Annotated in this window: 44 protein-coding genes and 3 pseudogenes (2 of these 47 cut by a window edge); 8 read left to right on the forward strand and 39 right to left on the reverse strand. The window is 39.0% G+C overall.

Annotation, left to right across the window (positions count from 1 at the left end; translation table 11 throughout):
* The 30 genes from SCALIN_RS07175 to SCALIN_RS07320 form a co-directional block, all read right to left on the reverse strand.
* Nucleotides 1-990, reverse strand: the 5' portion of a protein-coding gene (locus SCALIN_RS07175) for a flippase (protein WP_096893810.1). It extends 417 nt beyond the left edge of the window; 990 of the gene's 1407 nt are visible here — the first part of the coding sequence; it begins with the start codon at nucleotides 988-990; its stop codon lies off the left edge, out of view.
* 177 nt (nucleotides 991-1167) lie between these two features.
* Entirely contained in the window at nucleotides 1168-3048 is a 1881-nt protein-coding gene (gene asnB, locus SCALIN_RS07180) for an asparagine synthase (glutamine-hydrolyzing) (RefSeq protein WP_096893812.1), read from the reverse strand.
* 350 nt (nucleotides 3049-3398) lie between these two features.
* Nucleotides 3399-4823 carry a flippase gene (locus SCALIN_RS07185; protein ID WP_096893814.1) on the reverse strand — a complete coding sequence of 475 codons (1425 nt, stop codon included), beginning with the start codon at nucleotides 4821-4823 and terminating at the stop codon, nucleotides 3399-3401.
* Between the two features lie 91 nt (nucleotides 4824-4914).
* Nucleotides 4915-5952 carry a radical SAM protein gene (locus SCALIN_RS07190; protein WP_162532196.1) on the reverse strand — a complete coding sequence of 346 codons (1038 nt, stop codon included), beginning with the start codon at nucleotides 5950-5952 and terminating at the stop codon, nucleotides 4915-4917.
* A gap of 134 nt (nucleotides 5953-6086) precedes the next feature.
* Nucleotides 6087-7247 carry a glycosyltransferase family 4 protein gene (locus SCALIN_RS07195; protein ID WP_096893818.1) on the reverse strand — a complete coding sequence of 387 codons (1161 nt, stop codon included), beginning with the start codon at nucleotides 7245-7247 and terminating at the stop codon, nucleotides 6087-6089.
* A 206-nt stretch (nucleotides 7248-7453) separates the two neighbouring features.
* Nucleotides 7454-8335 (reverse strand): SDR family oxidoreductase, encoded by an 882-nt coding sequence (locus SCALIN_RS07200; RefSeq protein ID WP_162532197.1) that lies wholly within the window; start codon nucleotides 8333-8335, stop codon nucleotides 7454-7456.
* Between the two features lie 100 nt (nucleotides 8336-8435).
* A complete protein-coding gene (locus SCALIN_RS07205; protein ID WP_096893822.1) occupies nucleotides 8436-9611 on the reverse strand; it encodes a glycosyltransferase family 4 protein in 1176 nt (391 codons plus the stop codon).
* A 197-nt stretch (nucleotides 9612-9808) separates the two neighbouring features.
* Nucleotides 9809-11965, reverse strand: a complete 2157-nt coding sequence (locus SCALIN_RS07210) for a glycosyltransferase family 39 protein (RefSeq protein ID WP_096893824.1) — start codon at nucleotides 11963-11965, stop codon at nucleotides 9809-9811.
* 6 nt (nucleotides 11966-11971) lie between these two features.
* Nucleotides 11972-13324 carry a glycoside hydrolase family 30 beta sandwich domain-containing protein gene (locus SCALIN_RS07215; protein ID WP_096893826.1) on the reverse strand — a complete coding sequence of 451 codons (1353 nt, stop codon included), beginning with the start codon at nucleotides 13322-13324 and terminating at the stop codon, nucleotides 11972-11974.
* Between the two features lie 180 nt (nucleotides 13325-13504).
* Complete coding sequence (locus tag SCALIN_RS07220; protein WP_096893828.1) at nucleotides 13505-15214, reverse strand: hypothetical protein; 1710 nt, start codon at nucleotides 15212-15214, stop codon at nucleotides 13505-13507.
* Nucleotides 15211-16572, reverse strand: coding sequence for an NAD(P)/FAD-dependent oxidoreductase (locus tag SCALIN_RS07225; RefSeq protein ID WP_203415388.1), 1362 nt, complete (start codon nucleotides 16570-16572; stop codon nucleotides 15211-15213). The genes SCALIN_RS07220 and SCALIN_RS07225 overlap by 4 nt, the downstream gene beginning before the upstream one ends.
* 46 nt (nucleotides 16573-16618) lie before the next feature.
* Nucleotides 16619-18151 carry a hypothetical protein gene (locus tag SCALIN_RS07230; RefSeq protein ID WP_096893830.1) on the reverse strand — a complete coding sequence of 511 codons (1533 nt, stop codon included), beginning with the start codon at nucleotides 18149-18151 and terminating at the stop codon, nucleotides 16619-16621.
* Between the two features lie 24 nt (nucleotides 18152-18175).
* Entirely contained in the window at nucleotides 18176-19630 is a 1455-nt protein-coding gene (locus SCALIN_RS07235; RefSeq protein ID WP_096893832.1) for an FAD-dependent oxidoreductase, read from the reverse strand.
* Nucleotides 19631-19694: 64 nt separating this feature from the next.
* The gene (locus SCALIN_RS07240; RefSeq protein ID WP_096893833.1) at nucleotides 19695-20633 is read right to left on the reverse strand and encodes a glycosyltransferase family 2 protein; all 939 of its coding nucleotides are present in this window, start codon (nucleotides 20631-20633) and stop codon (nucleotides 19695-19697) included.
* Nucleotides 20634-20677: 44 nt separating this feature from the next.
* A complete protein-coding gene (locus SCALIN_RS07245) occupies nucleotides 20678-22435 on the reverse strand; it encodes a glycosyltransferase family 39 protein (RefSeq protein WP_162532198.1) in 1758 nt (585 codons plus the stop codon).
* An 8-nt stretch (nucleotides 22436-22443) separates the two neighbouring features.
* Nucleotides 22444-24000 carry a B12-binding domain-containing radical SAM protein gene (locus tag SCALIN_RS07250; RefSeq protein WP_096893838.1) on the reverse strand — a complete coding sequence of 519 codons (1557 nt, stop codon included), beginning with the start codon at nucleotides 23998-24000 and terminating at the stop codon, nucleotides 22444-22446.
* 58 nt (nucleotides 24001-24058) lie between these two features.
* Complete coding sequence (locus tag SCALIN_RS07255; protein ID WP_096893839.1) at nucleotides 24059-24823, reverse strand: polysaccharide deacetylase family protein; 765 nt, start codon at nucleotides 24821-24823, stop codon at nucleotides 24059-24061.
* A 38-nt stretch (nucleotides 24824-24861) separates the two neighbouring features.
* Nucleotides 24862-25866 (reverse strand): GDP-mannose 4,6-dehydratase, encoded by a 1005-nt coding sequence (locus SCALIN_RS07260; protein ID WP_096893841.1) that lies wholly within the window; start codon nucleotides 25864-25866, stop codon nucleotides 24862-24864.
* Nucleotides 25854-27173, reverse strand: a complete 1320-nt coding sequence (locus SCALIN_RS07265; protein ID WP_096893843.1) for a glycosyltransferase family 4 protein — start codon at nucleotides 27171-27173, stop codon at nucleotides 25854-25856. The genes SCALIN_RS07260 and SCALIN_RS07265 overlap by 13 nt, the downstream gene beginning before the upstream one ends.
* 23 nt (nucleotides 27174-27196) lie before the next feature.
* Entirely contained in the window at nucleotides 27197-27964 is a 768-nt protein-coding gene (locus SCALIN_RS07270) for a methyltransferase domain-containing protein (protein ID WP_203415389.1), read from the reverse strand.
* A 12-nt stretch (nucleotides 27965-27976) separates the two neighbouring features.
* Complete coding sequence (cmoA, locus tag SCALIN_RS07275; protein WP_096893846.1) at nucleotides 27977-28720, reverse strand: carboxy-S-adenosyl-L-methionine synthase CmoA; 744 nt, start codon at nucleotides 28718-28720, stop codon at nucleotides 27977-27979.
* A gap of 18 nt (nucleotides 28721-28738) precedes the next feature.
* Nucleotides 28739-30532: an NAD(P)/FAD-dependent oxidoreductase gene (locus SCALIN_RS07280; protein WP_096893848.1), complete on the reverse strand. Its 1794-nt coding sequence runs from the start codon at nucleotides 30530-30532 to the stop codon at nucleotides 28739-28741.
* Nucleotides 30533-30994: 462 nt separating this feature from the next.
* On the reverse strand, nucleotides 30995-32233 hold the full coding sequence (locus SCALIN_RS07285) for a glycosyltransferase family 2 protein (RefSeq protein WP_162532200.1): 1239 nt from the start codon (nucleotides 32231-32233) through the stop codon (nucleotides 30995-30997).
* A gap of 326 nt (nucleotides 32234-32559) precedes the next feature.
* Nucleotides 32560-33141: a sulfotransferase domain-containing protein gene (locus SCALIN_RS07290; protein ID WP_096893852.1), complete on the reverse strand. Its 582-nt coding sequence runs from the start codon at nucleotides 33139-33141 to the stop codon at nucleotides 32560-32562.
* Between the two features lie 470 nt (nucleotides 33142-33611).
* The gene (locus SCALIN_RS07295; protein ID WP_096893853.1) at nucleotides 33612-35180 is read right to left on the reverse strand and encodes an alginate export family protein; all 1569 of its coding nucleotides are present in this window, start codon (nucleotides 35178-35180) and stop codon (nucleotides 33612-33614) included.
* Nucleotides 35181-35863: 683 nt separating this feature from the next.
* The gene (locus SCALIN_RS07300; RefSeq protein ID WP_162532201.1) at nucleotides 35864-37492 is read right to left on the reverse strand and encodes a multiheme c-type cytochrome; all 1629 of its coding nucleotides are present in this window, start codon (nucleotides 37490-37492) and stop codon (nucleotides 35864-35866) included.
* A gap of 137 nt (nucleotides 37493-37629) precedes the next feature.
* The gene (locus tag SCALIN_RS07305; protein WP_133111745.1) at nucleotides 37630-38640 is read right to left on the reverse strand and encodes a multiheme c-type cytochrome; all 1011 of its coding nucleotides are present in this window, start codon (nucleotides 38638-38640) and stop codon (nucleotides 37630-37632) included.
* A 3-nt stretch (nucleotides 38641-38643) separates the two neighbouring features.
* A complete protein-coding gene (locus SCALIN_RS07310; RefSeq protein ID WP_096893857.1) occupies nucleotides 38644-39483 on the reverse strand; it encodes a cytochrome b family protein in 840 nt (279 codons plus the stop codon).
* A gap of 34 nt (nucleotides 39484-39517) precedes the next feature.
* Nucleotides 39518-40249 carry a cytochrome b N-terminal domain-containing protein gene (locus SCALIN_RS07315; protein WP_203415391.1) on the reverse strand — a complete coding sequence of 244 codons (732 nt, stop codon included), beginning with the start codon at nucleotides 40247-40249 and terminating at the stop codon, nucleotides 39518-39520.
* A 172-nt stretch (nucleotides 40250-40421) separates the two neighbouring features.
* Nucleotides 40422-40973, reverse strand: coding sequence for a QcrA and Rieske domain-containing protein (locus SCALIN_RS07320; protein ID WP_096893859.1), 552 nt, complete (start codon nucleotides 40971-40973; stop codon nucleotides 40422-40424).
* Between the two features lie 549 nt (nucleotides 40974-41522).
* Between SCALIN_RS07320 and SCALIN_RS07325 the strand changes: the two genes are divergently transcribed.
* The 4 genes from SCALIN_RS07325 to SCALIN_RS07340 all read left to right on the forward strand — a co-directional run bounded on the left by SCALIN_RS07325 (nucleotide 41523) and on the right by SCALIN_RS07340 (nucleotide 46035).
* Nucleotides 41523-41948: a cupredoxin domain-containing protein gene (locus SCALIN_RS07325; RefSeq protein ID WP_096893861.1), complete on the forward strand. Its 426-nt coding sequence runs from the start codon at nucleotides 41523-41525 to the stop codon at nucleotides 41946-41948.
* 418 nt (nucleotides 41949-42366) lie between these two features.
* Nucleotides 42367-43251 carry a HEAT repeat domain-containing protein gene (locus SCALIN_RS07330; RefSeq protein WP_096893862.1) on the forward strand — a complete coding sequence of 295 codons (885 nt, stop codon included), beginning with the start codon at nucleotides 42367-42369 and terminating at the stop codon, nucleotides 43249-43251.
* 2 nt (nucleotides 43252-43253) lie between these two features.
* The gene (locus SCALIN_RS07335; RefSeq protein ID WP_162532202.1) at nucleotides 43254-43757 is read left to right on the forward strand and encodes a cytochrome c; all 504 of its coding nucleotides are present in this window, start codon (nucleotides 43254-43256) and stop codon (nucleotides 43755-43757) included.
* Between the two features lie 508 nt (nucleotides 43758-44265).
* Nucleotides 44266-46035 carry a transposase gene (locus SCALIN_RS07340; RefSeq protein ID WP_162532203.1) on the forward strand — a complete coding sequence of 590 codons (1770 nt, stop codon included), beginning with the start codon at nucleotides 44266-44268 and terminating at the stop codon, nucleotides 46033-46035.
* A 125-nt stretch (nucleotides 46036-46160) separates the two neighbouring features.
* On the opposite strand, the pseudogene SCALIN_RS21615 reads toward SCALIN_RS07340, so the two are convergent.
* From SCALIN_RS21615 to SCALIN_RS07370, 8 genes and pseudogenes are all read right to left on the reverse strand, one after another.
* Nucleotides 46161-46346 (reverse strand): annotated as a pseudogene (locus SCALIN_RS21615) (transposase); the annotation flags it as partial.
* Between the two features lie 641 nt (nucleotides 46347-46987).
* Nucleotides 46988-48007, reverse strand: coding sequence for a GNA1162 family protein (locus SCALIN_RS07345; protein ID WP_162532205.1), 1020 nt, complete (start codon nucleotides 48005-48007; stop codon nucleotides 46988-46990).
* Between the two features lie 216 nt (nucleotides 48008-48223).
* Nucleotides 48224-48394, reverse strand: a complete 171-nt coding sequence (locus SCALIN_RS22040; protein WP_162532206.1) for a hypothetical protein — start codon at nucleotides 48392-48394, stop codon at nucleotides 48224-48226.
* Nucleotides 48395-48477: 83 nt separating this feature from the next.
* A complete protein-coding gene (locus SCALIN_RS07350; RefSeq protein ID WP_096893868.1) occupies nucleotides 48478-49398 on the reverse strand; it encodes a hypothetical protein in 921 nt (306 codons plus the stop codon).
* 364 nt (nucleotides 49399-49762) lie between these two features.
* Nucleotides 49763-50413, reverse strand: a complete 651-nt coding sequence (gene can, locus SCALIN_RS07355; protein ID WP_096893869.1) for a carbonate dehydratase — start codon at nucleotides 50411-50413, stop codon at nucleotides 49763-49765.
* A 267-nt stretch (nucleotides 50414-50680) separates the two neighbouring features.
* Complete coding sequence (locus tag SCALIN_RS07360; RefSeq protein ID WP_203415392.1) at nucleotides 50681-52330, reverse strand: SulP family inorganic anion transporter; 1650 nt, start codon at nucleotides 52328-52330, stop codon at nucleotides 50681-50683.
* Between the two features lie 518 nt (nucleotides 52331-52848).
* Nucleotides 52849-53772 carry a DUF3034 family protein gene (locus tag SCALIN_RS07365; RefSeq protein ID WP_096893870.1) on the reverse strand — a complete coding sequence of 308 codons (924 nt, stop codon included), beginning with the start codon at nucleotides 53770-53772 and terminating at the stop codon, nucleotides 52849-52851.
* A gap of 215 nt (nucleotides 53773-53987) precedes the next feature.
* A pseudogene (locus SCALIN_RS07370) lies at nucleotides 53988-54221 on the reverse strand (transposase); the annotation flags it as partial.
* A 124-nt stretch (nucleotides 54222-54345) separates the two neighbouring features.
* Between SCALIN_RS07370 and SCALIN_RS24250 the strand changes: the two are divergent.
* Both SCALIN_RS24250 and SCALIN_RS24255 read left to right on the forward strand, forming a co-directional pair.
* Nucleotides 54346-54630, forward strand: a complete 285-nt coding sequence (locus SCALIN_RS24250; protein WP_230406574.1) for a transposase — start codon at nucleotides 54346-54348, stop codon at nucleotides 54628-54630.
* Between the two features lie 163 nt (nucleotides 54631-54793).
* Nucleotides 54794-55105: pseudogene (locus SCALIN_RS24255) on the forward strand (transposase); the annotation flags it as partial.
* Nucleotides 55106-55353: 248 nt separating this feature from the next.
* On the opposite strand, the gene SCALIN_RS07380 reads toward SCALIN_RS24255, so the two are convergent.
* A complete protein-coding gene (locus tag SCALIN_RS07380) occupies nucleotides 55354-56214 on the reverse strand; it encodes an ISL3 family transposase (protein WP_096893872.1) in 861 nt (286 codons plus the stop codon).
* 83 nt (nucleotides 56215-56297) lie between these two features.
* On the opposite strand from SCALIN_RS07380, the gene SCALIN_RS07385 reads away from it, so the two are divergent.
* Together SCALIN_RS07385 and SCALIN_RS07390 are read left to right on the forward strand one after the other, a co-directional pair.
* A complete protein-coding gene (locus tag SCALIN_RS07385; RefSeq protein WP_096893873.1) occupies nucleotides 56298-57332 on the forward strand; it encodes an IS630 family transposase in 1035 nt (344 codons plus the stop codon).
* Nucleotides 57333-57665: 333 nt separating this feature from the next.
* Nucleotides 57666-57671, forward strand: partial view of a winged helix-turn-helix transcriptional regulator gene (locus SCALIN_RS07390; RefSeq protein ID WP_096893874.1) — the beginning only. The gene runs 504 nt beyond the window's last position; the window shows 6 of its 510 coding nt (coding positions 1-6); the start codon lies at nucleotides 57666-57668; its stop codon lies off the right edge, out of view.

Below are 57671 nucleotides of genomic sequence, written 5' to 3' on the forward strand. Positions count from 1 at the left end.
CCAGATGAGGATCTGCAGCGCCAATATCGAATTTGTATAACCATCACCAAATCCAAGGTTTATAATCTTCGATGCAAACAGACAGCCACCAACTGATATTGGCAAACTGACAGCATATGTATGCGCAAGCGCAGTTTGATAAAGAGTCTTTTCACCGGCACTCCCGGATCTCAGTCTCGTTAGAGCCGGCAACAGACTCATTCCATATGAAAAACCAATATTTGCCAGAAAACAGATTAGAGTGTACGCGGCAGCGTAATAACCCACACTTTCTCTATCGCGGAAAAAACGCAGGAATATCAAATCGGAATTATAGATAAAAAGCCATAATATGGCCTGGCTGAGGAGTGGCAATGCACGTACAAAGATTGGTAATGCCGTGGCCATGTCCCAACAAAAACCTAATTTGTAGTTTCGTTGCCTCAAGGCCATGATCAACAGAAACGCAATACATAACTCACCGGATATTTGCGCAAATGGGACTCCCCATAACTTATCACAACTCTGCACGAGACAAAGTACTATACCCATAGTCAGCACTTCACCAATAATTATTGACAAACCGATTGGCAGTGCATTTTCAAGCCCCAGGTGGACCCATTTGGTACTGGCTGCTATCGGAATCAATGAAAAAAAGTATAAAGACATGATTGTTTTCTCCGGCTCCGGTAGAAATAGCTGTGCTCCCAGGATTGTAAAACCTGTGAGTAATACTGAAAGTGTCAAGCGGGCGCTCAATACAGCAGATGCCAGATGATTGACAGAATCGGGGAATTTGGCAATCTCTCTGGTACCAACCACTTCGATACCAAAATCAGCTATTTTTGAAAAATACAAAGTAACACCAGCCGCAACTGCTATTACTCCATAACTCTCAGCTCCTAAAATCCGCGCCAGATAAATAGTCACACCAAACGCTATTACACGGGAGACCATCTCTCCGGTACCTAAAGTCAGAAAATTACCGGCGACATTACTACTGTCACTCATTTTTCACCATGTTATGTCTCGATGTCATTGACATTCTAGATTCTAAATTGTGTAACAAGGTTAGTTAACATTAATCAAAAACAGGACTTTATCTGTGTGTTTCTTGATGATACTTCCAGTCGTTTTTTGATGTTCTTTCATGCCTGAAATCAAGATTGCCTGGAAAATTGTTTATGTTTATTCAGGCAGCAAACTGACATGTTGCCTGAGCTTTCTCAGACTGGTCTCCAGTGACAGACCGCGCATACAGACGTGACCCCACACATCCAGATGCAGTAATCTCATAGTGAGGCCCTGATCAGATTGACTCATAATATTGTGCATCTGCCCCTGAGACAACTCGAACAAATCCTTGACAAAAGACTCATCGAAATATGCCGGTGAAACTTTCATACGCTCAAAGGCTGTTGTCCAGAACCCAATCTTGGTTCTCCGGCTCAGTTCACGTGGAATATATCTGTCGGCTACCTTGCGGACCACCCACTTGTCTCTTATTCCGGGATGCGCTTTCTCAAATGCTGTTGGAGAAAGTCTAATCTTGTATCGATATGGCATATTTACCGCTATTTTGACAACCTCATTGTCCAGGAATGGAAATCTAGCTTCAATACTGGCAGCCATGCCAAGGCTATCGTTTCGGTGCAACAATGTTCGCAGGTGATAGTTCAGATATTCTACCGTACGTATATTACCTTCCTCGATTTTTGTGGATACTATCTTTGAGGCAAAGTTATGAACATTTTGTGTTTCCTCCACGGTTTCACACCGGTTTAGAAGCATCTTTACAACCTCTTTTCCATTTCCCTCACACGGCCAGATAATTTTTCCCAAATCAGGAATTTTGTTTACAAGTGTTTTCAACCACACGACAAACCTATAGTAAGTATTTACGAGCCTCTCTCTTCCCAGCCATGGATACCCCAGGAAACACTCGTCTGAACCTTCACCGGAAAGCATTCCTTTCACCCGGTGCTTTTGAACCAGTCTGGATACCATCAGAAACGGAGCACAGTTTGGGTGATAAGTAAATGGATGCTCATAATGTTTCATTACTTCAGGCATCAGATCAATGAAATCCTGTTCATTAACGTCTACCGTCCTGAGTTCAAGTTTCAAATGCTGAGACAGCTTCAGGGCCGCGTCATATTCGCTCCAGCGGCCTTTTATATTTGCATGAAAGATAGCAAGGTTATTATGCCTTTTGGCCGCCATGGCCATTAACAATGAAGAGTCAACTCCTCCACTGCAAAACGCTCCGACTCTGGAATCCGCAAACATATGTTTCTCAACACTCTTTAGCAGTAAGTCCTCCATCTTATCTACTATTTGTCCCGGTTTAATTCTGGCTAAATTATCTATATAGTCGGGGTCCCAGAAGTCCTGCATAGAGAAAAATCTTGAAGACTCTGCAGGTTTGCCATTCCGAACAAAAATCATACTGCCAGGAGCAAGGGATTTAACTTTCCTGTAAAAGGTAAACCCCTTGGTGGGACCACCAAACCCAAGGAGATAAGATGAAATAGAAAACTGGTCCGGTTTGAAATTGATCCACGGTCCCATTGCCTTAATTTCAGAAGCAAAGGTAAATATACGATCATCACCATATACAAAGAGGGGTTTCATACCAAATCTATCACGCGCCAGGAGCAACGACCTCTCCACTGTATCATACAGGCCAAAGGCGAACATGCCTTCCAGTTTCTGGAGGACAGATTCTGCATCACCATTGAGAAGGCATTGCAGCAGTACTTCTGTATCACTGGTGGTCTGAAAAGTAACGTTTTTCTCTATCAGCTCAGCACGGAGATCTCTGAAATTGTAGATCTCGCCATTAAAAACCAGGCAGTAACGTCTACTTTTATCCCAAAATGGCTGATTGCTGCGGGAATGTAAATCTATAAGAGTCAATCTTTTATGTACCATGCCTACACCCTCAGAAGCGTAAATTCCATGAGCATCCGGGCCGCGATGATGTAGCAAGTTGGCCGAATTGGTCAAATCTTCCAAGGCTGGTGTAACCGAAGAGTTACGATAAATTATTCCGAATAGACCGCACATATATGAAATCTTCCAATCACGTCAAGATGAGTTTTTATTATCTATAAGTAATAGCTATTTTTTTACTATTTCGTGCTCATAATAGCTTTGAGGATTATCTTCTTCACCCTTCCGTTTATTGTCAGTTACAACTTTTATACCACCGGCTTCTAATATTTTCATCATCATAGATTTTCCTGAGCGTGGTAGAACTGAACAATTGTTATAACATAATGCATTTGTTTTCCTTTATTTTTAATCTCAGATTTAATCACTTTACTTTATAATAATAAGATAATTGAAAATTGCAACAAGGCTGCAGAATTGTCTTGAAGCCTGACATTAAGGACCATTGAGACTTGAAAAATATTTCAGCGAAAACGGTCAAGGATGTCCTTCGGTATACCATTTACAATTGTCAGGAAAACTATAAAGAGTATACATCCAAGTGGGAGAAGAATTACCAGTATTAACCATGCTTCCTCTATCACTAAACTTAAACCCCACAGGCAGGTTGCCATTAGAAATGCTGCCAACAGAGGTCTCACCGCCGGAATGAGGTTTATCTGAAAACCGATTAGATTAACAGCGATAAACCCGCATCCGAGTATAAACCCTTCAGCAATTACCGTGGCCGTAGCGGCTCCCGTCAACCCAAAGAGAGGGATGAGAAGGAAGTTTAGACCAATGTTGATTACGGTAGCAGTAATCATAATCCATGTTTCGATTCTCATATGATTGCTGACGACCAGGATATTATGAATTGTACCTTCAAGAAAAATGAATCCTATACTCAAGACAAGCAGCTTGAATGCCATGGCCCCTTCTATAAATTCAGGACCAAAGATCGTACTGAGGATAGGAGAGGCAAGGACTATTCCTCCCACAACCAGGAGAGCACTCACTGCTGCAGATAGCTCAATAGAACGACCCGCAAATTCAGAAACATGAAATATTCCGTTTTTCAATGATCGAGCCATGCCCGGTAAATAAGAAATCTGGATAACACAGGCTAGTGCGTACAGCAAATAACATATACGATAAGGGGCGGTGTAGAGCCCAACCTCTCTTTCTCCCAGCAAAAAGCCGAGAAGTACAACATCAAATGTTAATATTAGTGTTCTTAACAAGCAAGAGATGAACAGAAACCCGGAACGCTTCAGGATGTTCCACCCTTCATGAAAGACTAATTTGACTCGACCGAAAGACCGGATATGGATTAGCAGCAGAATCGCAGCACACATATCACTGACAAACATTGCCAGTGGGACCCGGTACACATCCTCCAAGCCATGTACGGTAAGGATTACCAGGATTACGTACATCAGTTTGCCCAGAATTAACGCAACACCAACCGGACGGTTCCGTTCAAGGCCCCTGTATACCCAGGAGATGTCGAGGGCCAGGGAAAAGAAAGATAATGCTGAGAGAAGTAAAACAAAACGGACCGTCCCTGGTTTATCAATCAGGAAAGAAATAATTGCCATAGAGGTCATCGCTATGATTGCCATGCCAATACGTATCAAAATTGCACTGAACGCTATTGAAGCGGCATATTGTGGTCTATGCGAAACTTCCAGAGCACCGATATCATCGAAACCGGCCCGTACAATGAGGTTAAAAAAACTGCACATTGCAAAAGCAAATCCGATAATTCCAAACCCTTCCGGGCCAAGTGTACGGGCAATGTATGTCAACCCGACAAAAGCTACGCATCGAGAAATTATCTCGCTGCTTCCTAAAGCCGTAATATTGCTTATAACGTTAGCCGATTGAGACAATTTCATTGTTGCCATATGAACTTCCTTGCAGTTGTTGGATTTTACCTACTACCATTTGAGTAACGGCAGTGTAACTTTCCTTGTCGTAAGGACCTTGAAATCATCATCACCACCACTTTTTCTTGAGTTTTGCTGCAATCATAGTCCTGATTAATTGAAGAGGTTGAAAAACAATGCTGGACCACATTGACATTTCATGTGTGCAGAAACACTTTTTTGCCCTGATTGCAGTGAGGAGTTTTCTGGATTCCGGAGATTTCCATATTTCAAAGAAATTTCTGTTTCGCAAATTCCCGAGAGGCTCATGGATTTCACAAACACTTGTATCTCCGTTAGCGTACACGACACCACTCAAAACGCCTGCGAGACAGGGAATGACCTGTCGCCTCTTCCGGATTGTTTCACATTTGGCATATTGCAGCAAAGGTCCCACCTGGGAGCCACCCCGTTTTTTTTCACGTTTTCTCCACAACTTTTCTAGGTGAGCATAAAGCTCTCGGTACTGTTCTAAAACAGGTTTTCTAAGAGCCTGATTCATCCAATTATCTCGAATTAAAGCAATACCGTGATGTTCCATTAAAGGACAATTATCAAAAAGAAAATGAGACAATTTTCGAACTTCTTCAATATTCTCTGATGTTACCGTTGACTCAGCATGTATTTGCAATCTCGTGTCATGTTTTCCTAATTTTGACAGCATATTATAGGTATCGAGTGCCTTTTGAAACGACTCCTTATTCCCTCTCAATGTATTGTGATAATCGGCCATACCATCAAATGATATTTCAATAACCAATAAGTCCAGGGTCATTTCTTTCAACACTTTACGCACCTGATGATACGTTCGGTCTGTAAAATATCCATTCGTGGATACGTAGATTTTTTTTACTGCATTGTTGTTTATGAAGAGGCGGCATATCTCACAGAAATCATCTCTGATGAATGGTTCTCCTCCTGTAATATTAAGATTTTCTATATGAGCTAACTCTTCAGAAAACTTTTTGATCTCATTAAATGTCAGGTCGTCTTTTTTATTGAGTTTTGTCCAGTAAAAACAGTGTCCACAGGACAGATTGCAGGTAGATGTAATATATAAAACCAGGAAGGGAGGGGTTGCTGTCCGATCAATCCTTAATCCTTGCAAGGCTATTCTTTCATATCGGACAATGCTCTTTATCAGGTGCATTATTTAAACAAATATTTTTATATCAGGAAAAAGCTCTCTTATTTTAAGATAGTTAAGACTGGGACTGGAAGTAAAGTCCATACGTATAGTTTCTAGGAAACCCACAATCTAAACAGTTTAATGAGCTGTTCGGCAGAATTTGACCATCGGAATTTTTCAGACAGGGCAATGGCAGAATGCCTAAGCTGCTGCGCAAGTCCTTGTTCTTCAAGCAGACTTATCATGGCCATTTCGATATCTTGTTCGTTCTTCGGGCCAACAGCTATGACAGCACCCCCTAACAGTTCCGGTAACGGACTCTCAGTCGTTGCGATTATCGGTGTGCCACAAGAAACCGCTTCAATTCCAGGCAATCCAAAACCTTCCATAATTGAAGGAACTATCAGGGCCTCTGCTCCCTGGTAAAGTGCTTTCAGATCATTATCTGGCTGAAATCCGAGATGGTATATATATTCTTCTTCACCAGGATTGTCCTTTGCACAAGTCGGATTTATACCCGGCGGCAGAGAGTCCTCTGGGCTGATAATCACAAGTGACAGGGTATCCTGCAGGCGTTTCTGCTTTAATCGCCTGAACGAACTTATGAGTACTCCCAGGTTTTTATGTGGACCATTATCACCCACATAGAGTAGATAAGGTAGAGTAAACCCGTGACGCTTGCTCACCATCCGTTGAACATCAGATCGTTTAGTGGGAAGGCCGAACGTAGAGTCGGCACCGTATGGAACGACACCTATTCTCTCTTTTGGCAGTTTAAACACTTGTTGAAGATGTTCCTGCATGAATGTAGAACCGGTCAGAACATATTCGGCCTGTCTAAGGGCCAGGCAGACCTTAGCCCTGCGCAGGAACCTGTGCCCAGAGTTCAATACAGTAAGATCGGGATACAACTCAGGAATTACATCATGAATCGTGACAACGCGGTGTTTCGGCTTTGTCACAAAAAAGTAGCTGTCAACAGAAGGGAAGAACAAGAGGTCTAAGGATTGTTGTGCCACGGTCCGTGTCATTTTCCACATATCGGTAAAACGACGACGACCTATTCCGGTCGTATCAGTCTTCAATTTACGCGAATGAACCGGTACCACCTTTGTGTGTTCGGGCCAGTAATGTTCATTTTCTCCGGTTGAATAGTCGAACAGGATGTATTCATTGTCATGGTCACACTCCAGTAGTGCAAGTACGAGTGATCGCGTGAAACGACCAAACCCACGTGGATTTGTCCATGTTGTAATATCGATGCCTATGCGCACAACATGAGTCTCAATTCAAACAGTTGGGGACGTGACTGGTTCGATGTCAGCAGTAATGTTGTAAAAATAGAATAATTTGTATCCATTTCACACAAGATGCTAATAATGAAGTTCTGGCCCACTTGCTTTTCTGGATAATGATGAGAGTCTCTTTGGGACATCTTGATATCTTTATGGCAATTAAAAAAAAGGTTTTCCACCAACAATTATATTCTGTGACGGCGAGGGATATCTCCTGTTGTACGTATACTATGAACGTAATCTTCTATAGACATTCTCGGCCTACCCAGTTCTTCCCATGTATTCAAACTTTGAAACGGTTCATGAATATTGTTGGCAATATTCATGGACTTGAAAGCATCCGGACGTGCCAACCGAAAGAATACTGCAATCCTCAGGGCCAGGAGTGGGATAGAAATAACCTTGATACGAGGATCGAATGCCTTGGCAAAACGAAGAGCAGCTTCTCTAAAGGTCAGAGCTTTGCAACCTTGTATATTAAACATTTTGTTCCAACAGGCAGGTTTTTGAAACAAATCCACCAATTGACGGGCATAATCATCACCAGCAATCCAGTATCTGACAAAGGGTTGATGGCCGGCGTAGAGTAATAATCTCCCTCGCAGAAACAGAGGCAGGGTCTCCATAAAGACTGTTGGCCGCGTGATCAGGAACGGATGTCCGGAACTCCTGATCGCTTCTTCAGCTTGAAATTTCTGAAACGCATCAGGCCAATCCATATTGAGCGTAATCCCAAAGCCGCTGATCTTTGCGATAAGGATATCTTTCCTGTCTTCAACTGCTTTCAAGACATTACAAGTACCATCCAGTTCCGGTCTGAAAGGACTACTATGAGCATACGTAGCCAGATTTAAATAGATAATTTCTACGTTTTGAGCTGCTGCAATTAAACTATTGATATCCCTCAGGTCACCGTGGACAATTTCAACTTCCTCAGGAAGAACAGCAGATGCTTTGCTCGTGTGACGTGACAAGGCTCTAACGTTAAAACCTTTTTTTACTAAACGCCTCACAACAGGACGACCGAGAACTCCATGGGCTCCGATAACGAGAATCCGTTTATTCAATCTTCTTTTCAATTATATAATCGATAAACAAAAATTCTATCTCCGCCACAAATTTAAAGAGAACACAATGTTGTTAACATATAAAAACCTAGTGATTTTTTCATTTTATGCCAAAATCATTAAACACTTTTAACATCTGCATTGACGATTTCTCCCAAGAAAAAGTGGCTGCTCTTTGAATTGATTTACAAACAAGTTCATTTCTTAACTCATCATTTCCCAGAATTGTAGCCAGACAATCCTTAAGATCATCAGGGTTGTATGGATCAAAAAAGAGACCCGCATCACCCACGACTTCCGGCAGTGAAGTGGTTCTGCTTCCTATTACGGGTGTACCACAAGCCATAGCTTCAACAGCGGTAAGTCCAAATCCCTCGATAAAAGATGGCAGAACAAAAACGACAGCAGCGTTATAAAAACACACTAATTCTTCGTCAGGAATGAATCCGGTAAAAATAATCTTGTCCTTTAACCGAAGACAATTTATCAAGCCTTGCAGGCTATTATCTATAAGAAAAACATCCTTCTTATAATCCCCAACCAGGACTAATTTGATATTTTTGTTCTCCGTTTCATTTATTAATTTGGAATAAGCTTTCACCAGGGTTGCAAGGTTCTTATGTGGTGCAATTCCTCCAACATAGAGTATGAATTTAGTAGAAATATCCATGCCATGACGAAGAAGGGTTTCATGGAACAAATCTGTTCCTGGAAACTGACAAAAAACTTTATCCGGGGCCTCGGCAACAACTCTTATACAATTTTCTGATATTTGAAAACGTTCTATAATTCCTTTTTTTGAAAACTCAGATACTGTTAGTATTAAATCAGCCTGTTTGTTCGCAACCCAAACCTTAATGTCCCAGAAGAAACGATGCTTTCGGTTATTAAAAATCAATTGAGGGTATTTTTCGGCAATCACATCATGTATCACCACTATCTTTTTTGCCTTTGTAAAAACGGGAAAATAGGTATAGACGGAAGGGTAAAACAATAAATCCAGGTGCTCCCTTGAAACAGCTTTTGATGCCTTCCACATATCCTTTAAGGACCGATTTCCAGACGACGAAGCGGCCTTACTTGGTGCTTCTAAGATATCGAAACAGATACGTGAAACATCGGCAGGAAACTCACCCGTTTTGTCAGTTTCCGGATCTACAAAAAGAATATATTCATTTGCTTTGTCCTGCTTGAGAAGAGTATTCAACAGCCCTCTTGTAAAACGCCCGTATCCTCGCTGATTTGACCAACAGGCAGCATCTATTCCTATCCTCATTTATTAGCTTTTTCTGGTACTGAAATCTAAAATCATGCTATAAGGCCATCCAGTCATTGTTCTGCTTAATGTCCCTCAAATAAGTCCGTATTTCACCCCTGTAATACATCCAAAACATACTCTATAAATCATAAAAACAAGATGGGTATTGCCTCAATAATAAGAGCAGATTTTACTCAGAATCCAAACCCCCGCTGTTACCGTTTTGTTGAAGGCATTGGACCCTCAACAACGTTATATCCTCCCCCTGTAATGCTTGGGCCTTCCACTATCCAAATTGACCGGCCCGAATACTCTTTTTGTAATCGGTTCCGAATATCCTCATTCTTGTCCCACGCGTAGATCGGTACGTCAGTGTGAAGATCAACAGGATTGTAAATGGCTGCCGAGACATAATCAGGTTCTCTGTTACCTCTAATCAAAACAAGGCTCTTTCCAAAATTATTTTCTTTTGCAAGATGGCGAATATCAGGTCGCATTCCACGATAGAGGTGATATTTGTCTATGGCACGCCATGGAAAAAAGTTTATTAATGTTATAAAACATAGCAAAAAACCCCCACATATCACCCTGTTACCCTGATGAGTAACGGGAGACAAATCGGATTCCAACCTGCCGGCAAGTACCTGAATTCCTCTGACTGTCAGAGCAATGCATGGAACAATAGCTAAATACCAATACCTTGCCCCAAAGTCAGGCCCACCACTAAACCAGTAAAATGCGTGTGCTGCGATAACGGTAAAAATAGCAGACAACATGAGATAATCATTTCTCTGTTTTACTCTTGAAAACAGCATAACAGCAAAAAATATCAAAGAGCCAGTACTCCATCCAAGCAGCTCTATGTTAATTGAGAAAATATTAAGATTTGAGTTTACCAGTACATCCATGAAACCATGGCCGGGATACGGGTCATGGGGCCACTCAAACCCACGCTCCGGCCCAAAGCCAAGTGCATTTGTCATATGGCCATAATATTTGTCAAAATATGCCATTATGGGAAACTTCAACGGGTTGCCCGTTAAAAACTTATTATACGGTAAAGCCAATGAACCTAGAATGATAGCGCCAAATACAAACCCTGCGATAGCAGAAAGCCTTAGTCTCTGCCCGCCTAATCCGATAGCCCAGAGACCAAGAAGCCCCGCAACGATTACACCCTCCAGAGGTCTTGTCAGGCTCACCATTCCAACTGATAATCCTCCAATCCAGGCCCATGATACCTTGCCGGTCTTTCTTGACCAAACTACTGCAACTGCAGAAATCAAGGTGCAGAGAAGAGTTAGTGTATGCGTCATGAAGTTTGTAGCCATAAATATAAACCAGGGTGATATGCATAATAAAAGGGTCGCTATACGAGCAGTATATCTGTCATATATTGTTCGTATGAAGATATATGCAAGCAGCGTACTAAAACCCCCAAGGACAGGATTAACCATCCATGGCACTCCAAAAAACATTCCTATTGCCAGTATTGCCGGCCAACCGGGAGAGACTGGTGAATACCACCTGTTATCTTCATAGGTCATAAGGTCAATATTAAAAGCTTCCGGGACAGGAGCGGCAGGCATTGTGAGCATGCCTGCCGCAAAATATTTTGCATGATATAGATATCCGACTTCATCCGGAATGTGAGGATGCCTTTCATAAGATATAATACTGAGAACAGCAGCAAGCAAAGTTACCCCTACAGAAGCAACTATTGCAAAGGGGTCAATACCGTCGTAATCATTTTTCCTTCCTGACCGTTTTAGTATTTTATCTAATACCTGCTTTAGGGCTATGAGTGTCTCCTCTGGAAGATTCCAAACAACTAATATAACAGTTGCCAGGTTCAGGAGTTGTATAAAAGTTGCAAATGGAAGTTCTAATGAATAAGTAAATATCTCGCGTGAAACTGTCGCACTTGACAAAGAAAAGAGTAATCCAATACTCAGCAACTGCCAAAACTTAAAGGTGCGACAAAGCCAGGTTTGAATATCAGGCCAGAGAGTTCTGAAACTCGCCACAACAAGAACTGTTTGAGTCAGGAGAAAAAAAAGAAGAAAGAGATTAGTCCCTGTCAAAAGACTATGCAGAGGTTTGTAATGTTGATATCTTACATACGGACCAGCGTTAATCAGTTGCAAGGCCACAGCTTGTCCGATAATGGAGAGTGCAAACCAGAAGGATGATTTTCTCAATCGCCTATGTATTGTACAGCCCCGTATAATTAGAGCAATGCCAACAGAAACAGGCAGGCAAAACTCCCCATTGAGCCCACCCTTAGCATCGTGAAATTGAGGACAGTAATAAGCCCATGCAAAAAAAGATATACTACCCAAAAAATATAATAACTGTTTTAATCTGAACAAAACAATTTACCTGTCTGAAAAGAAAGTAACAGTACCTGGACGGTTAAAAGAAAATGAGATTGTTCCAGCTTCCACCTTTGTTCCTATGTTCATCTGTCCCATATCAATTCCGTTGTGTACTCTATCGGTCAGCGTAATATTGTAAATTCCCACCGGAACATTATTAATAACAATATCAGTATGACCATGTTTTTCATTTAAGATGACAATTGTGATTTGTCCCTCATGAGACATAAAAGCTACAGGTTTCACAGCATAATTGCTGCTCTTTATATCAACACGAACATATTTTGGCAGAATATACTTACTATATTGTTGAAATGCATAATATTTAGAATTTGGATATGCGAAGGAGGTATTAGGATGGAAACCGTTAAAATACGGTGCGTTACTTTCATCCCCATCAAACCCTGTCAATATATAATGTTCCCCGGGATTTCCATGTTTCAGAGCCTGCCAGTTAAGTCCAAAATTTTGATAAAAACTAACATCAGCCCAGACAAGGGATTTGTAAATGTCTCGTGAAATATTAGAGGAATCTCCCCATTCAGTTTGTGCTGTCTTCATTCCGGTTGTCTGTGCACGACTACGTATATTATTCAATGTTGACTTTCTCAAGCCTCCGTAGCCATGAAATGAGAGCGTATCAACATAAGGGAGTAAGTCAGGATAATCTCCCTGCAATTCATCAAAAAATGGTAAAACATTTTTACTCCTCATCGTATCAGGATAACGCAATTTAATGTTTGTATACCCTTCGGATTGTAATCGATTAACTAAGGCTCGCATATTTCTGAGAAGTTGTGGTTTTGACATAACGGTATTATTGTCAGGCTCATTAGAAGGAGTGATATAATCCGGTATTATATCGAATTGGTCATCCATCCTCTTTATACATCCTACTATTAATTCTGCGTATTCTTCCGGTTCTGTCAAATGCCATTGTATAGTATCTTTTGGATAGTCAAAAGTAATAACATGTAGGTCTAATGTCAACTTTTCCCCATGCTCTTCAATCAGTTTTTTCATAGGAATAACATAATCTTCTAAATACGGATCAAAACCTCTCCAATCTATCTGTGTATAGTCAAAATTATTGCAGTCTTCATTATCGTTATCCATCTCAATTCCGAACTTACCACTGGGACTGAACTCAAAACGAACTGCTGTAATTCCAAGGTCATTAACTGCGTTGCTTAAAAGCTTATTTAGTATGGATTTCTGTACTGGTTGCGTATTATTTTCTAAGGTATCCAGATCATCCATCCACCTGTTTATAGTAACTTCCCAGCCTCCCCAAGTCTGAAATTGCTTTGAAGTATCAAGCGTTAGCAAGACTTCCGATCTGAATTGTTGCATAACTGATATCTTTAAAATGATAATTAATAGAAAGAGAGGAATAGTAATTATCAAAATTTTTCTGAGACCAAAGTGTTTATAAATTGTTTTTAACACAACTTAGGCTATAACAGCAGTTAATGTTCCTGTAACTAATTTGTTTATAATTTTTCGCCCCAGCCTCTTTTGATATTCCATTTATCATCTCTTAAAGCCGTGACTTATTGTATGGTTTTCTATATTTTGCGACTTAACAAGTCTGTACATTCGTATATTACTGCTTGTACTGGGTATTGAAAAAAAACCTAACCCCTGCGGGATTTTACTGTAGACTATCTCTAATCCCTCTAAGTCTATGTCAGTGCCCAAAACCCATATCTCATCACCAATATCTACTTTAAATTTATCTAGTTCAGCGTATTCTTCGATATAATTTGCAATAGTCATTACCTTAAAGTTGCCTAGCTTAATCCATGTTTCAGTTGAATTAGTAAGGTCCGGTCTTCCGGAAGACCGTGAAACATACTTCGCGCCTACTATCTGAGCATTGTAGTGAAAAACGTTTCCTGTCCAACCGTCGTGAACAATAATAACAGTACGACTTGGGCCATGATATGATGTCATATCCTGTAACGCAGACTTTATGTCGTCCGAAAAGTGAAATCCCTCTGCAAATACAGGAAACTGAAAATGTTTTTTTTTGTATGTCTGGTGCAGGATACCTCCGTAAATATGATAAAGAAATCCTCCGGTGTAAAGCTTCCCATCGTGTGTTTCAATGAATGCACGATTGAAGATATTTGAAACCCGATCAGGCGTGAAATGACCCAATCCGATAAAAAGATGCAGAGAACTAAGTGTTAAAATCCCCAACCACACAAGAGTTACACGTAAATGGTATCCTTTTATTAAAATTTCAGCAAGATTTTTTAATCCGACTATACTGCATAGTACTACAGGAAAGACTGTCAATAAAAAATAACGTGGCGTAGTTGTCGAACCAAAATAGAATAGAAATACCGGTAAACACCACACCAAGACACATATAAACAGCTTTTGTCTCTCTTCCAGCAGATCTCTAAATCCCCATACAGCAAAAATCAATGGAAATGGTGAGATAGACCAGATCAGATAGTACCAGAATTTTGTATGGTAACGAGGATTAAACAGATGTGTCTTAATAGTGGAGTGAATATTATCCATATGTGGATCGAATGAAAAAATTAATGCATAGATAATAATCATTACGATTCCTATGGCCGCACATTTAAGGACCGTCTTCTTAATCGAATTATGATTAAAATAAATAAGCATGGCTATAATGGGCGTTAACAAAACTGTATCGGCACGGATTAGGATACCTAAACCAAAGAGAGCTAACGCCAGTGACTCAATACCCTTTTTTGGTAAATTTGACAATAAAGCTATTGATGCTAAAGCAAATACAAGTGCAACAATAGCAGTATTGCCATAGCGGCTGTTCGTCCAGAGTATCGGGTTAATGTAGAGACAGAATGCCATTAGAATCCGCTCGGAATACTTCAGTTCTTTGCGAAATGAGACAATTGAAAATAACGGTATCATGGTCCCTGCAATTACTGACAGTGTAATCATTATCAATGGGATATGGGTAACGTTACTACCAAATACCATATCAATAATTTGCACTAATCTATAATAACCTACCTGAGGACCATAGCGGTAAGTATCCCCAATGTTATCACGCACAAGCGCCGCTATTCCGGTAGCTATTGAGAGGTCATCAGTCTCCCAGAAAAAACTGTAGTTGGCAAATAGCAATCGACCTATTAAAAAAGCGGCAAATAATACAGAAATGCTTGCTAATTTGACTGTTTTGCTGGTATTACCGGAAATTATATCACGATACAATCTTGTCTTTTCACCGTTCATACTGTCTTCACCACATCCTGGTCTTTAAGAAAATTCCTGGTGTATCCGGCTACCTTCCGTCCATCCCGTATTGCATAATTTATGCCCCTGTCTTCAGGGTAAATCTGGGCCATACTGGCAATATAAAAACCGTCAACCGGGGTAGCATAATCCGGTATAATGTGTCGGTATCCGCAAGAAACAATAGGCTGAGCATGTTTCGCTCTCCACACCTTGTAGTTAATTATCCAGTCTGGGCTAAATTCAGGAAATATGCGTCGTATATACGGTAGAGCAAACAAGAGAAGTTTTTTATCCTCCAATCCAAACATTTCTTCATTCGGCAGAAGATATTTGGACAAATAAACAATGTGATGTCCTGAATAATGAACAGGTGATTCAATGTTTGTATGTTCAATGATACCAACAAAAGGGAAAGAGGGATCATTTACATTAATCCAATACAGTTTTGACAGGCTTCGGTCTAACTGTAGTACCAGGCACACATTCGCCAGGTAATTTATCTTAATAAGACTTTTTGTAAACTCATCAGACACATGAGAACGCATCAGGCTTGAAATTACAGGCAAAGCAGTAGTCGCAATAGCGGCATCACATGGTAAAACTTCACCATTGGCAATCACGCCGGTAATGCGGCGATTCCTCACTTCCAGGCCTCTTGCTGATGATCTGTAACAAATAGTGCCACCATGAGAAGAGATAAAGTTGACAATATGATCTATAATTACAGCAAAACCACCACGAAAATAAATGAGCTGCTCTTCTCCCATCCTACCTCGGCTGCCTCCCCGTAATACAAGTTTTGCCCATAACCATGCTGCTGATATACTGGAGGCATAATCGCCAAACTTACCAGCTAAAAGAGGTTCCCATACAACGCTGAAAACCTCTTTACCGACAAGAGAAGATATCCATTCAGCCGCGGGAATATCGTCCAACTTCAACCAATCCTTATATCTACGGGCCTTCAATACCAGTAAACCGAGTTTAAATCTGTTGTACAATGACAGAGGAGTGAAACGCAAGAGATCAACAGGGGTAGATAAACGATAAAGATTATTAGAGAAATACATTCCTGTCTGCGTTGGAGATTTTATCATACACCTGTTCAGTTTCAAATCATCAATCAGTTCAATGACATGGCGATCATTGTTAAAGCAATGATGGTAAAAACGTTCAAGACGAGTTTCTCCAACAGAAAAACTTCCTGCAAGACCACCGATCTGATCGTCCGCCTCAAGCAGTGTAACCCTGATTCCACAGCGTGTTAATTCATAAGCAGCCGCTAAACCGGTGAAACCGCCACCGATAACAATAACATGCATTTTATTTAAATTGTTTTTCGTATCGCTTGCCATAAAAAAAAGTCCTCTTTCCAATAAATAAATAAATAATACACTTTTGTTATCGGTTATCAGTTTCTCGTTTCAACGCACTGGTTTTTCCAAGTTTCCAGATAGTAAAAACCAGTAACATCGTAAGTAAAATTATTGTAGTTGGCAATAATGAGCTGCCAAGAATTGGGTGACCTTCGGGAGCGGTAGCACGCAAAACTGATAGCCATGGAAGTTGTAGTCCTTCTGTAATAACACGGCACCATGACTCCGGAACGGGTTCGCGCACCATACTGATAACCCATGAATGTAATAGAATTGGGATGACAATAATGATAAGCCAGCGGCGTGGAATCCTGACAAGGTGGTCACATGCAGAGAGATAGATCAGAGGTATCAGAGGTACCAGATACCGAAATCCCGAGTTGAATTGTATTCTGGAATACTGGTTGGCTGCACAGAAAGAGAGAAACAGAATAAAAAAAATAGTTGTCAATATTCTTTCCGGTTGTGTCAGTATCAGTTTGTTTTTTTTATAAAAACATGTCGGGATAAGCCCTATTGCTAAAATTGGCCCGTATGTATACATTCCGTATGACGGGGAAAAAAGATTCAGGTAAAAGAGGTCCAATGAAGGCCAGGTAAACCCCCGAAATCCACTATCAGAATAAGGGTTTCTGAAGTAATATCCCTCCGTAGTGGTAACATTTGGCATCCAATACTGACCGGGAAGGAACGGATTCCCAAACATTGACCATTGACTGTAGCACAGGAAGAGTACCGGAGGCGCACATCCGATAATAAAAGGAATAGACTCCCGTATAGCAGTTTTTAGTGAAGCCGTGGAAAGGCGATTAATGATAAGGTATCCATAGAAAACCAGCAGCGGAATTATTCCGCTATAGTCGAGAGCCAGGCAAGCCCCACATAGAAATCCTGCTGTCAGTCGTCGATTCATGCTTACGGGAAATCTCATTTCAGGTTGAATCCAAAGTAAGTAAAAGGCGACAAATGCAGCATACATAATGAGCATATTGTGGTTTATGACTCCTGTTCTGAAAAAAACTGGTGTACCGAAACCAAATAACATTGATAACCAGAGGGCTTGTTTTGTACGAATACCACGTCTGGTTAGAAGATGGAACATAAAAACTATAGTCATGGCCGAAAGAGGCGCCATGAGAAAAACAGAGGTTACCACTGACGCACCTCCGAAACGTAAACTTAGTCCCTTTTCTTTAACCAATTTTAGAAATTTTATGCTGTTTGTGTGCCTGGTCCTATAGATAGTTCCAGGCACACCTTCTCTTCGAATCTTTCTTTTTTCATACCTTTCAAGTACGTCGAGAATTGGATCAAAAATAAACAGTGGGATTGCAGCAATTACGGATGCAGCAACATTATTGCCAATATATGAGTGTCCGTCTGTATGAACAAAAATATCAGGATGAAATCCCTGATACTCGTCGACCTTGAAGGTAGCATAATCTACGAGGCTGAAAGCCGGATAGTGTTCCCGTACAATATTTGTGGCAAAATGAATAGCAAAAATACTCCAGGATATGATAAAGATTCTGATGCTTAGAGATGTTAAAAATTTCATACCGATAAACCGCAATCGTTACACTCAATCTTCTACGACATGTTTTTCAAATTCTTTACGATACTTTTTCCATTTGTTATTATCAAATACTCCGTTATCTTCAAAACAATCAACAGCCGAATATGCCATATGGAAAGCATGATGGGTATTGTCGTGAGCAAAGAGACCCTGACGCCCAAAAGTGAGTAAGTTTTCTACTTGACTGAGCCACTGATCAACTTGTTCGAAACAGGCTTCGTATCCCTGCCTGTACATTGGATATGCAAACTTAGTACGACGTGTTACTACATCTTTTACAGAGGCCTTAACAGGGATTTCAGCAAACTCCAGACATCGACATACAAGTTCACCCAGTTCTTTATCATTCATTTCCCACTCCGGACTGCTTATAAAACAGGGAAGCTCAGCACATAAAACGGTTATATTGTCCGGTTTTTCGGCACAATTATAATTCTTTGGTTCCGAAAGGCGCGTTATCTGAATCTCCGACTCAGGAAAGTAATGTGCATCGTATTCACTGAATTGTTTTTGCTCCAACACGAGGTATATAAAAATCATTGACCGATATTTCAGAAAGTTCGAAGCCTGAATGATCGGTTGTGGTGGTTGTGGTAACAAACACTGTATTAAGGTACAGATTGGTATTGTAGACCAGACATAATCCGCTTTATAAGAGTGCGTTTGTCCATCTTTTTCACAGGTGACAGAATAAACTCCGGAACTGTTTAAATTTATAGATGATGCCTTGGTGCCCATACAAAAGCTTGCACCATTATCACTGGACGCTTGAAATAAATACTCACTTATTTGTCCAAACCCGTATTTTGGATAGAAAAAGCGTCCGCCATTTAAGATCTTTTTTACTCCTGGTAAGGCAGACAATATTTTCCCTGCCATCTTACCCGGAGAGTTGGAAGAAACACGACGTTTTGCCTGAATAGGCGAAACTTCATCGGGTGACATTCCCCATAATTTTCGCGCGTAAGGAAAGTAGAAATCACGGCATATAGTCCTCCCCAAACCTTGCTCCAGAACAGAAGCAAACGTTTTATTTTCAGCAGTTGTTGATCTGTTCTTAAATACTTTTCTAAAAACGTCAGTTGCAGCGTTAAAGGCGAAACCTGGTGAAAGTCGAAGCATCAAGTCAAGAGGTTTAAGTGGAAAATGGACCCACTGCCCATGTAGCCTTATCCTTCCATGCCTGGGCCTGTCCAGTAAATCTTTGTCCAGTAGTATTCTGATATCCTCCAGAATATCAGGTTTGCAGGCCGGATGAAGGCGATGACTTCCATAGTCTACCCTTACTCCATAAATCTTAAAACTGGCGGCGGTTCCTCCTACAGTTTCAGATTGTTCCAGTACTGTAACTGCGGCTAACCCTTTTTGTATCAATTGAAATGCCGCATACAAACCGGCAGGTCCCGCACCTAAGATTATTACACGAGGTTTTCTTTTTACACCTCCTTTTTCTTTAATCATTATGGTATTTAGACTATTCTAATTTACCTGGTCGTATGTATATAATTAAACAGTATTGTCTCGTTTATTTTTGCCTTGGAGATAATCCAACCTTGGAAATCAAGTCAGCTAAAAGCCCGATTGACCAAATGGTCCCCGCGGACAGCATACACAACATTCCCAACAAAAGACTTTCAGAAAGGTGCCATTGTATAACATCATAAATAAATTTAACTATGCCAGTGATGAAGAATATCCCACCCAGTGGTAAGAAAACTTTTAAAGGATTAAAATAAACAATAGTGCGTATTATCAACAGTAAAAAATAATAGGCGTGTATTGGCATTATTTTTGATTTTCCAACCCTTTGATAATAGTCGATAGAGTGGTAATACACCTGATAGTCGTTACACGACATTGCAAGGGTAATAGTGGTCGTAAATGAAAAACCTGAAGGGAGAATATTGATAAAATTTTCAATCAAAGATTTTCTGAATACTCGTAAACCCGAGTTGAGGTCCGGAATATGTTTACCGGAAAGATAATTTGCCAAAAAATTCAAGAACCATTTAGCCGGTTTTCGTACAAATGGGATGTTTACATCTTTTCCGGTCCTGGCGCCGACAACCATATCGTACTCGTGAGCTTTCTCTAGCAACACCGGTATTGCGGTAGTTGGATAGGTGCCATCAGCGTCAATAATGACAATATATTCAGAACGTGCCTCTTTTATACCAGTTTTCAGAGCTGCACCGTATCCCAGATTATGTGGAAGATTACAAAGTTTCGCATTTTGTTCCATCACCTGTTTCGCAGTACCGTCAGTGGAACCGTCATTAACAACTATCACCTCATAAATCCACTCAGTTTGCTCCATCACTTTGTGCACGTCCTTAATCTGATCTGCAATTACGTCTTCTTCGTTATAGGCGGGGATGACGATGGAAACTTCTACATTATTCATTGCTTGATCACTCAAGTTCGGGTTCACTTTTCGGTCCGTTTTATTCAAGTATTCTGCCATTAATATTTTCTATTTTCTTGTAGCGTTTGTGCCGGACTTTAATTTTAAAAATAAGTATTCAATCGTTGAGACTTGTCATTCACACAGACATATACAGATCCTCCGTTTAATGTTCCGGGAAACTTCTTTGCAACAGTGAAATCCTGATTAATACTGGACATGATTTCAGGGTATAAAGATTCCATATGATCTTGGAATATATATACAAGCCATATAGTTTTATTATCTGAAAGTATTTCGTTGAGCGCGTCAAGTGTTTTGATCGTCTCCCACTCAGGAGCATAGTATTTTTCGAAAGGATACATGGCCATGCCTACGGATACCACCAAATCGCTATCTTTGCAATTCTCTTTAATATATGCTAAAGCTCCGGAATAATCTTGCTTTGGGTAGCGATAATTGTTTGCCAGGGTAATAAAAGAAGCGACAATAATAATACTGGCAAAGAGAGTTCCCGCTTTTCGAACAGAGAAATAAGACGAAAGTTTTTTTGGCAGTAATAATTGAAATAAACGCGCTGATTCTGTGGTACCACGGACCAGGACTAAAAATCCTATACCGAGAAGGAAGAAAAAGAAACGTGGATAAAAGTGAAGATGGGCTATTATCAACGTTATCGTTCCGATGAGCAAGGGAATTAGCAATAACCAGATAACAATTTGGTTAGATCTGGCATAACTGATTAATCCTGCTCCAAATAGTAATAATGCTATTACTCCCCCAAGGATTGTTCCAAAGCTGATGCTTAATCCTTTTACTGCCTCAAACAATCCCCAAATAGGATTGGTCCATGCCTCCACACGCAAAGCCCCTTCGCCTAAGCGCCCTTGAAAGGAGTTGATTACCTGAGGAAGGATCAGAGAGTACAACTGGAATGTGAAAAGGCCCACTAAGATAAACGATTTCACAGGCCACCAATCAGAGGAAGTTACGTTTTTAAGGAAATTTGTGTGTTTTAACAAAATGAAGCAGTAAATAATAATATGACTTACCAGTAAAAAAACAGATGTTAAATGAGTATATATTCCCAGTGCCATGAACGCGGCATAAATAATACAAGAAACAGTTGAGGCTTTTCGAAGAACTTTTATAAAAAGACAGGTCCCTGATAACGTACAAAAAAGCAGACCCGTGTAGCCCCGTGCGTTTTGTGAAAACCAGACGTGGTGGTATGATAGTGTTATTAAGATTGTGGCAAGCCATGCTTCTCTATCATCGGTAAGGTTTCTCGCCAGATTATATAGGACCCAGATACTGGCTAATCCAAACAATAGTGCTGGTAGCCGGAGTGCGCCCGGGCTCTCTCCAAAAACCGAGACACTGATATTTGAGAGTAAAGAGTAAAAAACATGATTATTCTGGTCTATGTAACTTGTAAGAAGCTGGCCAAACGGAAGCCTGACGAACTCTACAAGCGTTAGCACCTCATCATACCAAAGATCTGAATTAATCCCCCTTAATCTCAATAAAGCGGCAATAACCAGTAACAATACCAATGCTATTGAAGACTTAAATCGCGGTTTGGAATTAATATCTTTGTATATGCCGGAAGGATTATTGTATAAAGGATTGTTTACATTTGTACTTCTACTGCTCTTGTAAAATAATAGAAATAAAACGAAACCATTTATTATCAACCCAACCTTAAACAGACTCATACCGGTGAGTAGTCTATTAATATCAGACGTTACCGGGATAGCAAATGACTGGATTATTTTCAAGGATGGCATCAATGAGATACATATAATTGCTATTACAGCGATTATGCTGAAAAGTATACTCTTATTTATTCTGTTGGTCATAAGTATTCTCAAATTTTTTGCTTTGAATCGACATCTTTTCGATTGTAATAGTCTACTGTTGGCGCAGATGGGCATTTTGAGTGGCTATGATATTCCTTGTTTATATTTGTTTTTTGAAATAGTAAAGGTATCTTGTAAAATGGAAGCAATTCAGTGCTTAAGTTGATCAAGTGTTTTAGAAAGTATGGATTTTTTAGTGTGAATATTAGAGTATCCCATACAAAACGGGGACGCATATAAAACGCTCTTGTAGCACATTTTTGCCAGGCCTCAGCATCAAATCCAGGAATTTTAATAGCACCGGCGTCAGCAGTCCAACCCCACCTCTTTTGAAATGCGGAATGAAGTTTTGGATCCCAAGTCTGTTTTGCCCACCATCTTGGCTCTACGACCCCTTCTTCTACCGCCTTTTCATACATATCAGTTCCTGGATACGCGACAGCAATAAAAAACATTGCCAGACTGGTCCGAATCCCCAATGCTACTTTAAGAGTAGCCCGCATCGTTTCATCTGTTTCTCCCGGACTACCTATTACAAATGTTGCATATGTACGAATGCCATACTTTCTTGTCAACTCATGAGCTCTGTATATTTGATCTATTTCCACCTCTTTCTTCATCTTATTAAGGATTTGAGGGTGGCCAGATTCGACACCAAAATTAATAATGTGGCACCCGGCACGCTTCATCAATTTCAACAGTTCTTCGTCTACAAGGTTGACTCGTGTGCCACATCTCCAGCTAATCTTCATACCGGATTTGATAACGGCTTCACAGAATTCAACTACCCAACTCCTCTTTACAGTAAACGTACTGTCTCTGAAAGTAAAATTTCTGACCCCAAAGTTGTCATAGTTGTGCTTAATGTCTTTAACCGCGCGTTTTATGGAATGGAAACGGACCTTCTTGCCGGTAGTTGTTGGTGCATCGCAGAATGTACATTTAAAAGGACATCCTCTTGAACTCAGCATCGCAACTACATAACGTCCGGTCATTGTCGGGATACGATACCTGGTAATGTCTATCAGCTTGTAATTTATTGGGGGCAAAGTATCTATATCAGCAATCCATGGGCGTGGAGGATTCGTCCTCACCGTACCATCCTTATCACGATAAATGACCCCCTGAATCCCATTCAAATATTCATGGGTTTTACCTTGTTTCATTCTTTTTATTACTTCCACCATGGTCATTTCTCCTTCACCATATACAGCAAAATCAAAGCAATCGGCAAAAGAAAATGTATCATCGAGAGTAGAGCTTATATGCGCACCACCCAAAACAATCGGGAGGTATGGACGTGACTTTTTTAACAGTGCTGAGGTATCAAGAGCTGACATAAGTTGTGGTGTCATGATGCTGAATCCTACGAGATCCGGGTTTGCCGACAGAATTGATTCAACCATTTCTTTGACAGTCAAACCTTCTATATCAGCATCTAAAACCATTGCATCGATACCATTCTTCTGCAATACTGTGGCAATATATAAAACACCCATTGGCTGCAAACCATAATTCGGTTTTTGTCCGGGAAGTGAAGAGGGAAAGCAAAGCACTACTTTCATAATATCATCTCTGTGTTTTTCTGTTCTGAATATGTCACAAAAATTCCGTTCAAAGTACTTAAATACTTCTAAGAGAGCGCAAAAATTTTCTGATATTAATATAACCGGAGAATTTTGATGTGCCTAACCATGTGAAAAAATTATTTCTTGAAAAATAACACATATCTATTCTTGGTAAGGAATAGATGTTACTATCTGTATTCACAAATTCCAACACTGTTGAAAGAGCACATTTAAATTCATCCCTAACAATTTCCCTTATCTTATTTGACTCCCTACCATAAGGATAGGCAAAAAAAAGAGGCTCTTTCCCAAGGCGTTCTTTCTGGCTTCTTTTTGCTCCGACTATTTCTTCTCTGGCTTGAGCGAGTGTAAGCTCAGTTAGATCAGGGTGACTCATAGTATGAGAACCAAATTCAATACCATTATTGGCCATTTCAATCACCTTGTCCCATTCAAGTAAATCAAATTCAGGAACTCCTCTTAGTTGGCCACTCCAGTTATTTTTTTTTCCGCAATATCCTGTAACAAGAAAAATAGTGGCCGTGTATCCAAGTTTTCTGAGTATTGGATATGCTATTTCAAAAATATTATTAAATCCATCGTCAAATGTAATTGCCACCGTTTTCTTGGGAAAAGGCTGTTTTTCATTGATGAAGCTTATTATCTTACTTAAGGAAATTACATTATAGGAATAGTGAGACAGAAATTGCATCTGTTGGAGAAACTTCTCCGGGGATGTTGAAATAATAGAGCCACTAGTGTCAATGGAATGGTAGGTTAATATTGGAATACGGTATTTGCCTTCAGAATTAGCGTGCATAAAATTTAAACTAGGACTTGCTGAAACTTTTACAACGATCAGGAACTGGTTTCTTTTAATACGTTTTTCATATTACTATTCACATCTTTTCTTAAATAGTCGATTATTATTCCCAATGTGTCATCTAGTGATATTTCTGGATTATAGTCAACATGATTCTGTATTTTGTCAATGCATGGAATTCTGCGCTTCATATCATCAAAAGCCTGTCCATAAGCCTCTTTATATGGCACATACCGTATTGTAGAAGAACTACCTGTCATCTTCTTGATTTTTTCAGCAAGTTTATTAATTGTGATTTCCTCAGTAGATCCAATATTATAAACGTTGCCGTATGAACTGCTATTATTTACCAATGCAATCATACCATTAATTACATCTTTAACGTATGCGAAGCATCTTGTTTGCCTCCCATCTCCATAGATTAACAACGGTTTACCTGATAGTGCCGCTTCCACAAATCTTGGTACAACCATACCATATTGCCCTGTTTGACGTTCTCCTACCGTATTAAAGAGACGTATTATAAGGACAGGCACACCGTACTGTTTACAATAAGCAAGCCCTAAGAATTCGTCTACCGCTTTTGAACAAGCGTAACTCCATCGGCTGAAAGTTGTTGAGCCAAGCAGACAATCATCATCTTCTCTAAACGGGACTCTTTCACTCTTACCATATACTTCAGAAGTACTGGCGATGAGAACTTTTTTCCCAAATTTTTTTGCAAGATTAAGAGTAACTTCAGTACCTTTGATGTTAGTCTCAATCGTTCTGACAGGTTGTTCGATTATCAATTTGACTCCTACTGCCGCCGCCAGATGGTAGATTATATCACTTTTACTTACGAGGGTATGCATGGCCTGTTCGTCCAGCACGGAACCACTAAAAAAACTAAAATCTTTATTCTCCATGCAACCAGTGAGATTTTCCGTATTACCGGTTGAAAGATCGTCTATAGCAACCACCCGATGTCCATCCTCCAAAAGTCTTTCACAAAGATGACTGCCAATGAAACCAGCACCACCTGTAACTAATACCTGCATTTTATATCGCTTTCTGTTGCAGAAGATGCAAAGGTAGGCTGTTCTGACGTGAATGTTTCTTTAACGGTAATATCAATTTTCTTCTTCAGCGCTATTTTATTTATCAGATCAAAATATATTTTCAGACAATTATCTTCTGTCCAATATTTTCTATACGCTTCGTATCCTTTTTCACCTAAACTTTTTCTTGTTTCCGGTTCTGTTCTCAAAATATCCATAGCCTGAATTAATTCTTTGTTGTTATTGTAAATAAACCCTCCACCGCTATCTTCGATTACTTCAGTTGGGGCACTGATGTTATTTACTATAACCGGTGTTTTCATCGAAAAGGATTCTATTATGATGATCCCGAACACTTCATAACAGATAGAAGGTACGATAACGGCAATAGCATGTTTATATAATTTTCTTAATTCACGATGGTTAGATTTTCCCAGAAATCTAATATTGTCATTTCCTCTCGCTAATTTTCTCAATGTTTTGCCATATCCCCCATCACCTGCTATAAGCAGTTTCGCTTTAGAATATTCTTTGAATACCGGGATGAGATTTTGAAGTCCCTTAATTTTCTCCAACCGACCAACGAAAAGAAAATATGGTCCAATGTGTTTTTCATCCTTCTCATTTATCTTTTCGTAAGAAAGCTCTTCTGATAGAGGGAGAAAATATGGCATATGGACAAAGGGGTTTTTCAATCCCGATTCGTGGTGCTTGTTAATTGTGAATCTGCTTGGAGAAATAAAATAATCTACATTTTTTACAGCATTGTTCAGCAGATTGGTATATCGCCATAATTGTGGAGGCCTTTTCCAGACCAGAGAACAGACAAAACAACTCCGTTTTTTACAGAGTTCTCTGTTAAATTTCCATAAAACATGCATTGGGCACACTAACCAATGCTCGTGAGTCGTATAAAGAGTAATCTCCTTTCTCGGCCTTAGCAATTTTGGTCCGCCAACAAGTGAAATATTGTGATAGTGAATTACGTCATACTTTTTCGCACTCAGTATTTTTTCTATTTTCCTGCTTTTCAGAAAAGGATATCCCGTCTGTTGAGTTAGAAGCGGAGATAACAGTCCCAGTCTGCTCTTTAAGCCGTATAAGGTGATATTCGAATGATTCTGGAAATCCCTCTCAGGCACTTTTGGATTCAGCGCGAAATATGCATCCTTACAATGGATAATATCAACTTTATGGCCCAGTCTCGCTACCGCATTAGAAAGCCGATAAATACCCATTGCATCACCTCCAAAACTATACGGAGGGTAGAATGTCGTTATCATACAAAAATTAAGTAAACGATTCATTGTTCTCTTATTACTGTAATAAACTATCGTTTTACAGCACGTACTGTGACTATTACCTCAAAGTCGGGATCGACGTGATTCAGTTCTTCAGTTGAGAGTTCCTCAGACGAGAGTCCATGCAGTGAACACATTGCTGTGAGTACATTTCCGTATGAATTTACCTGAATTTCTGCATCAGGAAAATTTTCCAAAAATAGTCTTTCTGCAGATTGTGTGGTGATATGCCAATACTCACCCCAATTGTCCCGGCCTAGACGGCGGCCTATTTTACTGATACCGTGTGAAGTTAGTAACAAAGCTCCACCAGGTTTTAAAATACGATGTAAGTGCTTTAACGCTGCCTTTACGTCAAAAATCATTTGTAACGTTTGTGTCAGGATTATGCAATCAAAAGTATTAGATGGTAAATGATTAGAACAGGTTAAATCTGCAACAATAGTCGCATTAGGACTTTGTACAACGCTTAATACATCAATTTTTTCAATACGGTTGCCACCGAATTTGCGGAGATAAAAATCATCTCCCATCTCAAGTGCATGTCCGCGAATATCAGATGATCTTTCCGACAAAAATTTTTCAATATAATATCGTTCTATTGGAAACCCTCGATCAATAGCAAAAATAGGACTAATTGGAGTAAGTCTCCTGAAACTGCCAAAACGAACAGTTCCGGCGGGAGGCCATTGCAGATGGAATCTCTTCTGTTGCCGTACTACCCAGTTACGAACTTCAGGGGAAAGCATGGCCTTTGCAAGATTAATAATGCAATCTCTAAATGATGTTTTTAACACGGTTGGTACTGTTTAGGAACTGTTTTTTACACAAAGAAAACCGCTGAAATTATACCATTGAAAGAAGGTTTCGACAATCTCGAATCCATTACGTCGAAAAAGTTCAATATTTTCTTCAACCCTGAAAGGTACCAGGATATTTTCTAACGCCTCTCTCTTTTTTGAAATCTCCTGTTCCGAATATCCATTGCGCCGTTTAAAATCATAATAAAATTCAATGAAAAAACGGTTCATGTTAGAATCGTTCGTAAGTATTTTTTCAGTTACCACCATTGCGCCCCCGTTGACAAGGCCCTTATAAATCCATTTGATCAGTCGGTCACGAAATAACGGCCTTACGAATTGCAGTGTCCAGCATAATATAACTACACTGGCGTTTTCCAACTCAGCATCTGCCAGATCTTTATTAAAGTCAAGCAACTTAAGTTTTATACGATTCCCAATGTCGGCTTTTTCTAAATTCTGACTGGCACGATCGAGCATAGGTTGGGAATTGTCATATCCGGTCATTTGAGCTGAATCTCCAAGCTCTTTCCCAAGTAGAAGCAGTGTAGCAGCAGTAGAACATCCTAAATCGTATATATTGGTACCAGGGATCCAGAATTTTCTGGCAATCTCTGCAATGCAATATTGCTGTTCTCTATAAAATGGAACGCTCCTATATAGCATGTCATCGAAAACCTCAGCAACTTCGGCGTTAAATTCAAAATCGCTTCCGCGGGCTGCATTACCTTCAAATATTTCATCATGCTTCATGTTCAGCCTCCTCAAATATTAGAAATGTTCCGAGAAATCTCTAAATGATGATAATTCTTCTTTCTTTTTTATGCGATTTATGAAAAAGGAGATAGATAGATTTCTCATGTAAGCAAGCAGCCAACCGAAGGTCCCGCCACAGAGAATGCCATAAGCCGCCCCAATAAATGCACCAGTGACTGTTACTGAATACCCGATAAAATATTGGCTGAGGAGTTGAAGATTGGGACCCACTACTTCACCCCCCTTCAAAACCAGCCAAATAGTTGCGGTAAATATAAGCAGTCCTGAAACAGACCCGGTTGCAATGGCAAATGCTGATTTATCCATTTTTGTAAATGCTTGTAGAATAAGTTCATCTGGCATACCTATCTTATCCTTCTCATGATATTCCTGGCTTTCATTTACTTCCCATAAATTGTGGTTTTTGCCTAATATATTTTCCACTGCATACATTGCGGTTAACATGGAATGGTCTTGATTGTTGTATTTGTGCATACCGTTTCTTCCAACAACTTGAATATTGTCAATTTTACTCAGGAATTGGCGTATAATCTTAAGTGCGTTTCTATATTTAGAGTCGTACACCGGATACGCCTTTGGCATTCTGAAAACAGTATGGTCCTCAACATCACAACCTTGAGCGAGGCCTAATGCTTCGAGCTCTCTCTTCCCCAATTCAAAAAGATCTTGGTCAGATGTAGCCCACAATTCATCTTCCTCAAAACAGAAGTATTCGAGACCCAGGCAGGTTTTATTTTTATCAGGAACCATATACGGACTCCAATTTTTAAAATTCTGAATTCTGCTGAGTTTAACATCCTGATCGTGAATATAAATCCAATTGTCATTAAATATATTTCGCTTATTAACAATAAGTACTATAGTTATAAAGTCTCGATAATTAAGCTGGTTAGACGCGTTAAGGATTTTTTCCGGCACGGATGGTTTGAATATTTGTATTAGTTCCCTGAGGGGTAAACTGCTAATAAAATGGCTCCCATGTATTAACCTGTTTTGCCCGTTTTGTCTAACCTCTATAGAATCAATTTTGTAATTGTTGCACAGAATTCCAACAACTTTGGTATTTCTGCATACCTGAGTTCCCTTTTTTTGAACATATTCAGAAATAGCTTCCCATAACATCCCGGGTCCATATTTTGGATAATCAAACTCATCAATGAGTGTTTTTATAATTCTTTCTTTCCTGTCATTATTTTGGGGTTTTGTGATGGAATTTTTTAGAGCACTCATAAGAGAGAGCCCTTTAATCCTCTGTGCCGCCCATTCAGCCCTGATTTCGCGACATGATATACCCCAGACTTTTTCAGTGTACGTCTTAAAAAATATTTGATACAAGCGTTTTCCAAAGCGATTGGAAACCCATTGTTCAAAGTTATCTTCCATTTTTGAAGGAAATAAATGTGCATAAAGATAACTGAAAAGAATCAAAAAACAATTCCAAATTCCCAGTCCATACAAAGCATTAAATGGGCGGAGTGGATAGTAAAAGAATTTTTTATTGAAGTAGATCCTTGAAAGCCGTTTTCGTCTAAGAAAGTTATTACCCAGAACATCCTTCCATATCTTATTTACTGCGCTGATTTTTGTAAAAAAACGGTGTCCACCAATGTCAAATAGATAGTTTTTGTAATTAACCGTCCTGGAAATCCCACCAACAACTTTGTCCTTTTCCAAAACGGTGGCTTTTATATGTTTTTTCGAAAGTTCATAAGCAGCAGTTAAACCCGCAGGGCCACCACCCATAATGACAACATTCATGTTATTAGTTTCTTTTGCTGATTCTTCCATAGTTTTGGTTAATTTTTAACTGTTATTCTTTCTCTCTCTAATAAGGCAGCCATCGTTTTCCAATAGAAAACTCTATAAATGACATAAGACATTAAATTGGTATCTATTATGGAGAACCGGTAAATCAGAAATTGATATTCTGAACTTGTTCCAGAATATATATAAAGAAATGAGTCAAGGAATCCTGAAACCTCTCAGACTTACTGTCAATTCAGATGGGGTGAATTCAGCCTACAGGCTGGGATTGCAGTATACGCCGTCTATAACAGTGGTATCCTATATGTCTTTGATGTTATCCAGAGAAAAAATTTCGATTTAGATACAGCTCCGCCCTTTCAGTTACAATAAACTGTTTTTTCAACACCTAAATTTTATGTTAAAACAATTAAGATTTATATAAGCAAGTTATTAACTGTATTGCAAGGTTTTTTGTATTGACTATAAATGGTGTACTGAAACATATTATTTCATATCTGTTTTAAAAGATTTTGACAATTTAAATATCGGCCAAAATGTTATAAAAGTTAAAAAGCTATAAATATAATAGAGAAAGTGCATAAGAATAACTAACATCGCGAATCTTATACCTTTTTTTTTGCTAAAGAAATAATAAACCTGGCTGTTCAGGAGAATAATAGTAAAAAACAGCATTACTGCAGAAAAATAATACAAACATGAAACCGGGAAAAAACCAAAAGTTAAAAAATCAATTAACACAAAGATAGAGCATGCAGTTAGAAGACCAACAAATAGTGTTAATAGAAGTTTTTTAGTATTTAGTACAGCGGTCTTGTTAAATCTCTTTATAAGAAAGTAGAATTCTATAAAAGTTACTCCAATGCTTAAAGAAATTAATAATAAGACAGCATAGGGAAATATCCATGTTGAAAATAAATAAGTGCCGGAACCTGAAAATAATAAAATAATAAAGGCTGCAAAAATGGATGCCAACACAGAACTAACTCTGTAAGAGTACTTAAGGTTTAGGTCCCTGGGGATTGAATTTGTTTCGATTATCAGTTTTATCCATGGAATGGCTCTATCAATAACATCAGTTTTAATTAAAGAGTAGAGATTCCATCTTTTTAAATGCTTTACCTGTACGCTTTTATCAAGTACTATCTTATGGCCCATATCCTTTAATCTGGAACCCAGTTCAATGTCTTCTATTGATGGTCTTATGAAGCGTTTCGCATCAAAACCACCTGCTTTAAGAAACACATCTCGTCTGATAGCCCCACAACCAGCCCAGAAAGAGCTACTACCAGTATGCGATTGTTGGTGAATAAAGTGGTGAAATAGATTTTTATATTGAGAAATAAAATTTTTATGTTTAGGGTCTTCGTCATAAGAACCAAAGACTGCATCAATGTTGTCATCATCAAAATTTTCAACAATCAACTTTATAGTCTCTGGGCGGACTAACACATCGGAATCAACAAACATTACTATCTCTCCTTGAGCTCTTTCTACTCCAAAATTGCGAGCAAACGCAGGACCTTTAGGACCGGAACTGCCAGAAAGCGTAAAAACATTAAAACCTTTCTGCCTGGAAATCTCAGCGCTATTGTCAGTAGAGTTATCATCTACCACTATAACCTCATAATGCTCATATGAAGAGCTGACTATAGATTCCAGGCACATTCCAAGATGATTTCCTGCATTATGTACCGGTATTATAACTGAAATCGTATTGTTCACGTTGTTAATTAATCTGTGCTAAATAAGCATACGGGATAGTCTGGTTGCCGGGCCTGGTAATATCCACATTTTATTGACGACTTACGAATCAACATGAATATCCAGTGTCAATAAATTGGAGACTCACGACTGAAGATACAGGAAACAAACTTAAATAGAAAAAGAGAGGGGAAAAAATTAAAATCCAATCCTGGCGGCAAGCGCATTAATATGAATCGTATTTTAGACACGGAGTGTTGTGAGGTAGTCATCAGGGAAGATGAATGCATAAAAGTCCAATTATTTGGGTTGTCCCAATGTTTTCCTACGTTTTTATGCTTTTTGGTCTAAGAACGTTGGCGATAAAGAGATTTATCTATTACACATTTCATCATGTCCGTTCTAAGAAGAGGACAGATTAAAAACCGTTTTATATCTTCTATTAACTTATCTTTATACAAGAATAAATCATTGTACGAGATATAAAGAACATCAATTCCAGGTTGCTTCGTTAACCATTTTTTTGTTTCTTCCAAATGCTTATTAAACAACCTTGCTAGTTTTTCATCACTTATTCTATCAGTAGGTTCTCCACGCCGAATCAGCATCTGTTTTTGAGAAGCAAGAACCTCTTCCATTTTACGTTGCATAAATATGATTTTATATGAATTTTTTTCAGGCAAGGAAGTCAAAAGTTGCGAAATTATCTTAATCGCCTTTCCCTTACATTCACTCAACCATAATTTGTCATCATCTCTATTTAATCCCTTTACCTTCTCCTGTTCATAATAACCATTAGGATTATCGTCATCTGCAGTTCGAACATTATCGGTTACAATTTCCAATCCACCAGCTTCCAACATGCTCATCATCATAGAAGTGCCTGACCTAGGCAATCCTGATACTACTATAATTGTATTTTCATCCATCTAATTGTTTTTTTTGTATATGATGTTATAAAATATCTGAAAGCTTGCATTTCAGGTTCATCATTAAATTTCTTTTATTTTCATCTACTTTAGCCTCAGGATAAACAGCCATCCTAATATCCATACATATTTTAAAATCCTATATAAAATACCATTATTTGTCAAATCAAAAAACAACTTCTAGCGGTTAAATTACTACCGTGAGAACAACAAACAAATTAACCTACCTCTTTAATAGCAGAATTCCTTTATCTGGTATCCAGGTAGAATGAGATTCACATTCCACAATCTTTTTATGGGATGTATAAATATATATTTTTGGATAAATGTTAGTTGTCCTCATGCTTATACGGGGGTTGTCCATTTATTTCTGGCAATAAAAAAGGGTAAGAATCTTATCGATTCTCACCCTTTTCCATTTAATACCTGATATACAGCCAAACGAGTTTGACCATACTATTACAAAAATCTTAGAACTTCATCGTTGTCTGTAAGTAGAACCAGTCGGTATCTCCTCTATCTCCACCTCTGGCATCTTCTACGAATTTACCAGCCATGTATTTCGAGTAACCGGCAACAACACCAAAATTCTTTAACAGTTTGTATTTAACGGTAACATCAATTTCGTCACCATAGTTATCACTTACACTAGAACCACCTACACCGCGTCCAGCTCCACCAACAGTATACCAATCATCTAATCTATCTGCTGCGCTGAAATTATGATAATCGACTTTCACCAACATCTTCTTTGTCGGTTGAAATGACAGATGACCCTGATGGTCTCTGATGTTCTGCCATGCATGGAAATCGATATAACCCATTGTTGCGTGGCCTGTTGGATACAGATGACTAAATGTTTCATTGTCACCATCTGTTGGATCATCATCACCAGATGCAAATACGTAGCTATAACCTATTCTTGGAGACCATGGAATGTCCTTGAATGTATAGCCGATATCGTATGCACCACCATAAGCATCAATATCCTGTGATCGATAGGTAACTGCTTCAGTTCTACCAAACTGCCATGCCTGTTCAAAAGTAAAATCTACACCGGGTAACCAATGTATATTTTTACCTACAAGTCTACCACCTACATGATAACGCTGCTCTCCGCCAATAGCAGTACTTGCACCAGGTGGTAATGTTGCAAAATCAGGAGATCTATCTCCATCTGCATCTCTACTCCTGTTTCTGATAGCAATATATGGCTCAACAGTTAACCCTTCAAGTACTTTTACTCCCGCATACATACCCCAGAAAAGCTCATCTCTTACACTTCTATAAGGACCATTATTTGTAGCAGTTGCACCAACTACCGGAACAGTACCATTTGCAAGTAATGCTCTACCAGTAGTACCGGTTGCACCAAAAGTATTATCACCGGAAGCAACGCCTGTCTGGTCTTCTGAAATCTGGTACGCCCAAAGATCAACCCAGACATTCTTCTTGTTATCATATCTGAACTTTATACCGTCATAAGACCTTGACTGGTTAGCCCAGTTCAGGTGACCAAACCATCTGTTTTTACCATACCACTGCTGCCATCTACCGACCCTCAAACTCGTATTATTGAGCAATGAAGTGAAATCACCCAAATTCCTCAACTCAACAAATCCTTCGAGGAGATCAACCCTGGAAAGGTTACCAGTAGTACTCTGTTCAGCACCAAAAGTACGGACATCCTGTAACTTTACAAAACCCCTTACATTTCTATTTACATCAGCATCCAAAGAGAGCCTTACCCTCTGAAGTGTAAATTCACTATCTATGGCATTATTCCCTCCATTACCTGCTCCATCTGATCTAAATTCAAACCTGTGCCTTATATCAAAGCCCATCTTTAAGCCTCTGATTTTTGGCGCACTGACATTCCCGCCACCGCCAGGCTTTGATTCCAGCGCCTCTATCCTCTTGATGAGGTCAGACAGCGCAGGCTCAGCCGCCTTAACATCCTGCATCCCAACCAACGCACACGCTGATGTGATTGTGAATACTGATGCTAAAATTATAAAACAATTCCTTATTTTTGACATACTTAACCCCCCCAAAAAAATATAAATTAAGTTCAGTACATACTATCGAATAAACTCTAATCTAACAACTATACTATATAAATAAACCAATAGCAAGCATGATTTATTAAATAATATTAATTACAATTTAATAAATCATTCAAATAAAATATGCAAAAGCAATGCTGTCAAGTTTGGTACAGGACGAGTGGGTCTCCCCTATTTCCACAACCACTGCAACGTCAGTTAGTTACAATTGATGCTGGTTGTTTCAACATCCATTTTCTCACTTACGAGACTTAAAGGGAGCAAAGAATAAAAACAATCTCAATTAATTCCAGAAGTATCCGAATTAGATTTTACGAATACCTTTTTGTCACAAAATATCCATTTTCTCGGATATCCAGGTGGTTCTTCAATCCGGATACCTGCCTAAGTCTGCCCTAAGAATGCCTGGAGCAGGGAACACACAAGAAGAACAACGGTAACATTAACCGTGTAATATTATAAATAAAAATCTAACCAGATGCTACTAAATAAATATAAATAAACAGATAGTTAAACCGCTTCCCATCAAAACATAAACAAAAAAGATTAAGTATTAAGATAAAAGAATTTGCGAGTACTTAAGCTTTAATCCCCTGCTTACGTTCTCTGCGGCCCTGAGCGAGAATATCTTTTTTAATTCAAACGAAAGCCTATGGCTACTTACCTCCAAGGCCTATTCCCAACTTAGCTTCAATATTGTACACCCTTTCCAACATATCATGTTGCGATTTGATACGTGATAACTGGTTTACCATTGGGGCCCAGCCCCACCACCATGCATAGTCCTGCTGACCGTGTGCCACTCCCTTATAACCCTTGAGCGCATACCAGAACCACATGTTTCCATATTCAGTTTCAATCTGACTGGGATTACCATCATCATGTCTGAAATTAGCATAAACACCAAGAATAGGGCCAACTACGGGGATCTTACCCTTCGACATCTTAAGCGCCTTAAAAACACCTTCGCCAAGCAGCTTAATACCAAGCTTGTCGGCAAGCACATCGCCCATTGGATATGGCGCCCTGGCATTTACATCAATCCACCCCTTTTCAAAACACTCTTCTACGAGCAGTTGCGCCTCATCCCGTTTACGATAGGCGGCAAACATATATTCATCAAGGGCTTCAAACCACAATCTTGCAAACCGCCCGCTATGACAATTATTGCAGACTTCCAGCCACCTTTCGAGCTTTCTCTTGTTTTCCCCATCATACAGATCTATCTTCTTATTTAATGGCGGAATAGTAATTCCATAAGGATAGTCCTTCATGCTGGACTTGTACTCTACCTGTACAGGAGGGAAAGTACCCATTCGCCAACGCCCCTTGGATGTCACATTATGCCCCCATTTACCAGATGTATTGTTGTACATATGGCAGATCTGGCATGTAGGAGCACGCATTTCAGGCCCACCAAGATCTAAATCGTTCAACCCTTTGTCAAATGCCCAGGTGTCACCTTCCATAGCATAAATGACACCCATTTTTGATTCACTGTAGGTTTCTGCATCCGGATGATCAGCTCCCATGTGGCATGAATAACATGCTTCAGGCCTTCTCGCCTCGTCAGCACTGAACTTATGCCGAGTATGACACCCGTCACACCTCTCCATTGCAGGGTGACACTGGTCACACCCGATGAATGAATAGCCCTCACCCCTCCTGAAACCTTCGACATACCACGGCACTACAACATTTGAAATCCACGATGCCCTGTGGCTTGGCCTCCCATCTGCTATCTCTGAGGCAAACTCCTCTACCTGCTGCCGGTGACATTTTTTACAGACATCATCGGCTACAGGCAAAAACAACTCATCATGACTTTCGCCATGGCAAAAGCTACATGTTACCTGTTCAATCTTTATTCCGGACGTTTCCTCAATCGCCCTTGTTTTTTCCGCAAATTTAGCACTTTTTCTCGGCTTTGCATGGGCCGAACTCTTCCAAGACATTACAATCCCTGGAGTCACATCTTCATGGCAACCCATACAATCACCCGAAGCATACTCGTCAAACAGATCTTTAAAAGCGCTTAAATCAGGTCTGATGTAATGGTTCTTGGGGCTCCAATACATATGGAGAGGCGTTGGTTTATAATAATCAGCCCATGGACCGCTGCCCTTCTCCAAACCGACCCACTCCTCAAAACCTTTTTGACCTTTTTCGGTTGGAAAAACCAATCTTTCCGGAGATGGATCCACAGTCCCCTGCGCAAAAGCCGCACCGTTACTTATTTCTATAAAAGCCACACAAATTATCAACACAAATCCGAAATGCCTCATATAGCCCCTCCTCATCACTCTGGAATTATAATTTTACAAAGTCAGAAAAAAAGCAAACTACACCATATTGAAAAGCTTAAAAACGCCCTTAATGCTACATCATAATATACAATATAAATGTTAACTATAATCTAGATCTACTTCATATGCGCAATACCCTTAAAATATTCCTTACGCATTTCATGCCTTTTCGGGACATGACAATTACCACATATCTTAAAGTCAAAAGAGATACGAACTAATTTTTGCCCCTCTTTAACATCACCTTTATGTTCACCTGCCATAAGATGACTGTACACCTCTCCTGGCCCATGACACGCCTCACAACCAACCCCAGGCTCTGAGTACACCTTTTTATCTTCTCTGTACCCGGTAGTATGACATTTATAACATTTCTTTTTATACTCGGTACTCCCTTTTCTATAGTCTGGCTCTTTCTCTATCCTTTCAAAGCTCTTAAACTTTGTCTTGCTCCACCTTTCAACATGCTCCGGATGCATTTTTTTGTGGCACCTAATACACTTTCGCCTTCCAACATATATTTGATATTCACCTGTCGGACCATAAAAGCTCTCCACCCTGAGCCCCTCTTCAGATTCAGGATTCAATTCACGAAGCCGCTTCCACATTCTTATAAACTCATCTGCTGACGCTGTCCGAGGACCCTCCATTGCCTTCCTGTCCGCGTGAGACCCCTCATGCGCACGTTCAGATTCAAGCGCCCTGCCGTTACCACCATGACATACCGTACACCCGTAAACATCATAAGCAATAGGAAGACCTTCAGGATGCAACTCATGCAACTCGTCTTCATCAATATGACAAGTCATACACCTTTCAACCCGTGGTCCATTCTCATGATTACTCCAAAGTCCCTCCCCTTTGAGTAATATCTGCTTTATATCAAACTTTGTGTTTTTCAACCCATTAATTTTACCCTCCAGCGCTTTTGCTTTTTCCGGATCACCCCATTCGGGATTTGACCAGAACTCATAGTCCTCTTCCGCCCTGGCGATCTTTTTCCTGAAAACTGCCCTCTGGTGTTGTTTCCACTCCGGATTATACTCTTTATAAAACCACACTACAGAAACACCCAGCATCAAGACAGATATTACAAGTAACCATATTAATTTGACGTAATGTCCCATAATTTAGAAGTTTAGAGCAGTATTAAAGATTTGAAGAGACAAGATGTATTTAACATCAAATATATATCTCAGAAGAATTTTGATAGGAATCAACATCATAACTGCCATTAAACTTACAAAAATATGGTATCTTGTAACTCCCAATGATTTATATAACTTTTTGAAAACAAGCCTGGGAGTTATTAAACATGCACTGAAATATAAAATAAAAAACGCAAACCCTCCGACAATGTGAAAATTCGTCATCTCAACCTGTGTCACAGCCTTTACGATAGTTTTATCTTCCCATGGCCAGTAAAATACCCTACCAGGCCCCCTGAAAAACTGCCCGACAATTATCAGGATATACCACATCGCATAACCAAAGCAGAAAGCTGACACCGCAACCGGCCTCACCCTGAAAGAGTACCAGCCAATACCGGACTCTTTATTCGGGTCAATAAAAGGCAGGACTATCAAGCCTGCAAGCAGTATAGAAGGGATCACAACCCCCGCCAGCCACGGATCAAAATATATCAACAACTCCTGCAGACCGATAAAATACCACGGCGCCCTCTCACAAAGAGGCGTATCTGAAGGATTTGCTAATTCCTTTAGTGGTGCATCCATAAAAAGAGACCACACCATTATTATGAAAGTGAATAACAGCCCCGCAAGGAACTCTATTCCAACAGAATCTCTGAGATGCTTGACAGTATAATCCTGCTGCTTTGGAGTTAAAGTTTCAAAGCCCTCTTTATATTTGGAAGCAACATGAATATCCTTGACATATTCCCACTCCCTCTTTGTCATACGGACTATTACTTCATCATTATCTTTTGACCTGCCATGCTCTTCAGTCATTTTTCCTCCGTAAAGCTAATCTACTAAATACCGATTAAAGCGGCCCTGAAACCCCTCCCGCTCTTCTAATTCGCCAGAAGTGAAAACCCATTAAACCGGCTATTCCAAGGGGAAGCGCTATCGCGTGCAAAAGATAAAACCTTAACAATGTCGGCTGCCCAACCGCCGTACCACCTACCAGAATGGAATTCACATCTTTCCCCGGCTCTAACAATGCAAACGGCCCTTTCGCCCCAAATAAAGGAGCATTCTCGCCCATGCTGCAACCAATAGTAACCCCCCAGTAAGCCAACTGGTCCCACGGAAGCAAATACCCTGTAAAACTTGAAAGCATGGTAAACACCAGTAGAATCACACCTACAATCCAGTTTAATTCCCTTGGCGGCTTGTATGCTCCTGTCAAAAACACACGTAACATGTGCAGAGACACAAACATTACCATTAAGTGCGCAGTCCACCTATGCATGTTTCTAATTAAAAGCCCAAATGGCACAATATTTCGAAAGTCCTCAACATTGGCGTACGCTTTGTTGACATCAGGATTATAGTAGATCATCAGGAACGCCCCCGTACACGCAAGCAAAGCAAAGAAAAAAACACTCAAGCCTCCCAGACAAAAAGTGTACATTATTATCCTTTTACCACCCACACTCATATTGTACGGGTGCAATTGCATTATCTTTGCAATCCCCCGCATTAAACTATTTATCGGAGAGAGAGGCTTAAACTCACCAAACAAAAGATCACCAAATACAGCCTTCCACACCTGCGTATCCTTAGCTACACAGGCTAAACTTTTACGTTTTTTTCTTCTTCCTTTTTTTCTTCCATAAATGAATTAACTCCCTATCAAAGTCACAAAGCAACCCTGTCCAGACAAGTTACTATCCACTCACTACTTAGTACAAAAGCACTATAAAAAATACCCAAAAACCATTTCAAACAGGCAGTATAAAATCCAGACCTACAATCCTCTCCTTATCAACCAACAGACGCCCGTCATCACTAACCTCAACATACGCGCGTGCCAACGGTTTTGGAGGAGGGCCCGCAAAGTTTACTCCATTCTTGTAAAATTGCCCACCATGGCAAGGACATTTGAATATCTGTTCCTCCTCAAACCACCTCGGCTGACATGATAAATGCGTACATACCGCTATAAGCGCATATACACCTTTTTCCTCTCTGATAATCCAAACCTTGCGTGTTTCGATGAACGTTACAGAACCCAAAGGATAATCTTCCGGTTTGCCCGCTTTAAATATACTTGAAGGTTCGTACGATACTCTGGGGATTAAATAACGAACCACAGAAAAACTCCACATACCAACAAGCCCCCAGAATGACAGCCATGCCCCCCAGAAGAGGCATCTTCTTGTGATCGTTTTTGGATGATCAAGAAGCGCACCAGGCTCGTAAGGCCCTTTAATTTCCGTTGTTGCATTACCTCTTATACTCTTTAAGTACTTTACATCTATCTTATCAGCCATATTTGAATATTAACGAAAATTTACTTTTAACGTTAAATAATAAAAAAAGCTAACCGACAACTGTAACTAACGAGAAACACATGGAAAAGATCAGAAATGCATTGTAAAAAAACAATTCGCTTTAACTGCTAATCAGCCTATCAACACGATATTTTGTAATACTTTAACACCTAAGCCTGTTTTTTATAGAATGAAGTGTTTAAATAAGCAAAAAGTGTTCCACTTATCTAAAAACAAAGCAGCCACAAAAGCATAAATATTTATTACAAAAAGAGATACTCTTAAACAGAACACTTGTTTACCACTTGTTTATATTTATATTTTTGACAACCTGTCAATATTTTTATTAATTTTACAAAAACAAGGACATTGTGTCAGAACTTACAAAAAATACTTTTTCTGCTCTCAAGAGTTAAAAAATTATGCACTATCCCCAATAAATAAACTTGAAATAAAAACGTTGAAATTGTAGACTTTTCTGTAGTATTTTCATAAATTTTATTAGTATGCCATTCCTGAAATGTTGATTCTAAATTAAAGGAGGATACGATGAAAAAAAACATAATTTTATTAAACATAGCTATTATATTGACAATATTCTCTTTTTCTGGATGTAGCAAAGCCAATCAAACAGATAGTAGTTCTGATAGTAATTCCTCAACAACCCCATTACCCCAAACAAAAACACATATTGTCGAGATGACGGGTGATTATGAGTTTGTTCCATCAAAATTAACGATAAAACGGGGAGATAGCGTGAAATGGGTTGTGACCGGCAATAAACCACACGAAGTCGCAAGCGGGAAAGCAATTAAAACGGAAGATGGAATGGAGGGTGTACCTGATGGTCTCTGGGATTCAGGCAAAATGGCTTCTGGGAGTTTTACTTACACTTTTCATACCACCGGTACCTTTCCTTATTACTGTGATTCTCATGCTGATCAGGGAATGACAGGTACGATTACCGTTGAATAATTTCCTTTAGCAGGAAAACCATCTCTTTCAATAAGGCTCCAGTGGAGCCCTCTTAAGAAGAGCGAAGAGCCGTCAGGCAAGAAACCTAACCCAGACAAGCTGGAAAACCAGAAATCCGAAGCACAAAATTCGAAACAAATTCGAATGCTCAAAATACAAATGTTCTAAACAAAAGAAAAATGTTCTACACTGAACATTTAAGATTTCAGCATTTGGATTTTGTATCTGTTTCTGATTTCGATATTAGAATTTTTTCCCATAATTTATCAATATATTTTTGCTAAGAGAATGATAGCCCAATCTTTCGCTTGCAAAAAATAAACACTTTCCTCTCAATACCCAACATAAATTTGTTGCGCCTTGGCAAAAAGATAATGGCTTGACACTAAATCAAATTATAGATTACAAGAAAGGGAGAATGTTTTATATAATATTACATCATATATGTGCTGCATTAAAACTTATTAAGGTAATGATGGCTGCGTTGTTAATTTTTTCTTGCATATCGTTCTCTGGATGCAGTAAACCCGATGAAAAAAAAACAGAACAAGAGACAAGGGACAAAACAACAATATTAATTCAATGGCTTAAAGACAAGGACAGAAGTGTACGACAGATGGCAGCAGAGCAACTTGGGGAGAGAAAAGAAACTCGTTCCGTTAAACCACTGATTGACGCATTAAGAGACAAAGACAGAAGTGTACGTTGGAGTGCGGCTGAAGCATTGGGGGAAATAAAGGATATTCGTGCTGTTACTCCATTGATTACCGCTCTCAAGGATAACGACAAAGATGTGCGGTGGAACGCTGCCGGGGCACTTGGAGAAATAGGCATTCCTGCAGTAGAATCCTTAATAGCGGCGCTGAATGATAATGACAGTATAGTCAGACAGTATGCAGCTGTCGCACTGGGGAAAATAAAAGATCCTCGTGCTGTTGAACCTCTGATCTTTACATTGAAGGATGTTAACAGTGGCATCCGGAACACGACAGCAAGGGCGATGGGAAAGATTAAGGACAGCCGCGCTGTTGAGCCTTTGATTGGCGCGCTGAAGGATACTGACAGCGGTGTCCGGCGTGATGCAGCTGGAGCGTTGGGGGAGATAAAGGATGCGCGTGCGGTTGAACCCTTAATTGCCGCACTAAAGGATAATAACAGTACCGTTCGGTGGTGTGCTGCAGAGGCATTGGGAAAGATTAAGGATGCACGTGCGGTTGAACACCTGATTGACACACTTGAGGACTTTGACACCAGCGTCTGGAAAAAGGCAGAGAAGGCACTGGAAGAAATGGAGGAAAAATGATTATGCTGAAAAAGTTGAATACACAATATTCACTCACAATTATTGCTGTAATTTTCGGAATATCTATTGTCTGCACATCCTGCAATAAAACTGAGGAAGTTACGATTGAAAGGGGAAAAGATACAGAGCGGATTACGCCAGAGCAGGGAAGCCTTGCAGGGGCCATGAAAAAGGCATCCATATCGATGAGAAGATTGGCAAGAGCGGTTGAATACAATGACTGGGATCAGATGGATTTATTAACAAAAGAACTCAAAGAAAATATAGGCTTTAATTGTGTAGAATTATATATGATTGAAAATAACGATATTCCGCATGAGTTTACGGTATTAAGCAGCAAATTCAACAATGCTTTAAATAAATTAATGTTGTGCGGCAAAAAACAAGATTCCTCAAATACAAATCAGGAATTTAATAATCTTGTTAAGTCGTGTGACGCATGCCATGAAAGCTTTAATAAAGATGCCAAAACAAAATTAGACTTTACTGATTCAGAGCAAAGGTAGGTACTGAAACCAGTTATGTCATCTAAGGAATAGCATGCGTGAAGACTGTCATACCTGAACATGTTTCTGATATACTTGCTCTCGCATATTTGTATCCAGGAACTTGTAAAAATGACATCTTTGGGACAATACATGAAACAAGCAACAATCTAACCAGCAATGCTGTTGAAGCACATACTTACAAAATACAACGTGAAACAATAACGCCACTATTTGTCATTCCCGAATGCCTTTATCACCGATTTTCATGGAAACAAAACGCCCTAAACAATTCTAGGCCAAGCCGTTTTATATTGTTGTAAGCAGCGTTGCGATAATGTGTTATGAGTGTCACCGGCTAAGCAATACGAATATGATTAGGGTTTGTATATAATATTTAAAATAAGCATATAACAAACACACACCCTCTCAGCTATTAACTATAACCCCTGTATGCCTTACTATATAGGCATGTAGCGTTTTTAATTATTTCATCGACAATAATACACGAATTATGTATTATTGTTTCATGGTAGAAAAAGGCCCTAATATAAACCCGTATGAATATTTTGAAAACCCAAGCTTAGTTAACCAAAAGAAATACGAGGCGTTGAAATCTTTCTTTTATGAGAAGGAAAGCGCAGAAAAGGTGGCAGCCAAGTTTGGATATACACTTAGCTCGTTTTATTCTCTAACGCGAGATTTTAGAAACTATCTAAAAGCACCTAAGACAGAGGATATGTTTTTTTTAGTTTCTAAACCTGGTCGAAAGGAAAAAGACTTTGATGGTGAAATTTATTCATTAATCATCAATTTAAGAAAACAATATCTATCTATTCCAGACATAAAGTCCATTCTTGATTCAAAAAGCTACAAAGCTTCTGAAAAATACATTTGGGAGGTTTTGAGAAAAGAAGGATTTGCAAGGTTGCCGAGAAGGAGCAAGCAAGCCAGACACACCGCAGGGGCAAATAACAAAATCGAGGCTCCAATTAGTGTAGCCATGGACTATATACCTGAGAGATTTACTACTCAAAATACTATTGGTATTTTTTGCTTATTGCCCTATATGAGAAAATATAAGATAGATGTTGCAATTAATAATTCGCTTTATCCGGAAACTTCAACTATTAATAAATATTCTTCTATTTTAAGTTTTATTGCTTTAAAGATTTCAAATGTTCGCAGGTATAGCGTTGATGATCTGTGGTGTATGGATAGAGGCTTAGGCTTATTTGCAGGTTTAACAGTACTTCCAAAAACCGGGTGGTTTAGCTCATATTCAAGCAGAGTGACTCGCAAGATGAACCTTTCGTTTTTAAAAAACCTTCATAGGATTTGGAAAAACAATGGACTGCTTTCAGACACAATGAATCTTGATTTTACAGCAATTCCTTACTGGGGCGATGATTCTCAGCGAGAGAACAACTGGTCTGGCAAGCGTAACAAAGCTCTCTCCAGCATGCTTGCGGTGTTAGCACAAGAACCGGATTCGGGAATAATAGATTACACTGACAGTAATATAAGGCACAATAACGAACCTGAAGTTGTATTAGAGTTTTTGGATTTTTATAGAGATGGTAATCCAAAGGATACTAGCCTGAAGTACATTGTGTTTGATAGCAAATTTACTCCATATAAGAATTTAAGAAAATTAGATAGTAAAGATTTGAAATTTATTACTATTCGCAATAGAGGTAAAAAAATTGTTGAAAAATTAGATAATTTACCAAGTACAAGCTGGAAAAAGATAAGAGTAATGAATGCCGATGGTAAAGGCAGAACATTAAAAGTATTTGAGGAAAAGTTTTTTCTTGATGGTTATGGGAAAGAGATTCGTCAAATTGCAATTACCGGACATGGTAAAATTAAACCGGCTTTGATAATAACTAATGATGATGATATTACTCAAGAAGATATTGTTCGCAAGTACAGTCGTCGTTGGATTGTGGAGAAAGGCATATCGGAACAAATAGAATTTTTCCATTTGAATAGAGTTTCATCATCAATGGTGATTAAGGCAGACTTTGACTTGACCATGTCAGTTTTAGCACACAATCTTTATCGATTGTTAGCAATGAACCTACCGGGATATACACATAACACCTCAACGACCTTATTTGAAAAGTTTTTATGCAATAGCGGAGAGATAGAAATCACATCTGAAAAAATAATTGTTCGAATGAAAAAGAAAAGAAATCTGCCAGCACTATTGAATGAAATGGAAAAATTTGAAAATATTGTCATACCTGGCATGGATAATAAAAAGCTAGTTATTACTGGTTCGTCTACTACTTGAATTTAGGGTTAGTTTTTTACCATGAAAATCTATGATTAAGAAACAATGAGATAGCTTCATCTAATAGCGCAATAGAAAAATCTGAGTCACGTTGGACGCGCTCTTTAATTGTTTTTTTAGCCTCCTCAGTAGAATCTGTGGGTGATTGGAGGCTCTGGTAATTTTCCAAGTGTATGATATAAAGCGACTTCAATTGATTTAAAAGTGCGAAAGCAAAAAGATTTTCTCATAGTCAGTTTGGCTTTTAGATTAAAACTCTCAACTATGCCGTTAGATAGACGTTCTTTGACAGAAAAATAGTTCAATAAAAGCACTAAACAAAAGCCTGATAATAACAGAACCCAATAATAACAGAACCCAAAACACCCACCAGGAAATACTTAATCTTCTCCGAATTCATTCATTTATTTGTCAACTACACCATTGAATTAATTGATTGCAATGGTACACATTTTTTGCACGCAATGTCATCGCTAACACAAAAGTCTTTAAAAATTTGCAAGAGTCCATGCTGATGCCTGGCTGAATTAACCTCACTTCTGTACTGGTTCACCGTAAATCGGAATTTTTCAAGTTAAAAATAAGAATGATGCCGGTAGCTTCAATTTTAACACTTTAACTCAGTACCGGACGGTACTGAGTATTAAAACTATTTTTCTCATAAAAAATGTTATCAACTCATTTTGTGGGTTTTTTCTTGTCAACAGGTTGCAAGTTGTTCGATAATATGTGATACCAACACTTGATAACGTTATAATTATGGCAAGGTTACCATTGATTATTTTACCTTCTCGGTACCGTCAACCGTTCAATATTCGAAAGCAATGATTTCTTATATTCTTTGCTGACTAAGAGATTTATAAAAAAAAGGTGAAAAAGCAGAAAAAGGGGAAAGTCTTCCCTTAACTGCAAAATAAATTGGGCCTTGACCTGATTTATGTTCGTCTTCCGTTCAGGAGCCTACTGGACCTGTTCGAATGAGAGTATCTGGAAGGTCTTCCTGTGTTCGTGATTCTGTTTTGTCCAGTATAGACTGAGAAGCAGTATCGCCATCATTGTCTTTATCAGCCACCGTTGTATCCACGGTTGGCAGAACTGACAGTCTTGCTTTGATTTTTTCTTTAATACGCTGTTCTTCCTCTTCAATAAATGAGTTAATAATAGGAATTCTTATAACTAACTCACGGACTACTTCCTCACTCGCTCTTGCAGCATAAACATCTCTCATGCTCATAAAATTCTGGAACGAAGCGATTACAAAATCAATAGGATTTGTTGCAACACGGATATCATTATCATGCCTTCTTTGTTCACCTTCAAATAAGATACTGCCGTCTTTCGTAGAAACACATTTGATACTCAAGCCAATCTTGATTTGTTTAAAAAGCGCATAATAGGAGTTTTTGTATTTTGTAACTTGGCCATAAATTAACGCGTCCGCGCCAAGTATCTCGCCCAACTCTTGAGCCGGTATCTTATATAAGTCATTGGGCGTTAAAATCTCAAGTTCCTGCAGCATCTTATCGACATACATTAACTCTATATCTACAAATTCTCTTGAGGCAAAATGGCCAAAGAAAAATCTTCTCAATCTATTCGAATAAGTCCAGTTCCAGCCATCCGTTTCTTTTTTGCTGAACCTTGGGATAGGGACTGAGTTCAGAATATATTTGCCACCTACAAGATTATCAAACGGTAAAATCGCAATTTTCCTGGGAGGGTCAGTATAAAACTTGTCCGAAATCTTAAACTCTTTACCTCCCGGATCAATCTGATAAATTCTATCCAATGTCTTTTTCTTTCCATGCTCAGCAAGCCCTTCTTCTCTCTGAAAGAAAGGCTCTTCTCCTGTTGTTCTTCGTTTGCCGTCATTGGAGAAACATCCCGTTACAAATAACGAAATAAAAAGTAAAACTGCTAAACCTTTAACTACCTTAAAAACAGAGATAAAATTTTTCATATGTTTACACATTTCCAATTCCTCTTTTCTTTTAATGATCAAAAAAACACGAAACCGATATTTTAAGAACCGTTTCAATTTTGTCACAATTTTCAACATATAATAACGTTCATGCTTCTGGATTTGTTGATAACTTGCACTTACCATATTTCCTAATCTTGTATGTGAAGTTCCATATCTGCCTAGATGACTTTGATTTTTATTAACACGTCCTCTAGTAACAACCATTCAGATAATACCAACAGTGACTGAAAGATCTCCCAGGCTTGGATTCTTGACTGTATGTTCATAGGCAAGTACGACTGCCCCTAATAAGATAAAGAATAAAGAAAATCTATACTTTTTCGTGGTATCTTCAACTTCAAACAAGTGCATGCATTTTGTACATTTTACTTCCATAATTCCCACTTTCTTTTGGTATATTATTACTAAAAACCAACTAGGTTTTTGGAGAAGGGTTTGTTGGATTATAAAGTCCCAATTCACCTTCCAAAGTTACGATGGATTTTTGTACGGTTTGTATATGCTGAAGATGAAACTTTATTTTGCGATTGTGCTTTTGCTTTTGCTATTAACCTTTCAACAATTGGCTTTGTAAGATCTTGTTTTGCATTGACGTCTCCGGGGTTTTTCTGTACAAGATTCAGGTAGGTTAATATAAATGCCGCCATGGCATCTATTGGCTGCACAAGGGTTGGTTCTGCCTGTTTAGCAGTCTTGAAAAACTTAAACTGGCCTTTTCTCTCTCCGTTTTCATCCGTGTAAAGTTCAACAATTGTATAACTGCCTTTTACGGTCTTAGATAAAACACCTTCAAATAAATCTAAGAGTGCTTCTTTTTGGGTGCTCAGATGATCATAACCTTTTCGATAATTGCCTTGTGAATCGAGAGCACCTGCAATTCTGAACCATCCGTGGAATGATATTGTTTTGAAAAACTTCTTTATCTCTCCGCCATATAGTATTGGTTCTGCTATTTCGTTCCTCACCAGAAAGTATAGCTTTGGCATCTTTGCCGTATAGCTGTATGATTTGATGTCCGTGTTGTTGATCAGATATTTTACAAAATCTTTGTCTTTAATAGTATATTCATTGATCTTATTTCCAAGTTGTCCCCACTGTTCTATAATATCTGAAACCTGGTATTCAGGGATTTCTAACATCTTTACCGTAGTGTGTCCGTTTTTTTTAACGTTTATATGTTCTGAGATTATACTATCTGTTTCTGTTTGTTTGCTCTTAATATTGATTATTGCTGTTTGATATTTAGCAGGTATTACTGGAGTTTCGGCAAAGACTCGCTCGTGGCCTATATTGGTCAAAGGGGAAAGAGGGTTTACCGGACTTATTGTAAAGGCTAGTACAATGAAGTTTATGTAAAGAGTACGTTTTATTCTTAGCATTAGTACCGACTCCTGTATTAAAGTTGTTTTTTTCTCAATTAAGCATACTGCACGATGTAATGACACTTGGCATTGTAGTTAGGCATCAGATGTGCCAAACATTTTTGTTTATTATGAATATCCTTTAAAACTTATCCTAGATTCAACTAACAAGTGCAAATAGTTCTATGGTGTGATGAAATAATAATCAGATCAGTAACCGTTTCGTTTGTGGCCCATTTACAGTAACTGTGGGTCAAGTTAAGTCGCTCAGCGACAAAATACTATCCTTCGACTCGGCTCAGGATGACGTCACACTGAACCGGGACGAAGTGTTATCGACATTGAAATCCCTATACATTAAATTAGGAAATACAATATTGATTCATACATAGGAATTAATAATTTCCTTTTCGTGAAACTTGTTTCTCTCTTCTTCTCTACTGGAGATGCAAGCATTCAAATCCTTTAATAGACCAATTTCAAGGTCGTACACCCAGCCATGAACCACCAACTCCTGTCCAGCCTCCCACGCATTCTGAACAATTGTTGTGTGACATATATTGTTTACCTGCTCAACTACATTAAGTTCACATAGCAGTTTATGTTTTTCGTTTTCACTTTGATCTAAGTCAAATTTGTCTTCATGAATGCGGTACACATCTTTAACGTGCCGTAGCCAATTATCGATCAGTCCATGTTGGTTATTGTCCATAGCGGCTTTAATGCCTCCACAACCGTAATGGCCGCAAACTATAATATGTTTCACCTTTAATACATCAACAGCAAATTGAATGACTGATAAACAGCTTAGGTCAGTATGTATTACAAGATTAGCAATATTACGGTGTACAAAGAGCTTTCCAGGCATCAGACCAATAACTTGATTTGCGGGTACACGGCTGTCAGAGCAACCAATCCATAAGTAGTCAGGGTTTTGTTGTTTAGAAAGTAATGTGAAAAAACCAGGATCGGTTTCTATTATTTTGTCTGCCCAGTTCCTGTTGTTATCAAAAAGATGCTTTAATACTTTCATATGAAGATCCTCCTATTTAGTTTTCAAATATAACACTTCTAATCATCTTAAAACTGCGACTGAAGTTGCAGTTCAGTATTAAGTCTTGTACAAATCGTGAATTTCCTTCTCATAACATTTCAAGCGATTCTTCAGGTGTAATCGCCATTTATGACTCTTGCGTCTGCATTTTCCTTCCCTCCGATTCTCGTTTTTACACGCTATAAAAATTATGTTATATGATTAAAGAATCAGTTGGCTTACCGCCACACAGTAAAGATACAGCCCTTATACCGGTAGTGCTTTGTTTTTGACTGGCAGGGCTAATATCCATTTATCAAGTTTTTCAGAATAGATATCTTCTTTACCATAAGTTTTCACCAATGGCGGTTTCAGTCTTACATTAATACCTCTATCGGTTGCTGATTTAATGAAATCTTCTACGACTTCTCTAACATCATAATCAATGCTATAGCATTTGCTCATATCGATGGTCAGATCTGTCTCTTTAGGTATTCTGGCCAGTTCTTTTATAATTGCCCCTTTATTGAGAAAGTTGACATCTTCAGCCATGGTAATTATTAACTGCTTTTCTCCTTCACCTGGGTGTATATGTAAGAAATGAGAATTTTTGTAGTTACGGATTAAGACAACAACAGCGCCTACTGAACACCCAAGTCCAAGCCCCACGAGTAGATCAACAAATACAATCCCAAGAATAGTGACGATAAACGGCAGAAATTGATCCCATCCCAGTCTATATGTCTCTACAAATATACTGGGCTTAGATAGTTTATATCCGACCATTATTAAAATGCATGCAAGAGCGGATAAGGGTATAAGATTAAGTACACTTGGAAGTAGCGCTACACATATCAACAGAAAAATCCCATGAAGAATGGTAGATAGTTTCGTTCTTGAACCGGCTTGCATATTGGCAGAGCTTCGAACGATTACCTGTGTAATTGGCAACCCGCCAATCATTCCTGAAAGCATGTTTCCGGCACCTTGGGCAAACAACTCCCGGTTGGTTGACGTAACTCTCTTGTGGGTATCCAGTTTATCAGTCGCCTCCACACACAAAAGTGTTTCTAAACTGGCAACAATCGCAATTGTGACAGCTAAAACATAAACGGCCTTATTGCCTAACTGGCTGAAATCAGGAAAGGTAAACAGGCCAAAGAATGATGATAAACTGCCGGCAACCGGCACACTTACCAGGTTCTCTGAACCTAAAGTAAATTGAGGAAAGTAATTTTTTGTTATCAACTGACAACAAATAGCAGCCGCTACTACGACGATTGGTCCTTGTATTAATTTAAACACATTTTGATATTTTTTTGTCAGATACAATTCCCATAACAACAAAATCGCTACTGAAATAGCAGCAATTAATACTGCTCCAGGTGTTATATGTCCAAGAAGAACTTTTCCAATTAATGTAAACGTGTTTTCACCGCCCAATTGGACAAAAGCATCATTACCCATCCACTCCTTATCATATCCAAACGCGTGAGGTATCTGTTTCAGGATGATGATGATACCGATACCGGAGAGCATCCCTTTTATAGCCGCAGAGGGGAAAAAATATCCGATAATTCCTGCTCTAGATAAACCCAGTATTATTTGCAGCGCTCCCCCTATGACAACGGCAAGTAAAAATATCTCGAAAGACATTGAATGCAGCGCTTCAAACACAACTACAGCCAGGCCTGCCGCCGGGCCGCTGACTCCATGGGCGGAGTCGCTTATAGACCCCACAACTATACCACCAATTATTCCGGCAATAAGACCTGAGAACAGAGGCGCTCCACTTGCCAATGAGATTCCGAGACAAAGCGGCAGTGCTACAAACAGTACTACAATACTTGCCGGAATGTCTTGTTTGAGATGAGAAAAAATCCCATGCTTTATTGTTCCTCTTTCAATCTTAGCCATTTATTGTATTACCTCCAAAAAGTTATCATTTCTTCTATATTTGGTTTCTTTGCAAACATGTCACTCCTTGTTATGGCTTGTCTTAGGCTAAATACCTTTCCTATGTACCACGCCAGCAACTGTTTCAGGCAGTAAAAGAACACTTACTTTGAACACTGTCAGGCCTGGCATATTGACAAAATCAAAAAACATTTCGCTAAAATTGTGTTGTAGTTTTAGTTTTCATTCACATAATATGTTGTTGAAGAATGAAAAATATAAACTCCTACTTAGACTGAAATATAAAATGTACAATAGTAACAATATGAAACTTTTCAGTCGAATATATTTTATAATATAACAATATAATGGTATAAATAGTTCCGACAATAGGTTGCTTTATGAAAAAAACATACAATGAACACGTACTATCGCAAGCCTCAACACTAACTACTGCATTTAGGGACATTATGTTTTGCCTCAAGCGGATCAATAAATGTATAGCCTGATACAAATAGAAATATTATTAAAAATCCGTATTAGAATTCCCATTTGAATTTTATTCCCCAAACGTTGTTCGCCTCATGATTAAAGACGTCACCGAAGTTAGCGAAAGCTACGGACATGGTTAAATTGTCACTGGCTATGTAAGTTATAAAACCGTCCCACCAATCGTCCTCTTCTTCTACGAGTCCCGATATAGCGTCGAATTCATCAGGTTTCTGACGGTACTCACCGCCGATTACAAGATTGTCTAATACCAGGACGCCAAAGTTACCTTCAAAGACGGTTCTCCGTTCATCAGTAAAACCAAACAGGCCAATCTGGGCAGCTTCCGTAGAACGGATACCCGCGTTTAGCATTAGAGGGCGCGACAGGGATGTAATCATCTTAGACGCATAAAGAGTTACATCAACACCGTCGTTATCCTCGATACCTATATCACTAAACACTCCCCCCAAACGTTTGTCTATGACTGAGGTGTCTTCGTTTTTCTTATAGTGTATGCCTAATGTCAGGGCCGGCATCCAGGATTTCTTGAATTCGCCTTCCTGCAGGAGTTGGAGCCTGGCGTTAAAATTGTGCAGATATACTGAGTCTTCGATAGTATTAACACCAGTTGCCGTCTCAATGTCCTCGGGCAATTTACCTAAACCAAAATGGTTCAAGGCGTATCCCAATTCAAAACGGCCCCACAAAGTCTCATTCACGGTGAAGGCCTCCATGTGTCTCCCATCACCAACGTTTGCGTATGTAATACCCAAACTTGGCAGCCCGAAAACCTTGCCTTCTTCTGGTGGATTTATCAGATAGGCAGAGCCGGTCAGGAGGATTCCTCCAAACCCTTCAACATTTTGCAGTGGGAGTGGCGGCGCCTTCACTTTTTCTTCTGCAAACATAGTTAGAGCTGTCATAAAGAGCATAATGCAACCCAGACAACTGATTATAAATATTTTCTTCATTTTTGCTGCGTTTCTTTATTGGAAATATAATATAAGGACAATTGCGACACCACCTTATAACTGATAGGTTACCCGTTTCAGTCAGAATGATTATCATTCGCGCCTAATGCAATAAACTATAAAAGGAGAAATAATATCAATATGAAATTATATAGTCAAGTATATTTTATAATTTAACAGTATATAAGTATAAATATTTCATGTTGATATCCCAATTAGTTGGAGAAAACTTGTATAATTTTTAATGAAAAGTACCGTTCGTCCAGGAATCCATATGCTTTTCTTTTAATGACTTTGATTTTATTATTAACCCCTTCAAGTTTACTAGTATGGATCTGGCAGTCACAGTGATTCAAAATTCCATAGCTATAACGTTTTAACATGTTCGTAAATTTTCTTACACAAGGATGATTAAGTGTGTTCGCTAAAAGGCACCACTCATCCAGTGCCTTTTTAACCCACGTTCACGATCGGTAGAACCAAAGGTGCTTAAGCTTTATAATGGACTGGTATTTTCGGACCACTAGCTAAGATGCATTTTTGATGTTAAAATATCAAAAAGGAGGTTCAAAAATGAGAAAGGGTTTTAATGCGGAATTTAAGGCGAAGGTTGCATTGGAAGCAATTAAGGAAGAAAAGACCATAGCGGAGTTGTCATCTAAATACGAAGTACATAGGACACAAATAACGGATTGGCGTAAAGGAGCATTAGGCGGAGTGAAAGAAACCTTCAAGGGAAAACGGGAGAAGGACAACAAAGAAAATGAGAGGTTGGTTGATGAGTTGTATAGACAGATCGGTCAACTGAAGGTAGAAAACGAATGGCTTAAAAAAAAAGCTGCATTGTTTGAAGATTGAGGAGAAAAGACGGCTAATAGAATCGAGGAATGGTAAGTTAAGTATTCGCAGGCAGTGCGAACTTTTGGATCTTCATAGATCAAATTACTATTATGAGCCTTTTATGGAAGCCGAAAGATCCAGGAAGGATTAAGGCGTGAAGGCTTTGAAATAGACAGAGAGAGGTTGTCCTAAGGTGTTTAATAGTGATCAGGGATCACAGTTTACGAGTAATGAGTTTACTGGTATTCTCATAAGTAGTGGGATTGAGATCAGTATGGATGGACGAGGTCGAGTGTTTGACAATATTTTTACCGAGAGGCTTTGGAGGAGTGTGAAGTATGAGGAGGTGTATATAAAAAACTACCAGGTATATCAAGATGCCCGCGAGGGTTTAAGTCGTTATTTTTTGTTTTATAACAACCGTAGATATCATCAATCGCCAGGGTACAGGACTCCGATTGAAGTGCATTATGGAGGATATAAAGGGAAATAATGCCATAAAAAATTATTTCTAGAAAAGAAAAATAGACAATGGGGAGGGGTTTGTGAATTTGCAAAAAAGTGTAACTCCAGTCGCCCTAAGGGCTCCTTCCGTTACACTTTTTGTGTTGTGTTGTTCATTAGGCAATGCATCTAAAAAATAGCATAAAATGGTCTTGACAAACCAGGCCACCTCACTTATCCTTTAAGAATTAAAACCGTATTTATTGTCTCGTTGAGTGATAAAAGTTGTTTTAAATGCTATCGATGATCTTTCTTGCGAATGTTTCGTTTGTTCTTTAAAAGAATGTATTTCGAGCCTACAAATATATCTTTATCCTGTTTTGTGGCTTTACGGAATTCGGCATTGCGCACTTTATCAATAACTTTGCCAAAACTTGAAACTACATGGAAAAGGTCGAAGACTATCTTCACATGAGGTACCTGGCTTTTTACCGTATGAATATATGGATCCCGCATATCCATCGCTATCGCTTCTATGGTTTGTCTTTGTTTATTGGTCATACCGTTAAAGAAGTCTATCAAGGTTTCTTTGGTTCGACCTTTTCCAACCCAGACCACCCGGCCACTGACATAGTCCAAAACAACTGTCATGTAGTGATGTCCCTTAGAAATAGCTATTTCGTCAACTGCCAGTACACGAAGACCATTATAGCCTGTTTCTCCGTATTGTTGCTCAAGAAAATACTTATCGATAGTTTTAACGGTTTTCCAGTTAATTCCAAAATGTGTTGCAACATCTTTTACCGTTAAAACTTTACACAACTGATAAATAAACAATGCTAAACGACGAGTGACACGAATGTATGGTTCAAAAAACTCCAGATCTTCAACAGTTATTCGGTCACATGGTGCACACATAACCTTACGACAAGAACAGTTTATCCATACACGTGTCGAACCCATATTCAGATCACGGATAGACCGCTTCTGGTAGCTATGAATACGTTGTGCTTTACTGCCACACACATGGCATTTAGGACTAAATCGATGATCCGGTATTGCCGTAAGTTGTGACATATCTGCATCAGATGAAACCGATTGCTTAATAATTCGTACTCGGTCAAAAGGAAAATATGGTAAAATATTCAACGTGGACATTGCTGATCTCCTATAAATAAATCATATATTAACCCGGCAATTAAATACATTGAAATTTTCTCTGGATATGTTATAATTGCTGCATGGAAAATATCGATGCACGAAAACTTTCAACAGAAACCCAGCAACAAATACGTAACCAATCAATTCGACTCAGAAAGTCTGGAAAAACCTACAGAGAAATATCAGAGATTACCGGTATTCATCTAAATACTATTGCCAGATGGTGTAAAGCTTATCAGCGTAAAGGTGCTAAAGCTATTCAAATTAAGAGAAGGGGTAGACGAGTGGGTAACTGCCGAACATTGACCCCGGAGCGAGAAAGAGAAATCCAGAAAATTATTTATGAGAAGTGTCCTGATCAGCTTAAATTTTCTTTTGCATTGTGGACTCGTAAAGCAGTTCAGCAGTTAATCAAACAACTCTGTTGCTTTGATATGCCGGTACGAACTGTAGGTGAATATTTAAAACGATGGGGTTTTACGCCTCAAAAGCCATTACGCAGAGCTTACAAGCAGAATTCTAAAGCCGTTAATGAATGGCTGGATAAAGAGTATCCTGCAATTGCACAAAAAGCTAAAAAAGAAAAAGCAGAAATCCACTGGGGAGATGAAACGGGACTTTGTAATGACAGTTATCACGGCAGAAGCTATGCACCACGAGGGCAAACACCCGCGATTCGCCTTCACCCCAGGTGCAAACGGGTGAATTTGATTTCTACAGTTACGAATCAAGGCAAGGTAAGATTTATGGTATATAAGGATAAAATGAATTCTAGTACTCTTATAAAATTTATGAAACGCCTTATCAAAGATTCAACAAGAAAGATATTTCTGGTTCTTGATAATTTAAAGGTTCATCATAGTCACATTGTAAGGAATTGGCGACAAAAGCATAAAGAGCAAATAGAGGTTTTCTTTTTACCCTCTTACTCCCCGGAGTTAAATCCAGATGAGTATTTAAATTGTGATTTAAAAGCAGGTGTACATTCCAAAACGCCTGCAAGAACAAAAGAGCAACTCAAGAATAAGGCAATATCTCATCTGAGAAAACTTCAAAAGTCTCCGGGCAGAGTAAGGAAATACTTTAAACATCCAAAAATTGCGTATGCTGCATAGTCAATCTATTTAATTGCCGGGTTAATATGGGTATATATTTATTTATAAGAATACCGGATGTTCACTTTTTCAATAGATTAATCCATAATAGATTACTCTTTTCTCCAACTAATTCGGAGATGAACCAAATTTCAATAATACATTATTCTGTCAAAAATATACAAATTATCCTTTAATGCCACCAGTCTCAACAATACCAACTACATTCAGGCAGGGACACTATTGCCTACACCTAATTGAACCATTAAAAGATAGTTGCGAAAATAAACATATTCTGGTAGATAATGTTCTAGATAAAATCTTATATGCATATATCGCAATTATTAACTCACTATGAAA

The organism is Candidatus Scalindua japonica (assembly GCF_002443295.1).
In the GTDB taxonomy this organism is placed as follows: Bacteria; Planctomycetota; Brocadiia; order Brocadiales; family Scalinduaceae; genus Scalindua; species Scalindua japonica.

Coding starts and splice junctions, on each gene's coding strand:
- SCALIN_RS07240 (WP_096893833.1), bottom strand. CDS start 20,633: ATGGCAGAATACTTGAATAAAACGGACCGAAAAGTGAACCCGAACTTG.
- SCALIN_RS07185 (WP_096893814.1), bottom strand. CDS start 4,823: ATGGCAACAATGAAATTGTCTCAATCGGCTAACGTTATAAGCAATATT.
- SCALIN_RS07340 (WP_162532203.1), top strand. CDS start 44,266: ATGGTAGAAAAAGGCCCTAATATAAACCCGTATGAATATTTTGAAAAC.
- SCALIN_RS07385 (WP_096893873.1), top strand. CDS start 56,298: ATGGAAAATATCGATGCACGAAAACTTTCAACAGAAACCCAGCAACAA.
- SCALIN_RS07265 (WP_096893843.1), bottom strand. CDS start 27,173: ATGAATCGTTTACTTAATTTTTGTATGATAACGACATTCTACCCTCCG.
- SCALIN_RS07245 (WP_162532198.1), bottom strand. CDS start 22,435: ATGACCAACAGAATAAATAAGAGTATACTTTTCAGCATAATCGCTGTA.
- SCALIN_RS07310 (WP_096893857.1), bottom strand. CDS start 39,483: ATGACTGAAGAGCATGGCAGGTCAAAAGATAATGATGAAGTAATAGTC.
- SCALIN_RS07320 (WP_096893859.1), bottom strand. CDS start 40,973: ATGGCTGATAAGATAGATGTAAAGTACTTAAAGAGTATAAGAGGTAAT.
- SCALIN_RS07250 (WP_096893838.1), bottom strand. CDS start 24,000: ATGAAAGTAGTGCTTTGCTTTCCCTCTTCACTTCCCGGACAAAAACCG.
- cmoA (WP_096893846.1), bottom strand. CDS start 28,720: ATGAAGCATGATGAAATATTTGAAGGTAATGCAGCCCGCGGAAGCGAT.
- SCALIN_RS07235 (WP_096893832.1), bottom strand. CDS start 19,630: ATGATTAAAGAAAAAGGAGGTGTAAAAAGAAAACCTCGTGTAATAATC.
- SCALIN_RS07290 (WP_096893852.1), bottom strand. CDS start 33,141: ATGGATGAAAATACAATTATAGTAGTATCAGGATTGCCTAGGTCAGGC.
- SCALIN_RS07260 (WP_096893841.1), bottom strand. CDS start 25,866: ATGCAGGTATTAGTTACAGGTGGTGCTGGTTTCATTGGCAGTCATCTT.
- SCALIN_RS07380 (WP_096893872.1), bottom strand. CDS start 56,214: ATGTCCACGTTGAATATTTTACCATATTTTCCTTTTGACCGAGTACGA.
- asnB (WP_096893812.1), bottom strand. CDS start 3,048: ATGTGCGGTCTATTCGGAATAATTTATCGTAACTCTTCGGTTACACCA.
- SCALIN_RS07335 (WP_162532202.1), top strand. CDS start 43,254: ATGCTGAAAAAGTTGAATACACAATATTCACTCACAATTATTGCTGTA.
- SCALIN_RS07350 (WP_096893868.1), bottom strand. CDS start 49,398: ATGCTAAGAATAAAACGTACTCTTTACATAAACTTCATTGTACTAGCC.
- SCALIN_RS07220 (WP_096893828.1), bottom strand. CDS start 15,214: ATGAACGGTGAAAAGACAAGATTGTATCGTGATATAATTTCCGGTAAT.
- SCALIN_RS07325 (WP_096893861.1), top strand. CDS start 41,523: ATGAAAAAAAACATAATTTTATTAAACATAGCTATTATATTGACAATA.
- SCALIN_RS07330 (WP_096893862.1), top strand. CDS start 42,367: ATGTTTTATATAATATTACATCATATATGTGCTGCATTAAAACTTATT.
- SCALIN_RS07225 (WP_203415388.1), bottom strand. CDS start 16,572: ATGGCAAGCGATACGAAAAACAATTTAAATAAAATGCATGTTATTGTT.
- SCALIN_RS07345 (WP_162532205.1), bottom strand. CDS start 48,007: ATGTGTAAACATATGAAAAATTTTATCTCTGTTTTTAAGGTAGTTAAA.
- SCALIN_RS07230 (WP_096893830.1), bottom strand. CDS start 18,151: ATGAAATTTTTAACATCTCTAAGCATCAGAATCTTTATCATATCCTGG.
- SCALIN_RS07280 (WP_096893848.1), bottom strand. CDS start 30,532: ATGGAAGAATCAGCAAAAGAAACTAATAACATGAATGTTGTCATTATG.
- SCALIN_RS07215 (WP_096893826.1), bottom strand. CDS start 13,324: ATGCAACAATTCAGATCGGAAGTCTTGCTAACGCTTGATACTTCAAAG.
- SCALIN_RS07365 (WP_096893870.1), bottom strand. CDS start 53,772: ATGAAGAAAATATTTATAATCAGTTGTCTGGGTTGCATTATGCTCTTT.
- SCALIN_RS22040 (WP_162532206.1), bottom strand. CDS start 48,394: ATGGAAGTAAAATGTACAAAATGCATGCACTTGTTTGAAGTTGAAGAT.
- SCALIN_RS07295 (WP_096893853.1), bottom strand. CDS start 35,180: ATGTCAAAAATAAGGAATTGTTTTATAATTTTAGCATCAGTATTCACA.
- can (WP_096893869.1), bottom strand. CDS start 50,413: ATGAAAGTATTAAAGCATCTTTTTGATAACAACAGGAACTGGGCAGAC.
- SCALIN_RS07255 (WP_096893839.1), bottom strand. CDS start 24,823: ATGCACGCTAATTCTGAAGGCAAATACCGTATTCCAATATTAACCTAC.
- SCALIN_RS07300 (WP_162532201.1), bottom strand. CDS start 37,492: ATGAGGCATTTCGGATTTGTGTTGATAATTTGTGTGGCTTTTATAGAA.
- SCALIN_RS24250 (WP_230406574.1), top strand. CDS start 54,346: ATGAGAAAGGGTTTTAATGCGGAATTTAAGGCGAAGGTTGCATTGGAA.
- SCALIN_RS07305 (WP_133111745.1), bottom strand. CDS start 38,640: ATGGGACATTACGTCAAATTAATATGGTTACTTGTAATATCTGTCTTG.
- SCALIN_RS07205 (WP_096893822.1), bottom strand. CDS start 9,611: ATGAGGATAGGAATAGATGCTGCCTGTTGGTCAAATCAGCGAGGATAC.
- SCALIN_RS07360 (WP_203415392.1), bottom strand. CDS start 52,330: ATGGCTAAGATTGAAAGAGGAACAATAAAGCATGGGATTTTTTCTCAT.